Source organism: Wolbachia sp. wLmal (assembly GCF_049435495.1).
GTDB classification, from domain to species: domain Bacteria; phylum Pseudomonadota; class Alphaproteobacteria; order Rickettsiales; family Anaplasmataceae; genus Wolbachia; species Wolbachia pipientis.
On record NZ_CP185405.1, the window covers coordinates 1,152,187 to 1,198,858 of the forward strand.

Annotated in this window: 30 protein-coding genes and 7 pseudogenes (1 of these 37 cut by a window edge); 17 read left to right on the forward strand and 20 right to left on the reverse strand. The window is 34.6% G+C overall.

Annotation, left to right across the window (positions count from 1 at the left end; translation table 11 throughout):
• On the forward strand, window positions 1–391 hold the 3' portion of the coding sequence (gene hisS, locus ACEL90_RS05875; protein ID WP_423348911.1) for a histidine--tRNA ligase. 836 nt of this gene lie to the left of the window's left edge; the window shows 391 of its 1,227 coding nt (coding positions 837–1,227); its start codon lies beyond the left edge, outside the window; its stop codon occupies window positions 389–391.
• A gap of 20 nt (window positions 392–411) precedes the next feature.
• On the opposite strand, the gene surE is transcribed toward hisS, so the two are convergent.
• The 8 genes from surE to rseP form a co-directional block, all read right to left on the reverse strand.
• Window positions 412–1,164 carry a 5'/3'-nucleotidase SurE gene (surE, locus tag ACEL90_RS05880; protein ID WP_264723958.1) on the reverse strand — a complete coding sequence of 251 codons (753 nt, stop codon included), beginning with the start codon at window positions 1,162–1,164 and terminating at the stop codon, window positions 412–414.
• Window positions 1,165–2,220: 1,056 nt separating this feature from the next.
• Window positions 2,221–3,564: a signal recognition particle protein gene (gene ffh, locus ACEL90_RS05885; RefSeq protein ID WP_423348912.1), complete on the reverse strand. Its 1,344-nt coding sequence runs from the start codon at window positions 3,562–3,564 to the stop codon at window positions 2,221–2,223.
• A complete protein-coding gene (locus tag ACEL90_RS05890; RefSeq protein ID WP_174515851.1) occupies window positions 3,549–5,108 on the reverse strand; it encodes a proton-conducting transporter membrane subunit in 1,560 nt (519 codons plus the stop codon). The genes ffh and ACEL90_RS05890 overlap by 16 nt, the downstream gene beginning before the upstream one ends.
• A gap of 303 nt (window positions 5,109–5,411) precedes the next feature.
• Entirely contained in the window at window positions 5,412–8,264 is a 2,853-nt protein-coding gene (locus tag ACEL90_RS05895; RefSeq protein ID WP_423348913.1) for an FAD-dependent oxidoreductase, read from the reverse strand.
• A gap of 45 nt (window positions 8,265–8,309) precedes the next feature.
• Window positions 8,310–8,741 (reverse strand): 3-hydroxyacyl-ACP dehydratase FabZ, encoded by a 432-nt coding sequence (gene fabZ, locus ACEL90_RS05900; protein WP_065094742.1) that lies wholly within the window; start codon window positions 8,739–8,741, stop codon window positions 8,310–8,312.
• Between the two features lie 4 nt (window positions 8,742–8,745).
• Window positions 8,746–9,297, reverse strand: coding sequence for an OmpH family outer membrane protein (locus ACEL90_RS05905; protein WP_423348914.1), 552 nt, complete (start codon window positions 9,295–9,297; stop codon window positions 8,746–8,748).
• On the reverse strand, window positions 9,298–11,634 hold the full coding sequence (gene bamA / locus ACEL90_RS05910) for an outer membrane protein assembly factor BamA (protein WP_423348915.1): 2,337 nt from the start codon (window positions 11,632–11,634) through the stop codon (window positions 9,298–9,300).
• A gap of 8 nt (window positions 11,635–11,642) precedes the next feature.
• Window positions 11,643–12,761, reverse strand: a complete 1,119-nt coding sequence (gene rseP / locus ACEL90_RS05915) for an RIP metalloprotease RseP (RefSeq protein ID WP_423348916.1) — start codon at window positions 12,759–12,761, stop codon at window positions 11,643–11,645.
• 99 nt (window positions 12,762–12,860) lie between these two features.
• Here rseP and ACEL90_RS05920 point away from each other — a divergent pair, with 99 nt between their 5' ends.
• Window positions 12,861–13,139 (forward strand): succinate dehydrogenase assembly factor 2, encoded by a 279-nt coding sequence (locus tag ACEL90_RS05920; protein ID WP_006279484.1) that lies wholly within the window; start codon window positions 12,861–12,863, stop codon window positions 13,137–13,139.
• Here the strand turns inward: ACEL90_RS05920 and ACEL90_RS05925 are convergent.
• The 3 genes from ACEL90_RS05925 to ACEL90_RS05935 all read right to left on the reverse strand — a co-directional run bounded on the left by ACEL90_RS05925 (window position 13,114) and on the right by ACEL90_RS05935 (window position 15,473).
• Window positions 13,114–13,440, reverse strand: coding sequence for a cell division protein ZapA (locus tag ACEL90_RS05925; protein ID WP_010082086.1), 327 nt, complete (start codon window positions 13,438–13,440; stop codon window positions 13,114–13,116). The two genes, ACEL90_RS05920 and ACEL90_RS05925, sit on opposite strands and share 26 nt — an antisense overlap.
• Window positions 13,441–13,512: 72 nt before the next feature.
• Window positions 13,513–13,791, reverse strand: a complete 279-nt coding sequence (locus tag ACEL90_RS05930) for an HU family DNA-binding protein (RefSeq protein ID WP_264337936.1) — start codon at window positions 13,789–13,791, stop codon at window positions 13,513–13,515.
• 29 nt (window positions 13,792–13,820) lie between these two features.
• On the reverse strand, window positions 13,821–15,473 hold the full coding sequence (locus tag ACEL90_RS05935) for a 30S ribosomal protein S1 (RefSeq protein ID WP_423348917.1): 1,653 nt from the start codon (window positions 15,471–15,473) through the stop codon (window positions 13,821–13,823).
• 139 nt (window positions 15,474–15,612) lie between these two features.
• Here ACEL90_RS05935 and trmB point away from each other — a divergent pair.
• Both trmB and ACEL90_RS05945 read left to right on the forward strand, forming a co-directional pair.
• A pseudogene (gene trmB, locus ACEL90_RS05940) lies at window positions 15,613–16,277 on the forward strand (tRNA (guanosine(46)-N7)-methyltransferase TrmB).
• A 195-nt stretch (window positions 16,278–16,472) separates the two neighbouring features.
• Window positions 16,473–16,625 (forward strand): hypothetical protein, encoded by a 153-nt coding sequence (locus ACEL90_RS05945; protein WP_423348918.1) that lies wholly within the window; start codon window positions 16,473–16,475, stop codon window positions 16,623–16,625.
• Between the two features lie 12 nt (window positions 16,626–16,637).
• Here ACEL90_RS05945 and ACEL90_RS05950 read toward each other — a convergent pair whose 3' ends face one another.
• Window positions 16,638–17,285 (reverse strand): heme exporter protein CcmB, encoded by a 648-nt coding sequence (locus ACEL90_RS05950; RefSeq protein ID WP_151808123.1) that lies wholly within the window; start codon window positions 17,283–17,285, stop codon window positions 16,638–16,640.
• Between the two features lie 106 nt (window positions 17,286–17,391).
• On the opposite strand from ACEL90_RS05950, the gene ACEL90_RS05955 reads away from it, so the two are divergent.
• Window positions 17,392–17,784: a TraR/DksA family transcriptional regulator gene (locus tag ACEL90_RS05955; RefSeq protein WP_423348919.1), complete on the forward strand. Its 393-nt coding sequence runs from the start codon at window positions 17,392–17,394 to the stop codon at window positions 17,782–17,784.
• 296 nt (window positions 17,785–18,080) lie between these two features.
• Window positions 18,081–19,208, forward strand: a pseudogene (locus ACEL90_RS05960) (transposase).
• 141 nt (window positions 19,209–19,349) lie between these two features.
• On the opposite strand, the gene putA reads toward ACEL90_RS05960, so the two are convergent.
• The 3 genes from putA to secB all read right to left on the reverse strand — a co-directional run bounded on the left by putA (window position 19,350) and on the right by secB (window position 25,728).
• Entirely contained in the window at window positions 19,350–22,490 is a 3,141-nt protein-coding gene (gene putA / locus ACEL90_RS05965; RefSeq protein WP_423348920.1) for a bifunctional proline dehydrogenase/L-glutamate gamma-semialdehyde dehydrogenase PutA, read from the reverse strand.
• A gap of 134 nt (window positions 22,491–22,624) precedes the next feature.
• The gene (gene acnA, locus ACEL90_RS05970; RefSeq protein WP_423348921.1) at window positions 22,625–25,210 is read right to left on the reverse strand and encodes an aconitate hydratase AcnA; all 2,586 of its coding nucleotides are present in this window, start codon (window positions 25,208–25,210) and stop codon (window positions 22,625–22,627) included.
• Window positions 25,211–25,260: 50 nt separating this feature from the next.
• Complete coding sequence (gene secB, locus ACEL90_RS05975; RefSeq protein WP_423348922.1) at window positions 25,261–25,728, reverse strand: protein-export chaperone SecB; 468 nt, start codon at window positions 25,726–25,728, stop codon at window positions 25,261–25,263.
• 164 nt (window positions 25,729–25,892) lie between these two features.
• Between secB and ACEL90_RS05980 the strand changes: the two genes are divergently transcribed.
• From ACEL90_RS05980 to gyrB, 4 genes are all read left to right on the forward strand, one after another.
• Window positions 25,893–26,543 (forward strand): Tim44/TimA family putative adaptor protein, encoded by a 651-nt coding sequence (locus ACEL90_RS05980; RefSeq protein ID WP_010962367.1) that lies wholly within the window; start codon window positions 25,893–25,895, stop codon window positions 26,541–26,543.
• Window positions 26,544–26,567: 24 nt separating this feature from the next.
• Window positions 26,568–27,263: a DNA polymerase III subunit epsilon gene (dnaQ, locus tag ACEL90_RS05985; protein WP_423348923.1), complete on the forward strand. Its 696-nt coding sequence runs from the start codon at window positions 26,568–26,570 to the stop codon at window positions 27,261–27,263.
• A 44-nt stretch (window positions 27,264–27,307) separates the two neighbouring features.
• A complete protein-coding gene (locus ACEL90_RS05990) occupies window positions 27,308–27,916 on the forward strand; it encodes an SCO family protein (protein ID WP_423348924.1) in 609 nt (202 codons plus the stop codon).
• 793 nt (window positions 27,917–28,709) lie between these two features.
• The gene (gene gyrB / locus ACEL90_RS05995; RefSeq protein WP_423348925.1) at window positions 28,710–31,097 is read left to right on the forward strand and encodes a DNA topoisomerase (ATP-hydrolyzing) subunit B; all 2,388 of its coding nucleotides are present in this window, start codon (window positions 28,710–28,712) and stop codon (window positions 31,095–31,097) included.
• Window positions 31,098–31,215: 118 nt separating this feature from the next.
• On the opposite strand, the pseudogene ACEL90_RS06000 reads toward gyrB, so the two are convergent.
• Window positions 31,216–32,148, reverse strand: a pseudogene (locus ACEL90_RS06000) (IS5 family transposase).
• A gap of 166 nt (window positions 32,149–32,314) precedes the next feature.
• Between ACEL90_RS06000 and ACEL90_RS06005 the strand changes: the two are divergent.
• The 3 genes and pseudogenes from ACEL90_RS06005 to ACEL90_RS06015 all read left to right on the forward strand — a co-directional run bounded on the left by ACEL90_RS06005 (window position 32,315) and on the right by ACEL90_RS06015 (window position 33,914).
• A complete protein-coding gene (locus tag ACEL90_RS06005) occupies window positions 32,315–32,497 on the forward strand; it encodes a hypothetical protein (protein WP_423348926.1) in 183 nt (60 codons plus the stop codon).
• 180 nt (window positions 32,498–32,677) lie between these two features.
• Window positions 32,678–32,764 (forward strand): annotated as a pseudogene (locus tag ACEL90_RS06010) (IS630-like element ISWpi11 family transposase); the annotation flags it as partial.
• A gap of 70 nt (window positions 32,765–32,834) precedes the next feature.
• A pseudogene (locus tag ACEL90_RS06015) lies at window positions 32,835–33,914 on the forward strand (IS3 family transposase).
• A gap of 285 nt (window positions 33,915–34,199) precedes the next feature.
• Here ACEL90_RS06015 and ACEL90_RS06020 read toward each other — a convergent pair.
• The 4 genes and pseudogenes from ACEL90_RS06020 to ACEL90_RS06035 all read right to left on the reverse strand — a co-directional run bounded on the left by ACEL90_RS06020 (window position 34,200) and on the right by ACEL90_RS06035 (window position 40,742).
• Complete coding sequence (locus ACEL90_RS06020; protein ID WP_423348927.1) at window positions 34,200–34,757, reverse strand: hypothetical protein; 558 nt, start codon at window positions 34,755–34,757, stop codon at window positions 34,200–34,202.
• Window positions 34,758–35,159: 402 nt separating this feature from the next.
• Window positions 35,160–36,487 (reverse strand): annotated as a pseudogene (locus ACEL90_RS06025) (IS4-like element ISWosp9 family transposase).
• A gap of 125 nt (window positions 36,488–36,612) precedes the next feature.
• Window positions 36,613–39,054: an ankyrin repeat domain-containing protein gene (locus ACEL90_RS06030; RefSeq protein ID WP_423348928.1), complete on the reverse strand. Its 2,442-nt coding sequence runs from the start codon at window positions 39,052–39,054 to the stop codon at window positions 36,613–36,615.
• Between the two features lie 62 nt (window positions 39,055–39,116).
• Window positions 39,117–40,742, reverse strand: a complete 1,626-nt coding sequence (locus tag ACEL90_RS06035; RefSeq protein ID WP_423348929.1) for an ankyrin repeat domain-containing protein — start codon at window positions 40,740–40,742, stop codon at window positions 39,117–39,119.
• Window positions 40,743–41,402: 660 nt separating this feature from the next.
• On the opposite strand from ACEL90_RS06035, the gene ACEL90_RS06040 reads away from it, so the two are divergent.
• The 4 genes and pseudogenes from ACEL90_RS06040 to ACEL90_RS06055 all read left to right on the forward strand — a co-directional run bounded on the left by ACEL90_RS06040 (window position 41,403) and on the right by ACEL90_RS06055 (window position 46,416).
• The gene (locus ACEL90_RS06040) at window positions 41,403–41,858 is read left to right on the forward strand and encodes a hypothetical protein (RefSeq protein ID WP_423348930.1); all 456 of its coding nucleotides are present in this window, start codon (window positions 41,403–41,405) and stop codon (window positions 41,856–41,858) included.
• A gap of 138 nt (window positions 41,859–41,996) precedes the next feature.
• Window positions 41,997–44,204 carry a hypothetical protein gene (locus tag ACEL90_RS06045; protein ID WP_423348931.1) on the forward strand — a complete coding sequence of 736 codons (2,208 nt, stop codon included), beginning with the start codon at window positions 41,997–41,999 and terminating at the stop codon, window positions 44,202–44,204.
• Between the two features lie 184 nt (window positions 44,205–44,388).
• Window positions 44,389–45,247 (forward strand): IS630 family transposase gene (locus ACEL90_RS06050; RefSeq protein ID WP_423348932.1). Its coding sequence is split into 2 segments (ribosomal slippage): window positions 44,389–44,693 and window positions 44,692–45,247, totalling 861 coding nucleotides; the frame shifts between segments, so codons are not numbered across the junction.
• A 208-nt stretch (window positions 45,248–45,455) separates the two neighbouring features.
• A pseudogene (locus ACEL90_RS06055) lies at window positions 45,456–46,416 on the forward strand (IS630 family transposase).
• Window positions 46,417–46,672 lie beyond the last annotated feature (256 nt).

A 46,672-nucleotide genomic window follows, 5' to 3' on the forward strand; every position in this document is an offset into this window, starting at 1 on the left:
TGCCGGTGGAAGATACGATAATTTAGTATCTTCAGTAGGTGGAAAACACACTCCAGCAATAGGATTTGCAGGGGGTATTGAGCGCATAATGGAGTTAATCAATTATTCTCCGAAAGGAGAGCGACCTATTTACCTAATTCCAATCGGTAGAGAGGCTGAAAAACATGCTTTAACACTTGCAAATGAATTGCGCAGAAATGGTTTATATGTAATCTATGAATATAGCGGAACGCTCAGAACCCGAATGAAAAAAGCAGATCAAGCAAATGCTAAAGCTGCTTTAATCTTTGGCGATGAAGAATTGAGTAGTAAAACTTTAAAGATTAAAAACATGGATACAGGTGAAGAAAAAATAATTGCTCGCGATAACACAATAGAAAATACCTATTAGGAGCAATGCAAATGTTTTTCTCAGTCAGCTATAGAAGAAAATTCGTCTGCACAAGAATTTCTCATAGTATTCAATGTATCATAATCTGTAAAATCTAATTTTACCGGTGTAATAGTAATAAATCCTTCTTTTATTTTATTTATACTACCACTGCCTGAGTGCTCTCGAGACCAATTTAAGCTAAAAGAGCCATTCGAATTTTCAGTAAAAGTTAAATCCCCATCAATGTTATATTCACCTTGTTCAGCAAATTCTACTCCTTTTACTTTTTCCGTAGCAGGAAAATTTACACTCATCACTATGTTTTTAGGCCAACCAACCTTAACTAGCTTGGCAATAACCTTTGGTGCAAAAACCTTTGTATTGTGCCAGTCTATTTTATCATGATAAACTTGGCTTAGCGCAATAGAAGGTATAGACCTTGCAGCACCTTCCATTACAGCACCAATTGTTCCTGAATAACAAATATCGTCCCCGACATTTGATCCAATATTTACTCCGGACAATATTAAGTCTGGTTTTTTATTCATAACTTTATTTAGCGCAATAATGACACAATCTGCAGGAGTACCAGACACACTAAATTCCCTTTCACTATGTTGTTTTATTCCAATAGATTGTTTCACTGGATAATCAAGAGATCTTGCAGCTCCGCTTCTATCAGTATCTGGTGCCACTATCCATATTTCTGACGCAAAATTCCGTGCAATCTCTTTGAGTAATTTTATTCCTTCACTTCCAAAGCCATCATCGTTTGTTATCAATATTATCATATACAATACTCAGCTATACAGTTCCAAATTATGTAAACCACTGGCTGTAAATAAACTCATGAGGCTTTAAATTTCTTTGCATAACCGTGGACTGTAACAAAGAACCTGCTGTAAATCAATAGATTTCTTGCACAGGCCATAACTGTCATTACAATAGAAACGAAAAAACTTGCTTGACAAACCTCGCCAGCCCTCTTACCATGAAACTGAAGCTATTGTATTTGCTTTCGCCAATCTGCAGATTAAAAGGTAAGGATTACTTAATGTATCGGCGTCTTATGTTCAATTTTTTGCAGTATATAGATACTGTATGTCTTTACAAAACTTCATCTACATCTAGATTTTTATCTAAATAAGCTGAACGCGCTTATAAAGCGTTACAAGACATCAAAAAATGCCAATACTCGACAGAGATAGTAAAAGACTAGCTAACTCGGGGATTCTTTGTCTTTTTTTCTGCTTAGTAAATTTCTTAAACATTTGCAGCGTAGGTTAGTTGCAATTAAAAGCAGCTAAATCTTGCTTGTCAAGCGTTTAAAACATAAAAAACGCCAATATTTTAAAGCGGATAATAACCCCAGGGCTTCTTTTGCCTTTTTTTTATTCGGTAAATTTCTTAATATTTATAGCTAAACAACAACCGTCATCCCGCTGCGTGTTAGCGGCTAAGAGATACCGCGGCGGTATGACGGTTCGCGGTGGCATGACGTAGGACTGCTGTCATTCCAGTCTGGAATCCAAAAAAAAGGATGACACCTCTGGGCGCTGGGATGACAGGAGAAGGAGGCTACTTTCATGACACCATTCTTTTTTCTGGATCCAAGTAGTCAAGCTACTCGGATGACACCCCACTGGTGGCCCACACTACAATGTTCGTACAGTTATGAAATGAATCGCGGTATGACGTGTTGCTTGGGTCAGCTATAGTATTTCTTAAAATTAATAATAAATTTCTTGACTAGCAAGAAGCTGTAAATCTTTTTTTGCGAGACCTAAGCCGCTTTTGATATAGCTAAAGGTTTACTGATGATTTGTCTCATTCCACTACCTGCTGACTTACTTTCTGCTTAGCATATCCATCAAATCAGATTCTTTGAGTTTACTATGGTCAACTTTACTGAACTTATTTACCATAGAGCTCATTTGATTATACTGCTTAATTAGAAGATTAATGTCAGTTACAGTTGTTCCGGACCCCTTAGAAATTCTAAGTCTTCTTTTGCCATTTAAAATATCTGGATTTTGCCTTTCTTTTTCAGTCATTGAGTTTATGATGGCTATATATTTTTTCACTTTATTGTCATCTGGCACACTGCTACTTAGCTTTTTTGTAAATGAACTAGGAATGAATTTCATTATGTTGCTAATGCCATCCATTTTACTCAGAGTTTTTAACATTCCCACTAGGTCGTTTAGGTCGAATTTACCTTTTTTCACTTTCTTTTGTAACTTATCAATTTCTTCCTGACCAACAATCTCAGCAGCTTTTTCAACCAATGAGACAACATCACCCATGCTAAGTATTCTTTTTGCAATTCTATCTGGATAAAAATCATCGAGGTCACTTAATTTTTCACCACAAGCAATAAATTTAATTGGACAATCGGCGATCATTTTCATAGAAAGAGCAGCACCACCACGTGCATCACCATCAACACGGGTAAGAATAATGCCGGTTACACCTATTACCTCATTGAATGATTTGGCAATGTTGACCGCATCCTGGCCTATCATTGCGTCGGCTACTAAAATAACTTCTGCAGGTGAAGCTATTTCCTTTACGGCTTTCAACTCATTCATCATATTATTGTCAATATGAAGCCTGCCTGCAGTGTCTAGTATTAATACATCATAATTATCGTTCTTTGCCGCTGCCAGTGCCCTTTTTGTAATTGTAATGGGCTTCTCATCTATTACTACAGGTAAAGTTTGCATATCTATTTGTTTACCTAGCACTTCAAGTTGTTTCTGGGCAGCAGGCCTATAAATGTCTAAAGAGGCAAGCATCACTTTTTTCTTTTGCTTTTTTAGTTTTAAAGCAAGCTTTCCTGAGGTAGTTGTTTTACCTGCACCTTGTAAGCCCACCATCATAATCACAGCAGGGGGTTTAACTGCTAGATTTAAGTCACTTTTCTCTGATCCGAGAACTGCAACTAAATTATCCTGTACAATTTTAATTATCATTTGTGCTGGAGAAACACTTTTTATGACTTTTTCCCCAATCACTTTATCTTTAATGTCGTTGATGAATTTTTTTGCAACTTCAAGTGAAACGTCAGCTTCAATTAAGGCTATGCGTATTTCACGCATGGCAAGATTAAAATCATCTTCAGAAATGATTGACTTTCCTCTCAGTTTACTAAATACAGAATTTAAACTTTCAGTTAACGATTTAAACATAATAGCATTAGTAGAATACTCATTAAAAAGAGAGAAGAAGCTGAAACAAAACTCACTGAGTTATAACCCAGCACTTCTTTAAGTTTAGTAATATTATTAAAGTATAAACCAGTAAGTGGATTAGTCAAGTTTTGCACTACGCTGGCAAACATTTCTCTAGTTTTAGAGACTAACTGATTGAACAACAAGACAATATAGGATATGAAAGTTCTAAAAATCCAATCAACATCCATTTTAAAATTTACTCTCGGGTAAAATAACTTGCGTAAAGGAATAAACAATAAAGTGGTACATAGTAACAAATTAAATTGCGACAAAATATTTTTTGTGTTGTACACAAAATCGAAAATCGAAGGTTTATTGTAAATAGGTAAGTAAGGATTGCCAGCGATTACGCATATAAATGCTAAAATAATCATAGTCATTTTGCCTCCTCTCTCTGCTAAAGGTTTTGACTTACTTTTTGCAATAAATAAGTAATAAAGAAACTTTAGCCCCACGCTTAAATAAAGCAGCAAATTTAGAAGCTTATATAAATTTTTATACCCTTTTAAGGCAACAGTGTTCATTTCAATTTCAGCTGTGATATATGATTTACTGATAAATCCAACGGTTCCAGGAAATGCAGCCATTGTAAGTATTGCGATTATAGCACACATGCCTTCCACTGACATCAGTTTACCCACTCCATTAAAACTAATTGTTTTTGTTTGTGAAATAATCGAATTACTGACCACAAACAATAATGATTGATAAACAAGAGAGAAGATTATATGCAGTATCAAAATTGGTATTGCTTTTTCCGAAGGACTGAGCAAACTTCCTGCAATAATCAGCAAGCCCATTTGTCCTACAACGTTATAGCATAAAAATCTGCGAATATTTTGCTCAAGAGAAGCAAATATAATGCTGTAAATTGCAGTGATGGCGCCTACAAGCGCTAATATTTCAGTACAATCTTGCCATAGGTTATAAGTGTGTAAAAGCATCACTAAAAAAGAGACTTTAGTGGTAAATAAAGAGAGATATGTGGTGCCATGTAGCGATGCAGCAGGATATGCATCAACAACCCAAAATGAAAAAGGAAAACAAGCGCAGTTTATCAATAAACCCAAAATTATCAGGTTAGTGCTTTGAAGTGCCAATCCTGCTATTAATATAACTCCAACGAAAAAGTGTACACAAGCGTACCTTATTGCAGGTCCACTATCTCTACAGCTAGCTGCGATAATAAAAAATGCACTGATGGTCATTAATTCACAGAATATTATAACCAATATCATATGTTCAGATAAAACTGCATAAAGTGAACTAATAGTGTAAGCAGCAAAAGATAGCATCTCTGAAAAAGTCAAATTTTGTGCTGGTAGAACAGCTAAAAATGCAACTGATAAAAAAGATATTAGTATGGTACGAAAAGATAAATCAAAATCTAGAATTGGGAGAGACCAATTTACTGCAATGCTCAAATTTTCAGGTAATTTTAGGACTATAACTATTAATACAGTCAGTAGAAGTAACAGTGACGATTTATAAAGTTGCACAATAATTAAAACCAATATGGTTTATGCTATCTCAATATATGAATAAAATCAATTTGCATATTAACCACTAATTAAACTAATTATCATATAATTATATCAGAGTTTAGAGGGTTATAGAGAAACCGGCCAGATTAGATTTTTAATCTAATCTGACCGATAGCTTTAACAGTGAGGTAAGCATTAATATAGCACTCCTAATTCATAACGCTACACTCGTGCATAATTTATTTTTAATTTGTGCACGAGCGTTAGTAAATTATTTACTTTTTGAAATAAAATTTGGCATCACTTTAATATTGAGACTCAGTAAACCTCAGTAGGTCTGCCAGTTGGGCCCATAAGAATTATTTGCTCGCCTTCTCTTAAGTGTCTGCATAAATTAGTGGAGCCGCCGATTTCCAGCACAATAGTGGAAATAATTCCTTTTTTTTTGTCTACTTCAGTGCCAGTCACAGCTATACCTTCCATAGCAAGGTTAGTTTTTCTGCTATTGGTTTCAAAATTTTGCAACCTAAAAAATTGTCCAGGTTTAAAATTCTTTGCCGCAAGAGGTGCTTTAATCACTATTTCTATCACTTTATCTGTTAAATATTGAACTTTTATGACTTTTGCAGTGAATTGCTCTTTGATTCTATTAAATAATTCTTTATTAGCCAGGTCTTCAACACTTGACCACGCATTTTTTTTCTGGCCCACAACATCACACACTGGAATGACAGAAACGAAGCTATTAACTCCACTCAAAAGCTGAGAAATAATAGGGTAGCCGTTCTTAGCACTTGCCATAGCTTTCACGACGCTGCCGCTATACGAAGGATGAAGGTCACCAAAAAAGCTAATTGTTTTATTGCCTTGCTTGTATACTAATATTCTGTCTTTATTTTGCATTTTAGGAGAAAATATTGGGTCTATTTCTTTTCCCAATGAATTCAATTGAGTAAAATACCCATTACTTAATTTAAAATGCTTTTCATCTTCTGTTGCAATAACCGTATTTGGCTCAGTACCTGCTGCTATAAAAATAGAACGTGCTTTTATACGTTTGATTTCGCCGGATTTTGTGTCTATCAGTTTTATTGATTCAGCATGGTTATATTTATCCGTCACAACTTCAACTGGCTCTAAGTTTTCAATAAAGTAAATTCCTTCTGACAGTGCATTTTGCACCTCTTCGCTATTTAATCGATAACTCGGTGAATCTTTTAGCTCTTTTCTATATATAACTTTCACTCCCCCGAGGCTCTGCATCAACTCTAATATTTTTATTTCTCTATTCTCTTTTTTTGCTAACTCTTGCTCTGCTTGGATCAACTTTGCGTGCGATATGAGCTCATTTGCAATTTTGTGTTCTTCTTCTGTCCAATCTTTTTCAACACAGTCCTTTCCATACTTATCAACTAATATCTCATAACGAAGAAGAAATTTTTCTACTTGAATTGGATAATACGCTAAAGCTTCAGTGGCAGTGTCAATCGCAGTAAGCCCCGCACCTATGACAACTATCGGCATACGAACTTGCAGATTTGCTATAGAATCAAATTTAAGAGCACCAGTCAGTTGTAACGACATAAGAAAGTCAGATGCCATACGTACTCCACGAGCTAGTATATTCTTTATTTTGATCATTCGTGGCTTGCCAGAGCCAAGTGCTAGGGCGATGTGATCAAAACCCGAGTTGAACGCGTCATCAACATTAATCGTGCCACCAAAACGAATGCCTCCATAAAGTGCAAAATGCTCACGTCTTTCCAGCAGTAATCTAATAATCTTTAAGTAATTCTTATCCCACCGAGAAGTAATACCATATTCTGCCACCCCACCAAACCCTCCTGCCGTGCGTTCACTCAATTTTTCGTGTTTGAAATCTTTAATTAGCTGGAAATTATCGATCAAAGGTTCAATCTTTAGTCCATCAATGGTGATAACGTTATGCCCATCATTCAACAAATGATGAGCTAAATTAAAACCAGCAGGACCAAGGCCTACAACTAGAACGTTTTTTCCAGTGTTTCCTCTTGGCAATGGACGCTGAAAATTTAAAGGATTCCAACGGCTAAGCAGAGAATATATTTCAAATCCGTACGGTAAACTGAGCACATCATCCAGAATCCTTGTTTCAATTGCTGGCACATTTACGGGTTCTTGTTTTTGATATATGCACGAATTCATGCAGTCATTGCATATTTTGTGTCCAGTAGCCGCGCATAATGGGTTATCTATCATCACAATTGCAAGACTTGCTATGCTGTACCCTTCGCTTTTCACCAGATTCATTTCTGATATTTTCTGCTCTAGTGGGCAGCCGTGCAGTTCAACTCTAAGTGGAGACTTTTTGAAAGTATTGTCGTTATTAATTAGCCCCTTTGAGCAGCTGTCCTTACTTTGCTTATGACAAAATATGCAGTAGTGAGCATTATCTAGTGCTTTATTCAAACTCACCTTTTTGCTTGTTAGATCAAAACCGTATCGTCTTTTTACTTCATTTGAATACAGCACTTCAACTTTGTCCACTTCTTTTTTAGAAAATGGTATGAGGTTTTCGTGGTTGATTTTTTTATGAATACTGAATAATATACTCTGTTTATTTTTTACTCTCCACACTGCATATTGTGCTGCAAGTTCTATTTCTTCTTTGTGATTTTCTTTATCTTCAAACCAATGCATCACCTGCTCAGCAAAATTTTTTTCTGTTGTTGGCAAAGTGAGAAAATGACTTAGTTTGTCAGTAATATCTATATTCGCCACATTAGTGTATTTCTTCAATGCATAGCGTTGGACAAATAATCTTTTGCACTTATATATTACAGCAAAGTCATTGTGCTTTTTCTTTAGCTCCTCTATTTCTTTTTCAACATTGAAAAGTTTTGCAATAAATTCATCAAGTAAATATGAGAGGTCTACTATTAACTGACTATCTGTCATCCAAGTAGCTGACCGTCCTTCTTGTTTTCTAGATCCCAGTGTCAAGCACTGGGATGATGGGAGGTGACACTGGGATGACATCGAAGAAGAAGCTGCTTTTTCTCTTGCTTCAATTAATGAACAAAACAAGCTCTCATCACATGATTTGATATAATTCAAAAATGTCTCATCTAATTTTATTAATCCATTGCGAGTATATAGATTAGAAAATGAGATGTTGAAATTCAGCTTCATTGCTATACTATACAGTGTACATGCTGTTTCTTACAGATGAAGATTTTATTTATTTTGCAATACTGCTGAGATTGTTGCTTCTGCAACTTTTTCTTCGCTAACAGATGCAATACACCTAAATTTGTGTACACCTAAACACACACTTTGAATGTTAGCTTGAAGAATCAATGTGTCCCCTGGAGTAACTAGCTTTCTGAATTTTGCATTTTCAATGGATCTCAAGTAAACAACTTTATTTTCTATTGTTTCTTTACCTAGAACACATATAGCAGATGCCTGAGCTAGAGATTCAATTATCAAGACTCCTGGCATTATTGGATGACCAGGGAAGTGGCCAATAAAAAATGGCTCATTGAAAGTCACATTTTTGATTGCTTTTATACTTTTACCAGGATCACACTCTATAACTCTATCTACTAAGAGAAACGGATAAGAATGTGGTAATATTTTTATAATATCACTGATATTAAATTGCATAAGCCTACTCAATGCCTTTCAAAGCAAATTCAGGTATTTTCTTGTTTATATTGTTTAATACCACATCTGATAAATCAACTTCATCCATGGAGTATAAAACTTGGTTCTTTTTTGAAATAAATAGTACCAAATCTATGTTGTTTTTTTCTGCCGTTTTTTTAGCGACTTCTTTTATCTTGTTAAAAACACTCTCTACTGCGTCTCTATAGCTTTCTTCTAAATGTAACATTTTTTTAGCGTAATCATCTCTAGTATTTACAGTGTGCTTATTAAACTGTTCTGTCTTTTCTTTTTTTGCTTCTTCTGACAAAAGTTCAAATTCTTCTTTTGATGGCTTAAGTTTTTCTAACTCACTTTCAAATTCTTGTTGTAATCTAGAATTCTGCTCCTTTATTTGTTGTTGTATATTTTGCAGAGCAAGAGATTCATTGATGACTTTGTCACTATCGATAATTGCAGCTTTTGTGTTCTGAGGTTGATATCCTACAAACTTATACCCCACAAATAAGGAAATAATTAAGGCAATAACTGATATAAATAACTGTATATATTTCATTCAAATCCCCGCTTCAATAGAAAATTTAACATTTGGTGATGGTATTATATCATAAGATTCCTTTACTAAAGGAAACCCGAAATCCAATCTAAGTCTACCAAAAGGAGAAAGCATTGAAAAGCCAAAACCTGGTGACACTCTCACAAGCTTGCTATCGTAGTATTTCCCTTCATACTTCTTATTTTTATCATCTAAGCCAAAAAGTGTTGCATAGTCAACAAATAGTGAGCCTTTGATACCAGCATAGTCATATAGTTTTGGTAGAGGAAAATCCACTTGCTGTGCTAGATTAAAATAAGTTTTGCCTCCTAATGAGCTTTTATTTTTGTCTTCTGCTCTTGGTCCAATACCGGAAAGGTCAAACCCTCTAATCTCATTACCCCCTTTAAAAAAGTGCTGGCCAATGTTTAGATTTTCATCAGTATAAGAAAAAATATGACCTGCCGCCATCTTAAAGCGTAGCGTTATATCATCGTCAATTTTGCTTAATATAGGGTGCGTATAAAAAGATAAGAATTCAGATTTTAGGAAATTCACGTTTCCTCCCAATCCTGAAATATCCTGACTTAAGCGCAGTAAATACCCTTCTTTTGGAGCATATAGATTATCCAGTTTATTATATGCCAACGTGTATCCCACTGATGAAATCTGATGTTTACCTTTTCGGTCCAGTATTATTTCAGAGATATCGGTGTCTTGTCCACCCTTATTATCCATGTGTATATGATTATACTTATAAGAATAGCGAAGGGAATTAGTTAAGTTCTCTGTGACTTTATATGATAACTTTGTAAAAAATCCCATATCGAAACTATCAAAAGTAGTGTTTGGTTTATCTTGTTTTTCATAAAATACACCCATGCCTAGTGACGTATCAGAATCGTTAAAATCATTTTCAACAAACTCTAAATCAGTAGAAAATACGTATTGACTTTTTTCAAGAGCAAAAGAGAGCTCTTTTCCAGTACCAAATAAATTACGGTCTTTGAGGTCAATTTTAATCAATGCTCCACCAGGAAGAGACACACCTCCTCCCAAATACAACGAAGTAGTGTTTTTTTCTTTAACACTTAAGTCAAGATTTACTGCATTATCATTAACTGCATAACTATTTACTTTCACTGTTTCAAAAAAATCACTACTCATTAGTTTTTTACGTGACTTTTGAATCTCAGATATATTGTACGCATCACCTTCTGCTACACTTAGCTTACTTCTGATCACTTTATCTAAAGTGCGATCGTTACCATCAATTGTAATTTGATTTATATAAACCTTTTTACCCGGCAGCACTCTGTAGGTTACATCTACAACATTGTCACGTTGTGCATACTCTGGATTAACTTTTGCAAATATATATCCTTTCTCATTTAAATATTTGTTTATTTTTTCTACTGTATTATTAATTTTAACTCTATTAAATATCTTATCGTTTTCCTCTGTTATAAAATCCAATATTTCTTCTTTTAGGCTCAAATCCTGAATTTCAGTTTCAATATTAACCTCATTATTTCCAAATAAATACTGCTGTCCTTCGTCAATCAAAAAAGTTAACTCTGTTTGATTGTTATTATCAACCTCAACAATTGGTTGAATATTATTTTGAATATATCCTTTAGATGAATAAAAATGATCGAGCAATTCTGTGTTAATCAATAGATATTGCGGTGAATAATGATTTCCGCCTTTAAAAATAGCTCTAAATAACTTACTAAATATGTCATTACTATGTCTTTTGATAACTTGCTCTAGCTCATTTTCAGAAAAGTTTTTATTGCCTATAAATCTTATATCCTTAATTTTAGAGGTTTTGCCTTCTTTTATTTTAAAAATTAGATTGACCCTATTGCCATCAAGCTTATTCAGTTCATATTCAATTTTAACACCAATCTTACCGTTATTTCTATAAGTAGTGACTAAATTCACTAAATCGTTTTGCAATTTTGTTTCAGTTAAAATAGTTAGCGACTTTGATTGAATCACATTACTTGGCAGCTCTTTGCTGTTAAATAACTTATTGCCTTTTAACACTACCTTGTTAATCAGTGGATTTTCTTGAATTTTTATTACTAAATTTTTTTTATCATCTATGTAAGCATTAACACTAGCAAATAACTTTGTTTTATATAGATCTTTTATAATTGAGTCTATATCATCGTCGTTTATACAATCACCAGATTTTAGTTTTATATAGAACCCTATTGTCTGGTTGCTTACCCTCTCATTACCAATACATTTGACATCTTTCACCTGCACTTTTTCCGCAGTTCCTAAAGCAACAAGCAGGGCAGGAAAAGAAATAAAAACCACTACCAGTATATAAAATAGCTTTTTCATATTTTATTTCAAAAAAGATCCCTAATATCATTTGACATTCCAGTTGCCATAAGCAAAAACAACACTAAAGCACCAAAAATAGCTGCATATTTTTGACATTTCAAGCTTAAATCCCTACGTATAACCGCTTTTATGATATAATGAAATAAATGCCCACCATCTAGCAGTGGTATTGGCAGCAAGTTAATTGCAGCTAAATTAGCTGAAATAATTGCCATGAAATACACAACCATAACGAACCCCTTTTTAGCTGATTGCCCTGAATACTTTGCGATTTTTATTGGCCCACCTATTTCATTGATACTCCTTTTACCAACAATAATGTGAAAGAGAGCTTTGATCGTTAAGCACATAGTGTGGTAAGTTTCACTTACTGATAAGCTCACAGCCCCAAGAAAAGACGACTGCTTTAATGTATTGACTGAAATAATCCCTATAGTTTCTCTTTCTATTGTGTTGCCAAAAACGTCTTTGTCCTTGATTATTAATGGAGTTAAACTGGTCCTGTGCTTCTCATTATCTCTGCTATACTCAATCTCCATTCTTATTTTAGGATTCGACATTATCACACGTGAAACATCTTCAAAGTATTTTATTTTATGCTCATTGATTTGTGTAATAGTGTCACCTGGCAACAAACCAGCTTGCTTAGCTGCACTACCTTCGATTACATTTTCAATCACCGGTGGAGTGCGATAATAACCTGCTATGCTAAAAAATATTGTAAAAGCTATAACAGCAAATACCATGTTTGCAAAAGGCCCTGCAAAAACTACTGCTGCTTTTTTATGACGCGGTTTTGTATGAAATGAATACAATTTTTCTTCTTCCGTTAATTCTTGTTGATCAGCTGGGACACTCGCTGCATTAGTATCTCCTAGCATTTTAACATAACCACCCAATGGAACAACGCTTAATTTCCATCTAGTTCCAGACTTATCGTTAAAACCAAAAATTTCAGGACCAAAACCTATGGAAAAAGATTCAACTTTAACTTTGCATGCTTTGGCAACAACATAATGCCCATATTCATGCACGAATACTATGACAGAAATTATTAAAGAAAATGATAAAAAATAATATATTCCATCGCTAAATTGATGGATAAGATTAGAAATTAATTCCACCTGTATATTTAGATCTTAACAAAATGTTAAGTATATTAAAATGCGCCTCGCTTGACAAGTATTTAGTTTAACTTTTAAATTTAAAAAAGTTTAATTGTAATGACAGATACCTCACTACTCAGAAGAAAATTAATATATAGAAGCTGGCATAGGGGTTGCAAAGAAACCGATATACTTTTAGGGCATTTCGCATTGAAATATCTTGATAAATTTTCCTTAAGCGAACTAATCGAATACGAAAAAATAGTTGATCTTGATGATTACGAATTATATTGTTACATAACTCGTAAGACAAACCTCCCTCCTGGCTTGAATAGTCAGATAGTCAATTTAATTGCTTGCTTTATTGAAGCTAATCCTTTATGCACTCAAGATTAGTGATAATCTTATTTACCTTATCTAGTACCTCAGTATATTCTATTCTTTTCTCGTTTCTATACTTTTCGCGCTCTTGATTTACTTCATCTAATCGCTTTGTTAATTCTAAAATTTTATCCTCAAGAATTAGTGCTGCAAGTAAGAAATTTAATGCATCCGAACCCTTACCTCCAGTTTTTTGAGATACAGAACTAACTAACTTGTCAAAACTATTAGCAAGGCGTAATAAATGATTCCCCTTCCCACTTTCGCAAGATATTTTATATGTGTTATTACGTATAACTATTTCTACTACTTGCATATGGTGCTAAAAATTTCTATCGTACAGTATAAACTCAAACCCCTACTTTCATCTTATTTATGGTATAAATTTTTATTCACTTATCAAATCAGATAATTTTTTACTGCTACGAAAATATGTTTTAAAGTATTGATTCTTTGTAAACTTCTGTAACATTAAATGGCTTGTTTCTTTCAAGTTATAACTTCTAACTGAAAAAGAACCAAACCCCCTAATTTCAACTCTATTATGATGTTTCAATGTGCTTGAAAGTATCCCAAAAAATCTATCAACTATAGCTGCTATAACAATCTTATCTAAAAAAGGATGTCTTTTTGCTACCCTCGCTATTATATCAGACTTTGTTGCCATTTATATGAAGCCAAAATAAGTAAACCTTATCACTTAGCAGATAATGCTATGTTATATTCTTCAACACCCAATACTTCAACTTCTATTTTTTCTGATATAGAGAATTTTTTATTCTCTGGTAAATGCTCTTGATCTATTAGAAGGGTTACATCGTTCTCAACTTCAACGACTAGTCCATTATCTTCTCTCTTACCTACAATAACCTGTATTTTATCACCTACCTTAACTTTCTTTATCAGTTCTTCAAGAGGATCATACTCTATTTGTTTTATTCCAAGATAAATTCTTGCCCGATTCACGTCAGCCCTTATTACTTTTGCTTCTATTTTATCACCTACATTATACTTCTTTATCTCATCTGAACCATTTTTAGACCAACTAAAATCTTTCACATATATTGTCCCTTCTACGTTCTCATCTATTTCAGAATCACCGAAAGCAACAGATACATATGAGCCGGTATTATTCTTCACTTCACCAGAAACAATAGAACCAGGAGGATATTTATTGATAAATACTTGCCAAGGGTTGTCTACACACCTTTTCATGCTTAAACTCATCCTACTCTTAGCAATGTCAATACTGAGAATTTTTACATATACTTCTTGTCCCCTTGTTACGAGACCACTAACTGGTAAATTACCCTTAACCCAAGTTATTTCTGACGAGTGCACTAAACCTTCAATTCCAGGTCTAAGCTCAACAAATAATCCATAATCTTCTATGCTTGTTACATAACCCTTATGCACACTATCAACTGGATATTTTGACTCTGCATCTTGCCAAGGGCTATCTTCTAGCTGCTTCACACCCAAGGAAATTTTAGCATTTTCCTTATCTATTTTTATAATTTTAACTTTTATAGTCTGACCACAAGTAAAAACTGCAGACGGATGACTTACCCTACTCCAAGAGATATCTGTAATATGTAACAATCCATCTATAACTCCCACTACATCTGATTCATGAATACCGACAAATACACCGTAATGAGTGATACTTTTTATTTTCCCTTCTATTATATCGCCTTCATTTAAAGATTCTAAAAATTTAATTTTTTCACCAGCGTGCAATTTTTCTAACACCAGCTTTCTTGATACTACAATATTGCCCTGCTTCTTATCCATTTTAAGCACGATGAACTTTTGTTCAGTTTCAATAAAGTGCTTCGCATCTTTTACTTGCTTCAAATCCACATGACTCAGCGGTAAAAAAGCGCTTATTCCGTCACCAAGATCAACAATAAAGCCACATTTAATTGAGCGTTTAATAACTCCGCTTACCTCAGCCCTTGTAACTGTATCTTCTTCCAACTTATTCCATTTTTCGTCCCTAATTGCTTTTTCACGACTAAGAACAACATTACCATGATAATCTTCAATTCTTTCCACATAAACTCTGATTTTCGAGCCAATAATGACCTCATCATTACAACCGAGTTCCTTGATCAGAATTCTCCCGTCAGATTTTAAACCAATATCAACCACAACGTCGTTAGGGTTTATTCTTGTAATTACACCTTCTACCACATCTCCTTCTTTAATTTTGTTAACAAAAGAATCTTCAAACAAGGTATTACCTTGATCCTCAAATTGGCCTTGACATACCTCTTCTATAAATTTGTTTGATGATAGCTTTCTGATAGTAACCGGTAGATTTACGACTGGATTATTATTATTCATACCTTTAACTTAAACTTTATTAGAACTCATATATTATATAATATTAACAATTATTGACAAGTAATTTTTCATTAACTCATTTCGAGAATTGTTTAAGCTATATAAAATATAGTGAGAAAATTATATATGTATCAAGAATATGCTATTTAAGAATAGCAAGTGGATTAGATCGTTCTCCAGAAGGTCCAGGCTAAAACCTGATGTTGATGAAATATTGGAAAAATATTCTATTCAAAACAGCAAGGAATCTATAGAGAAAATTGTAAATTCACAAAAAAGAATATGGGTAGAAATAGGCTTTGGCAACGGTGAAAATATGCTTTACCAGGTGCTCAATGAACCTGATCTATTATTTATAGGATGTGAGCCCTACTTAAAGGGGGTTTCTCGCTTGCTAACAAACATAGAAATACAGAACATAAAAAATATTTTAGTGTGGACAGAAGATGCAAGAGAATTGATTGCAAATTTTCCTGATAACAGTGTTGAAAGATTCTTTATTCTCTTTCCAGATCCATGGCCAAAAAGAAGTCACAATAAAAGACGATTAATTAATACGGAATTTTAAATTTATTAGCAAAAAAAATACTTATAACAGGGGAAATATTCATTGCAACCGATCATCAGGACTATGCAGAGTGGATAGCATCACATATAAAGCAGTGTAACTCTTTAATCTATAGGGAAGACGATTTCACAAGTTATACTCTTACAAAATACCACAGAAGAGCGCTCAAAGATCAGCGTAAAGTGAGGTTCTTTAAAGTAAGTGTTATTAATAATTTGCAGACTATGGATCAATAGAGTTTTTGCATATCTCTTTTACGTTAACTATAGATTAAAAATAATAAAAAAAGAGGGAGAAATAGAGTAAATTCCTTTAACTACTTCTCCTTATGAAGGAATAGACTTCTTGCATAACCCAAACTAAGTAGGAAAAAGGTATCATCCAAGTAGCCCCTTTCTCGTCATGCCGCCGCGGCGCTAACACGTAGCGGGATGACGGTTGTCAGGTTAGCTGTTATCCCAGTTTTTGACACTGGGATGACAGGGAAGGATGCTGGAATGAAGGTTTTTCAAATTGTCGATAAACCTAAATCTATAATAACTATTTGCCTTTTTTCTAGGTTATGCAAGAAGTCTACTGAATAACAGTAAGATTTTTCAATCCTGTTCCACAGCAAATTTTAGTGCCATGTGAGTAGTTATGGTGCTGTTAACAATCAAAATAACAAAAACTAAGATGGTGATTAGTAGTGTATAAATATTCAAGGATAAATTTTCAAATTGAGTTAGCATTTTAAAATACACAAAGGTTGGCATTATCATTGGCAAAACAAGAATTTGCGATACTCCTGATGCTAAGTTGTTTCGACCAATCATCAATGCATTTCCAGTAGCTGAAATATTAATGATTATCAGCGTATTAAATAATAAAGACACTCCAACTGCTATTGAGTGTTCAATACTATTGCCTAGAATTGCAAAGCTGAATATGGAAGAAATTACTGAAATCGGTAACCCAAATAATAACCAGTGAGCGAAAATTTTATAAGCAACTATAAGCCTAGAAGAGAGTGGCTGTACAAAGATTTGCTCTAATATTCCATCATGATAATCAGATGTAAACAAATTATTTGTAGAAATCTGCAAAACAAATGTAGCACATATCCATGTTAATGTTAACATAACTTCTTGTTTATTGTTGTTTTTAAGTGTAAATGAAGATAAACTTAACATTATGATAAAAATACATACTATATAGGTAAAGTTCTTATCATCTATTACTAATTTTTTTACTGAGTCGATCATACTAGGCTTTTAAATGTTTATTATAAATTATAGTGTTTACTTTGAGGTAGTATAATTTTTTGTTCATAAATTATATAGGTTTTATTATTTTTTTGATAATGCAATTATGGAAAAGTTACCAAAAATAAAGTCACCAGAAGATTATACTCCTTCAGAAGATGAAGAATATATGAGCGTAAAACAACTGGAATACTTCAGCTTAAAGTTACAATCAATACTCGCTGAGTTAGAGAAACAAGAACTAGAAGATAATAGTATTGATACATACTATTTTGATGAAGATAGTGGAAACGAGGAATTAATCAAGCGTCGAAAAGATAGAAAAGAAAAAATTAAGGAGGCGTTAGAAAAAATAAAATTAGGCACTTATGGTTACTGCGATGGAACAGGAGAAGAAATAGGAGTCGAAAGACTTAAAGCTAATCCGCTTGCTATATATTGTATTGAAGAGCAAGAGAGAGTAGAAAAAGAAAAGAACGTGTACAACATTAACGATTAATTTACACATAAGTGGTGAGCCCATTGGACTTCAAGAGGAGCAAGAGGCGCTGAAGTATGTTATGCTATAAAGAAAGTGGAAAATTGGACATTCTCAACTTGACTCCTGCAGATTAAAAATTAAGTTGTATCCGTTCAGGCAATGGCATCAACTTAAGGAAAAATATCAGCGATAGTGTATAAAATTTCTCTCTAAATTTTTTATCATTAAATTATCCAAAGAGTGCAAGAAACAGCACTTTTGTTTCTATTTTATTGCAACAAAAAAGTTTAAAATGTGTCTTTTTTAGGTGAAACATGCAAAAAGGAAAAAACCTTATTCTACAAATTAAAAATATAATATACTCGAAAACTTTTCAGAAAATCCATTGTGTTGAGTTTTACACGAACAAGCTTTTTCGACAGTATTTTCTATGATTTTAAAGTTAGTTAAAAAAAGTTTGGGAATAGAATGTGAACTTATGGAGCCATTGACATGTACCCTCAAAGCAAGCTTTTTCTAAAGCAAGATATAAGATTTGCCATACAGGCTTTCAAGAATTTAAGCATCCAAACAGCCTATCAGGATGAACCTGAGTTGGAGAGGCTATAGACTTATTGCAGCAGATGGTTCTGGTATGAGATTACCCAGCTCTGGAGAAATTGTATCCGAGTTTGAACCAAATGGAACAACAGGCACCATTGGCAATTTGTTTGTTGATTTGTGTACTTCGCTGATTTGTAGTGCTCGTCTTGCAGCTTGGAATATAGGTGAACAAACGTTGGCGGCAGAGCAATTACCCGAAGTTATCACTCAAATGCGTTTATTAAATCAAGAGAAATTATTATTTATCTATGATCGTCTTCAGTAAAATTCATTCAGCAGCATTATGATTTGGAAGTAGATTTTATTTTTCGCTTGCAAAAAAGAAATTATAGTAAGCTATGGGAACGCTGGCGAATTAGATTTTGATTTTATATTAGAAAATGAAAAGCTAAAAAATAAAATGAAAGGACAGAAAGTAAGAGTTATAGTGCTGACATTAGCCAACTGAGAAACAGAGTTTTTGACCGAGACTTTGGAGCAAAGCTTATGTGTTAAGGTGGCACATAGAGGAAACGACTCAAGGTAGGAGCAGAGTTAGAGAATTTTTCTGGAGAGGCTGTATTACAAGAATTTTGGGCAAACTTGGTCATGTGCAATATATTATCGCTTCATATATGTGATGCACAAGGGCCTTGGAACCCAGATCAAATTACTGAGTATCGTTTAAATTTTTCAGTTTTATTTGGTGCAATGAGGCAGAAACTCTATCAGGTACTTATTGCGCCAAAAAACTTTCAAGCCCTTTTTAAGTATACGCGCTAAAGTTAAAATCCGACCTGGACAGCCGCAATAAAGTAGATAAGCCTAAACGCCATCATGTCTTTAGGAGAATTTGCTAATGAAAGTTCTTAAGTTGACGTCATTGGCTGAACGGATACGATTTATTTCAGTGCATGAGCTGGTCCTTTTCGGATTTTAGCGCTGTGTACATAACTGCACGAACGTCTAGTTTAGGGGTAAGAAAAATTAGGGCCCGCAAATTAATCCAAACACATAAGTGTAGTGTTACCACCAAATGCTGTAGTGTTAACACTTACAACTTTTTCTGTAGAAAAACGCTGTAAATAATTAGGACCACCAGCTTTTGGCCCAGTGCCAGATAGTCCTCTACCACCAAATGGTTGTATCCCAACTGCTGCACCTATCTGGTTACGGTTGATGTAGACATTTCCAACTGATATTTTTTTACTTATAGTGTCAATTTGACTTTGTATACGACTCTGCAAAGAAAACGTAAGCCCATATCCAGTACTATTTATATCACTTATAACTTCATTTAATTGTGACTTGTTAAAACGTATGATATGTAAAATAGGACCAAATACTTCTTGCTTTAATTGCGAAATTTTTTGTATCTCATAAATATATGGAGGAAAGAAATAACCATTATGAGAATTTGTATCCATGGGTACTTTAAATAACAGATTTGAATCTTTATCCTCTGACATTTTTTGCGTATGTTGAGTGAGTATATCGATAGATGCTTTATCAATTATTGGACCAATATCAGTACTAAGTTGTATTGGGTCACCAATCTTGAGTTCTTGCGCTGCACCGCATATCATTTTTATCTGCTTCTCTGCTATGTCCTCTTGAATAAACAGCACTCTAAGCGCAGAACAGCGTTGGCCAGCGCTGCGAAACGCAGAAAGCAAAACATCCGTAGTCACTTGCTCTAAGAGAGCAGAGCTATTAACTATCATAGCATTGAGCCCTCCTGTTTCAGCAATAAGTGGTACGATAGGACCATCCCTATTTGCAAGCATTTTATTGATTATTTGAGCAGTTTGTGTTGAGCCAGTAAAAGCTACTCCGGCAATTCTATTGTCTGGAACTAATATTTTGCCTAAATATCCACCATCCCCAGGAATGAGGTGTAACACATTCTTTGGTATCCCAGCTTCATGTAGTATCTTAACAGCTTCGTAGGCAATAATCGGCGTTTGCTCTGCCGGTTTTGCCAGCACTGCATTACCTGCTGCAAGTGCAGCTGAGACCTGCCCAATGAAGATAGCGAGCGGAAAGTTCCACGGTGACATGCATAAGAAAACTCCTCTGCCTTCAAAAAAGATGAAGTTATCTTCACCTGTTGGGCCCGGCAATTTTTTCCAGTCGCTCAGTTCATTTTTTGCTATCATTGCATAATAACGCAGAAAGTCGATTGCCTCTCTTACTTCTGCTATTGCATCGGATAAAATTTTTCCTGCTTCCACAATCAGAATGTAAATTAACTCTTTCATCCTTTCCTCAAGCAAATCTGCAGCTTTTTCAAGGCATTTAGCGCGCTCTTCTGCTGAAACATTCTGCCACTTAGCAAAAGCACTATGTGCTATTTCAAGAGCGTTTAAAGCTTGATCGCTTGTTGCACTTGACACTTCTCCAATTACATTTTCCAAATGTGCAGGATTCACTACTTCGATAAATTCAGCATTATCAAATAGTGCTTTTCCATCAATTATTGGTCCAACTTGCCACTTTTTTTCACTAAAACCCTTTATATCATCTGCAAATTGTGAGACTATCACAGAATCACTAATATCCATCCCCAAGGAATTTTTTCTTTCTGGTCCCAAAATATCTTGTGGTAATGGAATGCCTGGATGAGGTTCATAATTAAAATTTATAGCTTTTTCCAGTGGATCTGAAATTAACTCATCGATTTTAACGTTAGGATCACTTATTTGATTAACAAACGAACTATTAGCTCCATTTTCAAGAAGGCATCTTATAAGATAAGGCAACAAGTCACTATGTTCCCCAACGGGTGCGTAGACACGACAGCTAACATTTGTTGCAAGCTCTGACATTGCATAATCATATAAGTCTTTTGCCATTCCATGTAAGCGTTGAAATTCAAATCCAGGGTGGTTTTTATCAGCAAGTTCCATGATAGAAGCAAAAGTATAGACGTTATGAGTTCCAAAGCATGGGTAAAAGCTGTTTGGTTTACTCAAAAGTTTCTGTGCGCACACGAGGTAAGATACGTCAGTATAGCTTTTTCTTGTAAATACTGAGTAATCATTTAATCCCAATTCTTGCGTACACTTGATTTCTGAATCCCAATATGCACCTTTTACAAGCCTCACCATAATTTTGTGCTTTGATCGAATAGCAACATCCTCTACAAAGTCAAGAACAGATAAAGCACGTTTTTGATATGCTTGTACAGCCAAGCCGAGCCCTTCCCACTCAGAAAGTGATTCATCAAGCCGTAATTGTTCAAACAAGATTAAGGAAATTTCAAGCCTTTCTGTTTCTTCTGCGCCTATGCATAGTGAAATGTTGTATTTTTTTGCCTCGCGGCAGAGCTCTAAAACCTTAGTGAATATCTCACCAGCAATTCGGCCAAATTGACTAAATTCATAACGTGGGTGTAAAGCAGAAAGTTTGATTGAAATTCCATGGGATTTAAAACAATCATTTATTTCAGTGGATTCACCTATAGCTTTTATTGAGTGCATGTATGAATTAAAATACTCTTCTGCATCCTCAGTTGTGTGAGCAGCTTTGCTAAGCATATCAAAAGAGTATAAAAACTTACTATTGTCATCTAGTTTTGCGTACCTTAAAGCTTCTTCTATGGTTTCTCCAACAACAAAATGATTACCAAGCATAGACATTGCTTGTTTTACTGCTTTGCGAATGATCGGTTCTCCTAAATTCTTAAGTAACTTAGAAATTGCGTAATAGAACTTCGAATCGCCTTCATTATCTCTCAATATACTGCTACCTATCATTAAACTCCACGTGGAAGCATTGACGAACAATGAAGAAGAATATCCTAAATATTTACTCCATTCTTGATTGGCAATTTTATCTTTGATTAGCTCGTCTATTGTATAATCATCTGGTATTCTAAATAGCGATTCAGCAAGGCACATCAATGCTATTCCTTCATCATTGGAAAGCGAGTATTGCTGCATAAAGGAATCTACAATACTTAATTTATTGTGTTTGATTTTTTCAATAACTTGTTTTGCAATATTATAAATTCTATTTTTTGAATCAGCCGAAAGCTCTGCTTTTTCTACAAGATAACGTATATAACTCTTTTCATCAGTACGATAAAATCCTTGTAAACGTTTTCTGAGTTCATTAGGTTCTTGTATAGAGCTTATCATATATAATTATCTCCAAAAAATACTCCGACACCATATGTATGGTGAAATTATATCATAACTTTGCGCAGAGCAAATTGCTATTTACAAAGGGATCAGGGCTGGCTAAAAGAAGTCCATGCAATAACTTCACTAAATCAAAAAGATTGTGCAAGTATGTAGCTCAACACTCCACCACACATCAAGTATTTAGTCTCAGTTGCGGTTTGTACACAGCATTTGAGTTGAATTGATTGCTTTGAATTATCCTTTCTTTTGATGATGCATTCTAGATTTCCACCTGGCACTATTTCACCTTTTATGCTTATTACCTCGCTACCATCAAATATCTTTCTGGTTATTCCATTTTGAAATATAAGTGGAAGAACACCCATGCCGACCAAGTTGGACCTATGTATACGCTCAAAGCTTTCTGCAATGACAACTTTAACCCCCAACAATAAAGTACCCTTTGCTGCCCAATCCCTACTTGAACCTGTGCCATACTCCTTTCCTGCCACAATGATGAGAGCTTCCTTGTAGCGCATTGCTGCATCAAAAATCGACATAGTTTCTTGAGAAGGAATATATTTTGTATAGCCGCCTTCGATGCTTACCATTTCATTTTTTATTCTAATGTTAGCAAAAGTCCCACGCATCATTACATTGTGGTTACCACGACGAGACCCATACGAATTAAAGTCCTGTGGCTCAATTCCAAGATTTTTTAAATATATACCTGCAGGACTACTTGAGGCAATATTTCCAGCAGGGGAAATGTGGTCAGTGGTTACGCTATCGCCAAACATTGCCAATATTTGTGCACCTTTTATATCGATTTTATTATTTTTAGGTGATAAATTATCAAAATAGGGCGGATTTTGTATGTAAGTGCTATTTGCATCCCAATTATAGATTTCACTTTTTTCACACTTTATCTTTCGCCAATGTTCATCACCAGAAAAAACATCCTTATACTTTTGTATAAACATCTCACGTGTTACCACATTTTTAACACAATCTTCGATTTCATTGTTTGTTGGCCATATATCCTTGAGATGGACGTCATTTCCATTCTTATCTTTGCATATTGAATCTTTTGTCAGATCAATTTGCACAGTACCAGCAAGTGCATATGCAACAACAAGTGGCGGAGATGCCAAGTAATTAGCTTTGACTAACGGATGAATTCTTCCTTCAAAGTTACGATTGCCAGATAAAACTGCAGCAACGGTTAAGTTTTTGTTTTTAATGCCATCTTCTATATCTTTATTAAGTGGACCAGAATTCCCAATGCAAGTTGTGCAACCATATCCAACTAGATTAAAACCCAAAGCATTTAGATCTACCTGCAATCCAGACTTTTCTAAATATTCTGTTACAACTTGTGACCCTGGAGCAAGAGAAGTTTTAACCCAAGGCTTTGATTTTAATCCAAGTTTAATTGCATTACGAGCTACAAGACCTGCAGCAATCATCACACTTGGATTAGAAGTATTAGTGCAGCTTGTTATTGCTGCACTAACTACACTTCCATCTTGGAGTTTATCGCTTTCCTTTGACTCATTAACTAAAAATGATTTAGAAAAGGACTCTGCCACTTGTGAAAGAAAAACCTTATCTTGTGGTCTTTTGGGACCAGCCATTACTGGCTCCACGCTTGATAAATCAAGCTCTAGTGTGTCAAAAAATGCTAACTCGTCACTACTACGCCACAGTCCTTGCTCTTTCGCATAAGCCTCAACTAGCTTAATCAGCTTTTCTGGCCTTCCGGTTAAGCTTAAATAATCTAGCGTTTTTTGATCAATTGGAAAAAATCCACAAGTTGCGCCATACTCCGGGGCCATGTTTGCTATAGTGGCTCTATCTGCCAAAGATAAATAATCTAAACCATCACCATAAAATTCTACAAACTTACCAACAACGCCTTTTGTTCTTAGGATATTGGTAACCGTCAGCACTAAATCGGTCGCAGTTACTCCTTCCGACAATCTGCCAATTAATTTAAATCCAACTACTTCTGGAATCACCATACTAATTGGTTGACCAAGCATCACAGACTCAGCTTCTATGCCTCCAACACCCCAACCAAGAACTGATAATCCGTTAACCATTGTAGTATGGCTGTCAGTACCAACTAAAGTATCAGGATATATGACTCCATCATTATTACACACAACTTGCGCTAAATATTCAAGATTCACTTGGTGGCAAATCCCTGTGCCAGGCGGCACTACTCTAAAATTTGTGAAGGACGATTCTCCCCACTTTAAAAATTGATATCTCTCCAAATTTCTTTTTACTTCTAACTCAACATTCTTACTGAATGCGGAAACACTTCCATAACTATCTACTTGAACAGAATGGTCAATCACAAGATCAACCGGTACAGACGGATTTATATTGCTTGGGTTTCCTCCATTTTTCTTAACATAGTCCCGCATTGAAGCCAGATCAACAACAGCAGGAACCCCTGTAAAATCTTGCATCAACACCCTTGCTGGTTTATAGCTAATTTCGTGATTAGTGTGTTTATTAACACAGTCTGCTAGTACTCTTATGTCATCTAGCTTTACGTTCACTCCATCTTCATTGCGCAATAAACTTTCAAGCAGAACCTTAAGTGAGCAAGGCAATTTAGTCACATCTATTCCTAAAAATTCACTAGCACTACTTAGGCTAAAATAGTTGTATGACTTCCCGTCAATGTTTAAAGTCGTTTTTGCATTTAAAGAATTGTTCATCCTATCACACTATATTAGTTAAAATTGGAATTACTGCCGTTACTTTTTTGTTATTGACCTTGCTGCTCATACATAGTTTCGAAATCTATCGGATCTAGCATTAGTGGGGGAAATCCACCACTACTTGTAACTCTTGCAATTATTTCTCTTGCAAAAGGAAAAAGAAAAGTAGGTCCACCAATAAACAAAGCTTGTCTTACTTCTTCCTCACTCAACTCTTTTAAATTTTCTATTGAAAAAATGCCACAATATTTCGTTTCACAAATGAAAGCTACGCCATCTTTTATGCCTTCATCTTTTACCGTTGCTTTGACTTCTATATGCAAAGTAATTTCATGGAAAGATTTTTCTTCATTCACTTCTTCTTTGTTTTTCGTCCCTTCTAATTTTGCTGAATTGATATTAACCATTACGTTAATATCTGGAGCTTTACTAGAAGAAAGGAATGGCGAACTCGGATTCTCAAATGATAGATCTTTAACATATTGACCGTGAATTCTCATTTTTTGTTGTGGCATTTCTTACGTCTCCTTTAATTAAGTTGAGATATTTAATACTTTCTTATATAATATATTCATTTACAAACGAATAGCAAACCTGATTATAAGTTGATATGAAAAACATATTTTCATTAATAATTAATAATGTTCGGATACTTTATATGCCAAGGAGTTGAGTTACTATGATAGAGCTTGTAATATATGCTTTATTAGCGGCGTTCATTTTTTCACGTTTGTATAATTCTTTAGGAAGGTCAGCCAACCTCAACCTAAAAAAGCTAACTAATGTATTGGATGTAAGCCGAAGTAGAGAAGATGTAGTAGAAAACATTGAGGGCTACATTGATAGCAATGATGAAAATTCAATAAAAGTTACTTATAAACAAATATTAAAAAAAAACAAAGATTTTTCTATTTCCCACTTTATAGAAGGTTCAAGCATAGCTTTTGAATTAATAATAAAATGTTTCAATCAAGGAAATTTGTCTCAGTTAAAACCACTTCTCGATAAAGACTTATATGATAATTTTGCAGAGAAGATTAAACATCGTAAAGAGGTGCACGAGTCTATAATTGTTTCTATCGTTTCACAAAAGATTTTAGAAATAAAGCTAGTAAAAAACGCAGTGTTTATTGCAGTATATTTCCTTTCAGAGCAAATTAACTTCGTCAAGAACAATGAAGGAGATATAATATCAGGTAGTACATCCACTATTAATAAAGTTGAGGATGTATGGCAATTCAAAAAAAATGTTAATTCATCAGACCCAAGCTGGTTGCTTGTTTCTATTCACTATAAAAAGACAAGTAACGATAAGACAAATGACAAGTAAGATTAGTTTTATTTAGAGTTAACCATGGAAAGCAAGCTACGCGAACTAGTACTTGACACTGAAACGACAGGTCTTGACACTGAATCTGGTCATCGAATTATTGAAATAGGGTGTGTGGAATTAATTAATCGTATTCCAACAGGTAAAGTATTCCATCGGTACCTTAACCCAGAAAGAGATATACCTTATCACTCGTTTAAGATTCACGGTATTAGTGAAGAATTTTTAGAAGATAAACCATTATTTTCAGATGTTGCACTTGAATTTCTTGACTTTATATCTAATGATATTTTGGTAATTCACAACGCTGAATTCGATGTTAAGTTCCTTAACATGGAGCTAAGCAAGCTGAATGCTGGGTTAATTTCCTCAGATAGAGTGCTAGATACATTACCTCTTGCGAGGAAAAAATTCGCAGGATTACCTGCTTCTTTGAATGCATTATGTAAGCGTTTTGATATATCGCTAGAGAATAGAGAATTGCACGGAGCACTAGTTGATGCTCAATTGCTTGCAAAGGTATATGTTGAACTTACAGGAGGGTTACAAACCTTTCTGTTTGATAATGAATGCAATCAGGACAGTAACTCTACATTCGTTCAGCATAAAGTGCGTAATCTAACTCCCAGAGAACATTCACCAAATAGTGAAGAAATTGATGAACATAAGAAACTGTTAGACAAAATTAACAATACACTTTGGAATAAACATATTGAATAGATCAACCAATAAAGATACAATTTAATTTTACTGAGAGCACCCTAATGGTAAGGTTTATAAGATTGTTATCTAATATGCTAGTAGCATTAGCAGTTGTTTTTTTAGGTTATTGTTATTTCACTAAAAAAGGCATATTTGCCCCAGCAGCGATTCACAACGCAGAAGTTAAGATAGGCGGAGATTTTTCTTTAATTAATCAGGACGGACGGATCTTGCGCAGTAGTGATTTTAAAGATAAATACATGATGATTTTCTTTGGGTTTTCCTCATGCAAAAGAATTTGCCCTATGAACCTTGGAATAATTTCAGAAACACTTGCAAAGTTAGATGAGAAAACTAACAACAAGCTACAAACATTCTTCATCACAGTCGATCCTGAGCGCGATAGCACGGAAAGACTTAAAGAATTTCAGCAGCAATTTGACCACAGAATACAAATGTTAACTGGTGAAAGAGAAAAAATAGACGAAGTAATTGCAAAGTATAAAGTATATGCTAGCAAAGTTGGTGGAGAAGAAGAAATCAACCATTCTTCAATAATGTACCTTATTGGCCCTGGAGGAAAATATGTTACACACTTTGCAGCTGATTTAAATTCAGACGAAAGTCAATCTGATAAGATTTTGGCTGAGATAAGAAAATACGTAAACTGAATTATAGATTTTTCTGTTAATTAGTCGAGCATGCAACTGCATGAGCATTATGATTTGAGAGCAATCTCCATGGGAAGACACACACAACTGTACGAACGTTGTAGTTTGGGAGCAATTTCCACCAGTGGGCCAGTGCCTAGACACTGGGATCCAGCTTCTATGCAACTTAATTAAAAACGCTTGTTTTAGCGTAAGACAACTACCTTTAGCTCATCAGCTCAGTTATAAGCAAAATTTCTGGATTCCAGTGGGCTTTGTTGCATCGCTACTTATGAAAGGCTAACTATAGTTAGGATTATAAGTAACCTATTGAAAATCTTGTTTTTTTTGCAATCAATCTGATCAAATTTAAGAATAGTAATTTGTTATTTATATTAATAAATTTAATTCTATTGAAAATAGCTAAAGCATTGAAATTCTTGAATTTTAGCCAGATTAGTGAGTGGTAGTGAAATTTCTTTTACTCAAATTTAGGTATTCACTGACCGTTCTTGTTATAAATACCAGAATAATAAGCTACTGATATTCTCTACCTTTTTTATCTTTAATCCATCATAGCTAGCGATGCAACAAAGCCATCCCAGACTGGAATGACATCATCTGTTGTGCAATTTACCTTCAAAAATGAATGTTCGTACAGTTATGGAAGACACATTGGAATGACACTATTTGCTGTCTTCAAAAATAAACATTCGTAAAGTTGTGCTTTTAATATGGGTTATCAGTTTAAAAATGTTGCTAATCAGCATATATGAATGTAATATTAATTAACATTCATAAACGAAGCAATACCATGGAAAATAGTTATAATGCCGATGCAATAAAAATCTTAAGGGGTCTTGATGCTGTAAGGAAACGTCCAGGTATGTACATTGGTGACACTGACGATGGATCTGGCTTGCACCACATGGTATATGAGGTTGTTGATAACGCAATAGATGAATCTTTAGCTGGATATTGTGATCAAATTGAAGTTAGCATAAATAAAGATGGTTCAGTATCTGTAACTGATAATGGTCGTGGCATTCCAACTGACATTCATGAAGAAGAAGGAATATCAGCAGCAGAGGTAATAATGACTCAACTCCATGCTGGTGGTAAATTTGACAGCAATACCTATAAAGTTTCTGGGGGATTACATGGTGTTGGAATCTCAGTTGTGAATGCATTATCAAGCTGGTTGAAATTAACTATTTGGCGCAATAAGAAAGAACACTTTATGCGTTTTGAAGATGGTGAGTCTATTGAACCTTTAAAGGTAGTCAACGAAAATACAAACAAAAGAGGAACTAAAGTCACGTTCATGCCATCAACAGAGACTTTTAATGGCATTAACTTCAGTTACTCAACGCTTGAAAGTCGTATAAGAGAATTAGCATTTTTAAATTCAAATATCGACATTACTTTACGTGATCTGCGCAATGAACCATATACAGAATCTCATTTCAATCAGAGCAATCAATCTAAAGACAATTTTGGTACAGCAAATTTTGTGCAGTATTTAGATAAGAATAAGACACATGTAACTAAAATTGCCAGTATGAAAGGAGATGCAGAAGATCTTGGCATCAGCTTGGAAATATCGATGGAATGGAATGATTCCTACTATGAGAATATGTTGTGTTTCACTAATAATATACGGCAACGAGATGGTGGTACGCATTTGGCAGGATTTAGATCTGCACTAACTAGATGTATCAATACCTATGCAACTAATGAAGGGTTTTTAAAGAAAGCAAAAGTAAATTTAACTGGAGAGGACGTTAGAGAAGGTTTAACTTGTGTTTTATCTCTTAAGATGCCTGATCCTAAGTTTTCTTCACAAACAAAAGATAAACTAGTTAGTTCTGAAGCACGTGCAGTTGTAGAAAGTATAGTTTCTGATAAATTGGGCACAATCCTTGAAACTGATCCCAAATTGGCAGCAAGCATAGTAGAAAGAGCAATCAGGTCAGCAAAAGGAAGAGAAGCTGCAAGAAAAGCGCGCGAGCTAGTTAAAAGCAAAAACAATATTGATATTGCAACTCTGCCAGGAAAGCTTGCTGATTGTCAGGAAAAAGCTCCTGAGTTATCGGAATTATTTATAGTAGAGGGTAATTCAGCAGGTGGTACTGCAAAGCAGGGGCGTAATCGTAAAACACAAGCAGTGCTTGCCTTAAGAGGAAAAATTCTAAACGTAGAACGTGTAAGTTTAGATCGTATTTTTTCATCTGCAGAAATAGGCTCTTTAATCACTGCAATTGGTGCTGGAATAGGGAGTGAACACTTCGATATTGAAAAAGCTAGATATCATAAAATTATCATCATGACAGATGCAGATGTTGATGGTTCACATATAAGAACTTTGATTCTAACTTTCTTTTTTAGACATATGCGTGAAGTTATTGAAAAAGGTTACTTATACATAGCACAGCCACCCCTCTATAAAGTTACAAAGAATGCCAAAGACACTTATATTAAAGATGACGAAACTTTTGAAGAGTACATAATAAATTCAGCAGTTAAAAGATTAACACTAAGTGGTACAGCTACAGAATTTAACAACTTACGCCTTATTTTGAATAAATGCGTTAGCACTTCTAATATTAGCAAAAATTATGATAGAGAAATACCACAAAATCTCTTAGAGTCATTGCTAATTTTAAGTAAAAAGAATGCTCTATCATCGGCTGATGAGATATTAAAGTATTTGAAGTTAATGTACAGCGAATACACTTGGGAAGTGGAAATAAAAGATGAAGAAAAAGAAATTCATATCTCTAAATTGTTTCAAGGATTGGCAGACAAATATATATTTGCACTTAGTATGCTTGAAGGCAAAGATATGCAAAACATATTAAGTTTGCTTGATGGTATAAGTAATTTATTTAATGGTGATTCATTTTTAAAGTCACAAGAAACTGAAATAAGAATCACTTCTCCAAGTACGCTTGCAAAAATAATAATGGACTATGGTAAAAAAGGTTTAACTCTGCAGAGATTTAAAGGTCTTGGTGAAATGAATGCTGATCAGCTATGGGATACTACGTTAAATCCTGAGGCTAGAACTTTATTAAAGGTTGAAATAAAAGATTGTGAAGAAGCTGATTCCATATTCTCAATATTAATGGGTGATATAGTTGAACCACGCCGTGATTTTATTAATAGCAATGCACTTAATGTGCATGATGTTGATATTTGAACTTTTAGCAAAATGTACGAACGTTACGGGTTTAAGCAAAGACTGTGTCATTCAAGTAGCTGACACTGGGATGGCTTTGTTGCATCGCTCTTCGGATAGTAGGTAACGCACAATAAATTTATGAAGCTATCTCAAATTTAGCCATACCAATATCAGTGAATTTATTAAGCAAATAGCATTTGATTAGCAGTTCTTTTTCTCGATTTATCTCAGATTTATTCCTAAAACTAAATCCGAATGTTTGTTTCAGTCGCGAGAAAAAACTTTCTATATAAGATCTTTTTCCATAACTCATCTCTTTTTTCCACTTCTTTATACCATCTTCATCATATGACTTTATGAGCTTGACTGCAGAATTTCTCTCAGCCATACTTTGGATGCTCTGCTGCGTTGTTTTTCGGAGGAATTTTCGTTTTTATACCATATTGATTACACAGCTTATAGAGCTTTTCTCTGTCATATGCCCTATCTGCATATAGTACTTTTATGACATACTGAAAATCGACTTCTTTTAGCAAATCACAAGCTCCATAGTGATCAGCCATTACTGTATTTTACAGCTATGGCTTTTTTGCTGTTTGTATTCAACATTACATGCAATTTTCTTGTCTGTTCATAGCTGCGATACTTTCTATCTTCGCTATTTTCTTTGCTATGACCAGGAGTGTTGTTGTATATACTAATTCCTGTACTATCTATAGCAATTTCGATATCTTCCATATTATTTTCTGCAATCATTTATCTTAATATTAAGTTTCTTAAACCTTCTTGATGATTGTGAATAGCTGATAACTTGCAAATTTTTCCCAATTTGCTCAAGGTATCCTGCTATAAACCCAACTGTTTGCCTCAGGCCTATTCTAAATAAACAAGTTATTATGTGCACCAAAATTACAACTTTATCACTATAAATATTGTTGCCACCTGGTATTTTTGGACCATTCTCGTACCACTTTTCTATGGCGTCATTGATATAACAAAAAATGCTTCCTCTTTCTTGGAGAAATTTGTTATATTCATGGCAGTTACTGACTCTCATTTTTTGTGGCATATTTTTTCTTCAACAGTTAAATGGCTATTTATAATGAATTTTGTCAGTAACTGCCAGTTCTTTTCACTTGAGCGATGCAACAAAGCCCACTGGGATCCAGGAATTTTATTAAGTTGGCAAGCATAAAAATAGCTGTTTTTTGTTAAAATACAATGTTTTGATGATTATGGAAATACTGGATTCCAGTGTCAAGCACTGGAATGACAGCAGTCCTACGTCATACCGCGATTCATTCGCGGTATCTCTAGATCTCGCTAACAAGCAGCGGGATGACGGTTGTCAGGGTGTCATCCCACTACCTTCTCCTGTCATCCCAGTGCCTCCCTCCCCTGTCATCCAAGTAGCTTGACACTTGTATCTTTATGATGTGAGGCATTAGAGCTAAAATACCTCACAGGGAGGGTGAAGCTGATGCAACGCTAATGCCATTAAGGCCGAATCCCAGATTTTGCTTCCCTCCCATAGAGTTATAGCTCTTCTCATAATAATCCCAATAAGGTAAGAATGGATTTATGGTAGAGGGGTTTGTATGCCAGCAGCGTATAGTTACGACTTAAGGAAAAAAGCAATGGAAGCATTGGATGAAGGAGAAAGTAGAGCAACTGTTGCCAAGCGACCTTACCCAGAAAAAGTGGAGAGAAAGAAAGGAGTTTTTTTGGGTAAAATAAAATTTTGGAGGATTAGAAATGGTAAGAGAATATACAGCAGAATTCAAATTGGAAGCTGTTAAACTGGCAAATGAACAAAGAAAGGTAGGTCAACCAGTTGCAAAAGTAGCAAGAGATCTAGGAATAAGGGATAGTGTATTAGGAAAATGGATGAAGAAATATAACGAAAAAAAGTCAGCGGCAAATGCATTTCCAGATGTAGCACCTTATGACAAAGAGAGGTTTGATTTACAAAGCAAGAGTAACAAGGGAAAGAGACATTTAAAAAAAAGCCCTGGCCAGTCAAAAAGAGTAAAATATTTTTTATATAGTAACTGCTATAAAGTACAGGAATTATGTAGGATTTTCTGCTAGTGGCTACTATAAGTGGACTACAAGAAAAATAAGCAGTAGAGAATCAGCAAATAAAGAGCTACTCGAAGCTATTCAAAAAATATATCAAGTTTCTAAATGTAGATATGGAGCTCCTAAAATTCATGCTGAATTGAAGGCTTTGGGTAAAAGTTGCAATTTGAAAACGGTGCAAAGTATTATGCAGAAAAATGACATCAGGGCTATACTGAGAAGAAAGTTTAAAATTAAAAAACAACAAACAGATAATAGAGCTGTAGCTCCCAATATATTAGACCAAAACTTTATTGTTGATCAACCAAATAAAGTATGGGATTACTTACATCAAAACCAAGGAGGGATGGCTATATTTGGCAGCAATAATTCTCACGTATGGTAGTTAATGAGTAGTGCAATAAATAAACAATTGGTTATGAACTCTTTATTAATGGCCATTAATAGGCGTAAACCTGTTAAAAATCTACTGCTGCACAGTGACCAAGGTTCACAATATACTGCGCAAGGGTATCAATATCTCTTAGCTGTAAAGAATATAGATGAGTAATAAAGGCTGTTGTTACGACAATTCTGTTGCAGAAAGCTTCTTTAGCTCATTGAAAAGAGAAATACTTATTGATACTTCACAACACTCTGCTCAACACACTAGAACTGCAATATTTGAATACATAGAAATTTTTTATAACAAACAACGTCACTATTAACTATTGCATTCCTGCACAATTTATTCTCATGATAAAAACGTCTTAACTTTCTCTCTACTTTTTCTGGGTAAGGTCAATACCTTTAAGCCCAACACCAAGCTCGAGAAAGTAGAAAGTGTGGAGCAGCCCATTCAGTCTTCTTTGAATCTAACATGAAAGGCTATGCTCAAAAAACTATAAGCGTCCAAGTAATTTTTTAAATAAGATAACTCCTTTAGAATATCTCTTAAGCTATTAACTTAACATCACCATAGGATTTAAAACATTCCCCAAAAAATGTTAAAGCTATTTTAGTAAAATACTCAAAACTTGACCCTAAGCAACTTTGAGTTCATGCTCCTGGTACTCTTGCTTTACCTTCCTGCATAATCGCTTTTGGAGGAAATATATTACTGGATGAAGAACTCACTATATCACCACACTTTAAACCTTTTACCGCTGCTTTGACTCCTTCTGAGACTTTTTTAGATAGACTAATTGTTTCAAAAGATTGACAAAGTTTTCCAGACCTTTCAAAATATCCCTGTTTAATAACATCGTAGACCCAATATCCACCAAGCGAGCAATTCTCACCTAATTCTTCTTTACAATTTTTGAACTTTTCCAGTATTTCCTTTTTGTTACTAACTTCTACTATTATTTTATCTTGCTTGTCAGGGTACAAATTAACTTCTAATTCTCCTAAACTAGTAGAGAAAGTTAACACTATATTACTATTGTCTGCAAGATTAGTGTAATGCCTTATGCCATTTTCCGTTATAATTTCTACCTCACTTTTACCGATCTTTACTATATCTCTTCCGTATTCTATTTTTCCTTGAGTTAACCCTAAGCTCCTTGCCCCATCTGTTATCTTTGCGACATCTATTATGCTCTTAAATAAGTTCACTACTTATCGTTCTACAGCCAGAATGTCACACAAACGAAAGTTTAATTTGTGCTTACTGTAGACATGGGGTTTTAAATGTGATACCCATGGATGTGAAATCCCACCCCTGAAGATTAGAATTCAAGCAGTTTAGCTTTAACCATATTGATCAGGTGTTGCAAGCCGTTACCTTACACATCTTCAGATAACTCTCGCTTTACATACATGCTCTTGTCCTCCTTCCCTTTCGGGTTAAAGTTAATTGTTCACCTCGAGGCCATTTATTCTGAACCCCGCTTAGCTCCGCTAAGTATTTCTTAATGCGTACCACGGCGCACCCTCTCGACTCACACAGCTCCCATTATTCAGCCTTTTGTCCCAAACCTAATGTCCAGTGGGGGAGTGTTAAATAAACCATACGCGTCAAGTTAAGGAATGTAGAGAGCTTAAAGTAGATACCCTGGTCTTCCTATATCTGTCTTTCAAAGAAAACTTTGACCAGATTATAGTAAGCTTTTTTAGAAAAATTTTTAAATTATTGACAATATTGTTTAATATCAAAAAGAGCTCTCTAACCCGCCTTTTCAATTCAATAAATGCCTTTGTTAAACTGAGCTCCGTGTTCTTTTTTAGTTTTACACAGCCAACCATTTCGTGAAATACGAGAATAGCACATAATTTTGCGTATAGCTCGCACAATATTCTAAATGGATTTGTCTTTCCTTTTAGTTTATCAAGATTGATATGACTTTTATATAGTTTAAATAGTAATTCGATTTGCCATCTTACTCTATAAACCGTCAATATTTGTTCAGCATTAATTTTACTCTCTGGAACATTAGTTATAAATATTGACCAATCTAATAACTTTTGATTCTTTTGAGAAGATGTATATCCATGTGACTTTGCTAATTTATTAGCCTTTCTTCTTCTAGCCATAGACTGTTCTTCAGTTAGCTTTTGACATATAATTCTTACCTTAATTTTTACTTCCTTTCCTAATAATACTTCTTTTTCTGAAGATAATTGACCTTCTAAATACTCCAATAGCTCTATTTTTTGATTTGTTTCTATATCATATATATTGGTATCAGACTTATAACGACTAACAAAATATGCACCTGCTTCATCAATCTGTTTAAAAGAACTAGGCACAAAGTAGCCCAAGTCAAATATTAGCAAATCATTGGCTGATAAACCGTTCAGATAATCCCTATAACCTTGATCCGACCTTATTCCTTCCATAAAATTTAACTTATCTAGCGCTTGATTCAGGTAATCAAAGACTAACTGTAGCTTTATTCCTGATTTGGTATTATTCTCACAATCTCTATAGCTACTGCCATATCCTTTGTACATATCTTCCATGCTACTGGGCAGGCTAATGTAGCTGCTATCCAATAATTTAACGCTTCCAAATTGCTGTAAAATTTTGCAATCAATCTGTAGACTTTTTTTAAATAAACACAAAGCTTCGTTATACATTTTTTCATGAACTCAACTGCTTCTTCACTAAACCTAAAATCTAAACCCTGCTTTGTAATTTCTATCGAGTCTTCATTTAGCAATTGGCACATTGTTTCTATGCTGCAATCATCAACTCCTATGTTACCAAAAACCATAGCTTTTATGAATGATGAGCCATTAAGTTTTCTCTTTCTTTTTATAAAACCTACTGCAATTGATATTTCGTCTGCTTTTTCATTAAAGAATTCATTGAGGTCTTTTGATAAGCAAGCTATTCTGTCCATTGTAAGTTCTCTCATTCATATATCCAAGAGAATTTATACCTTATTATTTTCCTTCACTCTATCAACTTTACTTACACTTTTCCTTAACTTGACGCGTATGGTTTATTTAACACTCCCTCACTTCATTATAGAGAACGGCCTACTGTTTCTTCAAGACTTGAAGCTTTTCTCATTTTTTCGCGCTTTGCCCAAGGGCCCACTTTTGTTGCATCAGATTGACTAATTGCTTCAGAACGAATCAACTCTCCAGATCTAGTAAAAAAACCTCGTTCAATAGCATCACGTACTGAACACCCACCAAGCAAACATTTTTCCCCTATTCGTTCCTCACAATTCTGTAATTTTTTCCACTTTTCTTGATCTTCTACTTCTACCTTTATTAGATTTTGCTTATCAGGGTATAATCTCACTTCCAACTCTCCCAAGCCAGTATCGAAAGTCAATACTGTATTACTACCATCTGCTAGGCCTACATAATTCCTTATAGCGTTTTCCGTTATAATTTCTACCTCACTCTTACCTATCTTTATTATATTTCTTCCGTATTGTACACCTTCCTGAGTGATACCTAAACCCCTTGCTCCATTTGTAATCTTTGCAACATCTACTTTACTATCCTGTGAATATTCAAGATAGAGAGTAGAGTTATCGATTTTTACGTCTCTTACCTTACCACTTGTTGCGCTTTGAACGATTGTTATGAAATCTAAAGCACGATTCTCATAATCTGCATAAGCGTTTTTCATATTAGCTTTGTGGCTTTCAAACTCTTCCAGTTCGTCAATTACATATATACTGCTTATGTTGTACAAAATTGCCCCTTTTGATATCAATTGACATACTATACCACTAGCAACCTCTATATTCCTTGAACCTTCGGAACTCTTTCTTAATTCACTAATCTTTCTTATCACAAAATCTGTAAAACTATATTCCTTTTCATATACCTTTCCGTATATACTACCCTGGTTAGGAAAGTTCAGCCTTACCCCAAGTTCTATAGCTTCGTTTACAACGCGTTTTAACTCATCTATATCTTTGGATTTATTTACCCTACCCAAAAATATTTTCAACTTTTCCGACTGATCTAATATTAAATCATCCCATAGAGTTCTAAGCTTAGGCAAACGTTTTTTGTCCTTCCACTCTTCGTAATCAATCGCTCCTGCTTCTAGCAGCAACTTTTTTGCTTCTTTGAAATGAGTTTCATTACCATAACAAGCCTCCCTAATCTTTTGAAAAACTCGAGACTTTCCTTCGCAATCACGGAGATTGAGAATCTCTTTAAGACCTTCATTTCCTTTGTGCTGATTGAAAAATTTTCTTAGTCGATTAGTGTTAAAGCTATGACCGCAAATACCTTCTAAATCATTTTTTGCTTCCAATTGCTCCTGAGTTAAAAAGATCTGTTCTAAAAGATTCACTTCAAAAGGTTTTTTGTTAATAATTACAACGTCTAGAGGAGTTTTTCCTTGTCTGTCAGTTTGACCACGTGCTCCTTTTTTCAGAAGCAAAGGTATATTTAAAGTATTATAATAAGCAGCATAGTGCAAAGGTGTTAGCCCTTCACTGTTAACTATGTTAGGATCAGCACCAGATTTTAAAAGTAAAGTCATAAATGCACTAACTGCACAACCTATGTCTTTTTCCACTGCTAAATACTCCATACCTTGTATTACATGTAGTATTGTCAATTTGGATTCTCCCCTTTGAAGATTGAGAACAGCTTTTAGATCATCACCTTTGTTATCGTGTAAAAAGTCCTCAAACCTTGTAATGTCACAAAATGGAAAGTCTGTAAGAAGATTTAACAGTGCCTTATTCAAATTTTTTTGGTTATCTTTTAAATCAGGTACGTTGAAAGACCAACCAGATATTAAATTTTTGAATTTTTCCCTTTTAATAATAGAGGTCAAAGAGCTGTTATCACTAAGCAGCAACGAGTATTTAATTGACTCATACTTATCATCCACCCGCCCCTCCTTCTGTTCTACCTTTACCTCCTTTAAATACTCTGTATCATCATCTTTAATGCGTTTAGCTAGATCCTTTAAAAATTCAATATCTCTGTTTTCCAGTAAAGGTAATGCCCCCTTCTTCATGAGAATCGAGACCATTTTTGTACTTCGTCCAGCTAAGTATAATGGAGTGCGCCGTTTTTCATCTAACGCATTAACATCAGCTCCATTGTTTATAAGATACTCTACTATTTTTATTTTTTGGCTCAAGACAGCATGATGTAGAGGAGTGCTTCCGTCATTATACTTCTTATTAACACTTGCTCCATTTTTTATTAGGATCTCTACCATTCTTGTGTTCCCTTGTGAGATAGCATAATATAATGGATCACGATTGTACGCATCAATTGTGTTAACATCAGCTCCTCCTTTTATAAGGGTTTCTACCATTTGTTTGTTGTCTTTTAAAACAGCAAAACTTAATTGGCACAATGTACCTGGATCTACTTGCTTTAATCTCTCTTCTATTTTACTAACTACATTACTCTTACTGAAACCAACATCAGCGTTAGCAGAATTTAATACTTCCTGCAATTTATTCAATTCCATAACTCCACCTCGGTTAAAAATACTACACACCATTTTCACACGCATGACATAAAATGCAAGAACTAATATGACATGCAACATTCGTCCTTAGGCATTTGAGGTAAGCTTTGCCTATTCACTTCACATTCATTTAGCCTACTATTAGGCTTTAATACTGCATATGTAATGCCACCAGCAATGGCCCCAACAATCAATGCAGCAGTAGCTGATATTGATAAACTAAGATGAATAGCAGTACATCCAATAGCCACACTTGTCAACATGGTCATTATCCCTACACAGAAACTGGTCTTTATTGCTCTATTAGTTATAGTTAGGTGTTTATTTTCTGTCACTTTTTGATACTGTATCACATTTTTATCATCAGCCAGACTTCCCGAGGTTTTGGGACACTCCCTTACTCGAAGACTAAGATACTTAACTATATCTTTGTAACCATTAGAATCTGCCAAATCGGAAGGAGTCTCACCTCTAAAGTTTTTTACATCAATAGTAGCCTTTTCTTCCTCTACAAGATATTCAACTATATCGTAGCAATTCATTCTAGCAGATTCATGTAATGGAGTATCGCCATTTTTTTCGCTTACTACATTAACATCAGATCCCTTTTCTAACAGAGCTTTAACTATGCCTAAACAGCCCACCTCACAAGCAATATGCAAAGCAGTGCATCCTTCTTCGTTTCGTGCTTCAAAACTAGCTCCTTTGTCTAACAAAAATTGAACTACTTCCAAACGACCACGTCCAGCAGCTTCATTTAAAGCAGTATCGCCGTCATAGTTTGTTGCATTAATATCAGCACCTTTGTCTAATAGAGCTTTAACGATTTCTAAGTAACCCTTTCGAGCAGCAATATGCAAGACACATTTGAAACTATTCTTTCGTATGTCAGCATTATTCATTTGGCCCAATAAAAACTGAACTATTTTCAAGTTTCCCCCTTTAACAGCATATTGCAAAGCAATGGGTTCAATGCCTTCTCCCACATTAACGCTAGCACCTCTGTCTAACAGAAATTGAAATATTTCTAAGTGCCCACCTATAGCAGCACAATGCAAAGCAGTGCAGTCTTGATAACCTCGTATCTCAACAGTAGCTCCTTTTTTTAACAGAAATTGAACTACTTCTAATTTGCCTACTTCAGCAGCAATATGTAAGGCAGTGTCACCATTATCTTTTTGCGCATCAACATCAGCACCATTACCTAGTAGAACTTGAATTACGTTTAAGTGACCCATCTGAGCAGCGATATGCAGCGGAGTAGCGCCTTCATTATTTATTACCTCAACAGTAGCTCCTTTTTTTAACAGAACTTGAACTACGTCTAAGTGACACATTTCAGCAGCAATATGCAAAGGCGTGTTACCATCGTTGTCTTCTGTCTCAACGCTAGCTCCTTTGTTTAATAGATCTTGAACTTTCTCTAAGTGACCATGAAAAGCAAAATTAAGTAAGTCAGTATGTATATTACTTTCGTGTACACAATGCTCATCTTTTTTTAAGTGACTATCGAGCGTAGCTGAATATGAATACGTAATATTTTGATTAACTTGATGAATTGGTATGGTCTGTGTTGCATAAAAACCTTGTTCTTTTGACCGCTTTTCTATTCCATCAACCATACTGTTCTCTCCTAAATCTGCTTGAATATTTATTGGATTAGATACTTCTTTCAATTGATTATTCACAACACTACCTTAACTTAAAAACTTATGTTTTAATTATTACACAATTATTATAATTAGCAATAGTTTTATATTTTTTTTCAGAATTACAAATTTATTGTATTCAGATATAGGAAAATACCTTTTGTCTCTAAAAAACATTGCAACCAAGTATTACAAAGATTTCAATTATTTACTTCTTCAAAGATCCCAAAAAGATCGTATCTTTGTGAGAACAAGCTACGTAAAAGTAGGGTTATGAAAATAGGAACTTGCAATCTTTGCAACAAAGTTAGGTAAGTTAGTTCGTATGTAAATGTAGTAAAAGTAGGCTAATATAGCTGGTTTTAGGATATAGTAGAATCACTATAAAGAAAAGTTCGAACGGTACACTTGGTAGACCAACACATCCCAAAACAAAAGGTTCTCGAGGTGTTGTGTTAGTTAAGAAAAATCATTAATTTAACAATTAAAAATATGAAAATACATACTCATTAAGAAGCATTGTTGACCATAAAAAAATATCTTACTTTAACAAAATTTTTAGCTACTGTATTAGAAGTTTAATATAGTAAGGGTAATATAATTTCTCAAAATACAAAGGGAGCCACTGATATTTACAATAAATTAAAGCAAGTGAAATTCAGTAATGATGATTCATGTAGTCCACATACATGGTCAGGCGTGGATCAAATAAGTTCATATGTAAATCAGGCTATTGAGGGTGGATTAGCTCATTATATTGGCCCAAATAACTTTGCTTTTGATAGTGAAGAGGGCATGAAAAATATAGCCAAGCACATCTGTAAGAGAATTTGTAAAGATGGTGATATTGTAACTGATTATAAATCTGATAGGCCTGTTATTGTTATCTCTAACACTGTTACAGTACTTGCCGAAAGTTCTACAGGTGCAAGTAAACAGGGTGATTCTCATTGGGTCGGTTTGGTGCTCTTACCTAAACAATATGATAGCTTATCGGGTAAGAAGATAAACAATGACAAATATCAAGTTCTCTTTTTTGATTCACTTGGTCATAGATCTTTTCCTGAAAGTTTAAAGAAGTTTTTAGTAAAAGGTGCTAAAATTACCGAAAAAACTGATGAAGGCGAAAAACAGATAGAGATCTTAATGATTTGACTGGTCAGCAAATGAATGGGAGCGATTGTGGTTGGTGGGTAGTATATTATGTGTTGATGACTGTGTATACCGGAGAAGTGGAATTTCTTAAGCCATTGAAAGGAAAAAAAATTATCTGCAAATTCTCTACGCAATGTGATGGATTTAAACGAATCTACTGAACAGTCATCAATTAAGTCAATTTCTGTTTATGAGGTTGATAATCGAGTAGAGAAAGGTAGTAGGATGATTCTGAGAAGTCGTTGCGCCCAGAACGCTGGTACAAATGAAAGCATTGATGTTTTGTCCAGAGGTGTGGGGAATCTGAATCGAGGGGAGAAAGGTAGTACTGAGTTAGGGGCACATAAATCTGCGGAAAAGAGAGAGGAATTTCCTTATAACGAAGAGAATAGAGTGCGTAAAAATCAGCCAAGACTATGTAATCTTCTCAACCCTGCTAAATATCGATATTCTACTTCATCTGAAGATCTTAGTCCTGAAGTAGACAAAAAGCAAGTTCGAAGTAAAACCAAAAGAAAACTTGATGTTGATAAGCAATCAGAGGTAGATGATTTGTCTAAAGGTATAAGGGATAAACTTATTCTTCATGAAAATCAATATGGTATCAGAGGGTCAGAAACTTCTGAGCATAGAGGAAATAGCAAGAAATCAACTTTTAATAAAAATGTAGGCCGTAGGGAAAGAAATCGAAAGAAAAATAGACGATCTTCGTTAAGTTCTATCTCATTGGTTGATTATCAGGATAAACTTGTTCAAGCTATTGTGGGAAGATCAAAAAAATCAAAAAACCTTCTCATGGACTTTTTCCAAAAAGATGGAAGAAATATGTTACTTAATGTACATCAAGCTGGATGTAGAGTGAGACAATCTATGTCCTCTATCCTAACGGAAGCAGGACCTGGTTGTGTTGCAGCTTTTAAGGGATTATATGATAGTTGGTTTGATAGCGAAGGTATGAAACAAAAATGCTTAATAGAGATAGAAACACAAGGAGTCTCTCTGTCCACTATTTCTAGTATTCTAAGTAAAGCTGGAGCGAGAGCTCCTGATGCCTTTATAAAACTGTACAATCTTTTATTCATGGAGGGGTATTTAGAATGTATAAAGAAACAAGGAATCAATCTAAGTAATATTTCTAGTATTTTGCATGGAGCAGGAGCTAAAGCTGAAGATGCATTTAAAGACTTATATAATCTTTGGTTTGATGAAAATGGGGATAAAACACATTATTTAGAAACGCTAGAAGGTCAAGGGGTAGATCTAATTCAGATGTCTAGTATTTTGCATGGAGCAGGGGCTAAAGCTGCAACTGCATTTAAGGGATTATATGAATTTTTCTCTTTTGGTGAAGGGAAGAAAGCTGTGGAGTGTTTTACTAAAGCGGGCTTTTTGAACTTATCCGCTATGGTAAGCGGATCCGGGGCCAATTTCAAGCAATTTATCATAGATTTAGAAAAAGTTCTTTTTGATAGGCATGGGAACCAAAGACCTTTATTAAAGCATTTTTTAAAGAGCGGGTTTGATATATCTAACTTGTCCGATGCACTATGTCATTCGGGAGTTTGTGCTGCTCGTTATTTAATAAAATTTCATGATTATTGCTTCGATGATAAAGGCAATCAAAAGCAGCACTTAATAGATCTATTTAATCAAGGCTTTTCTCAATCTAACTTATGTATGATAGTAAGTGGAAAAGCAGATTGTCTGAACGGGTTTTACAATTTTTGCTTTGGTAATAAAACAAAAGGATGTCTTAGTGATTTATTAGGAGAAGAAGGTTTTTCTTGTAATCAGTTATCCTCTATATTACATGGAGTAGGGGTTCACAGTTACTCTGCTTCAAAAGAATTTCATAACCTTTGTTTTGGGCGTGATGGAAAAGCAACAAAATATTTAACTGACTTTTATGAAATTGGATTTGTTCAGAAATATATTTCAGAATTATTCTCTATAGCTGAGATTAGTCCTGCTTTTATATTACAAAGTTTTCATGATTTGTGTTTTTGTAATACAAAAAGGGAAGGTGTAAGGTATATTGATGATTTTTTAATGAACGAGAATTCCAATATTAACGTTGGTGATTTATGTAAAATATTAAAAGGGTCAGGGATGAGTGTTTGTTCTATTTTTGAAAATCTGCATAATATTTGTTTTGATCAGGAAGGAAAAAGAACGGATTACTTTTCTAGTATTTGCGACTCGCCTGATATGCTGAAGGAGTTAAAGAGTAAGTCTAGGAAGTATGATTCATTTTTATGTGATAAAGATGAAATAAGTGATATTTCTACTTGTCTGAAAGATCTGTCAATTCAGGAGAAGAATCCTGGTCGCCGTACAAAGAGATAAAAGTGGTTTAAAAATAACCACTATCGGCTGTGGCCATGCAAAAGTTCAATCAGTAGGGTACACTAGTGCAGAATTTGATTTTCATTTAAGTGAAGTGAAAGTAGAAAATAAGTCAGGAAAGTATAGTACTTTTCATAATAGTCCAAATAAGGTAAAATAAGGATTTGTAGTAGTAAAGGTAGGTATGCCAGCAGCGTATAGTTATGACTTAAGGAAAAAGGTAATGGAAGCATTGGATGAAGGAGAGAGTGGAGAAACTGTTGCCAAGAGATTTAAGATTGGAAAAACAACTTTATATGAGTGGAAGAAAAGACGTGAGAAAACGGGAGATTTTCAATCAAAAAAGCCTGGAAGCGTGTGCTATAACCATAAAATTACCGACTGGAATGCATTTACCGAATTTGCAAATGAGCAAGGTGGTAAAACTCAGTCAGAGATGGCTAAGCTTTGGGGCAATATTAGTAGACAAACGATTCATCGAGCACTTAAAATATAGGATTCACAAGAAAAAAAAGACCTACTGGTATAAAGAAAGAAATGAGGAAAAGCGAGCTCAATTTGCAAGGGTTATAGCGACAAAAGAACCTAAACACTTAGTGTATATAGATGAGTCCGGCATTGATAACACAGAGGACTATCCATATGGGTATTGCCAGAAAGGACAGCGGTTTTATGGCCCAAAATCTGGAAAGAAAACTCAACGAATCAGTATGGTTGCAGCCTTAAGTAGAAGAAAGATAGTTGCTCCATTAACCTTTGAAGGCCACTGTAATATGGATGTTTTTAATGGATGGTTTGAGCAATTTTTGACACCGATCTTGGAACCTGGACAGACTGTCATTCTTGACAATGCTACTTTTCATAAGTCTGGTAAGATTATCGAGCTTGCTAGAGGAGTTGGTGCAGAAATTTTGTATCTGCCGCCGTATTCTCCAGATTTCAACAAAATTGAGCATCATTGGTTTGCTATAAAAAACAGAGCTAGGAAAAACATTCCTCTATTCGAATCCTTTCTTCGTGCTGTTGATTCTGCCTTCCTATGACCTGTTCGGACTATTATGAGAAATGCTATACATCTAACAATGTTTGAATTATTAGACTTATCGCTTACATCTGAAATATTGCTTTTTTCACTACATGAAGACGAATTACTCGACATATTGCCTAATACCAATTCCCATTACACGGCAAACAGATGGACAAAGATGGAAGAAAAGCGATAATGAAGTAAGTAAAATAGTTGAGGTATAAATGGCATTAAGATCAAAATTATTGGATGAAAAAGTAGTAGAATCAGCAAAAGAAATGCTGAAGAAAGTAAGGAATAATGCATATGTTTCAAAAAAACTAAATGCTGTAATTGCAGCAAAAAAGTACAGTATAACGGCTGTAGCAAAAATATATTGCATTTCAAGAAAGGCACTTACTGCATGACCTAAAATTTGGCAGAGAAGAAAAACTGTTTGCTCCTCCACAACGCCGTAGAAAAACTAAATTAAATCAGGTTCAACTACAGCAAATTGAAGAGTGGATAGAAGAAAATCCTAATATTACCATTAAAGAAATGAGAATAAGAATCCAGGAAAAGTTCAGATTAAATATCAGCAAATCTACAGTACACCGCTATATGCAAAAGATGAAATTCTCATATATTACACCAAGACCAGTTCATAATGGACAAGATAAAAGCAAACAAGAGGAATTCAAAAAAAAATCTCAATGAAGCTATTTTTCTTTGATGAATCACGGTTTGGCACACATTCAAAGGTTGGACATGGGTGGTTTAAAAAGGGGATTAGAACACAGGTTAAAACAAAATTAGGTAGGCAAAATTTCTATCTCTATAGTGCGGTTAATCCTAGAAATGGAGAGAGTTCTAGCTCAAATGTCAACACTGATTGCATAGACATATTTCTTGAGCAGATGTCGCAATATCTAGAAACACGAGAGGCTTTTCTTGTTATGGATTGTGCTAGTTGGAAAAAATTTAAAGGTACCTAAAAATATCGACATTATATGCCTACCTCCATACTCACCTGAGCTCAATCCTGTTGAGAGGCTTTGGTTATATATAAAACAGAACATTTTGCGCAATAAAATATACGATACAATTGCTCTGCTTGAGGGTGCTTTGTGCAAATTTATTACTTCTCTTGCCAGCTCCACAATTAAACAACTCTGCAATGTCTCCTATTTGACTGGCCAACAATGAGAGTTGGTATTATTTATACATAATGTATTACTGTTTTTAATAGCATGCTTCTAATCCTCGATACAAGCGACATTTACAAATTTTTCATTTTTTTGAAATAAAAATGATCAATTTTAATGTTTTTATACCCTTTACAACCCATCAAAAAATCATCATAATTTTTAGTATGTATTAAGTAGTATTAGCTCTTCATTTTGCAGTAAGCTATTGATTATCTTGTATTTTTCTAATTATTGCTTTTTTCTTGGTGTGGTAT

Coding starts and splice junctions, on each gene's coding strand:
- surE (WP_264723958.1), bottom strand. CDS start 1,164: ATGATAATATTGATAACAAACGATGATGGCTTTGGAAGTGAAGGAATA.
- ffh (WP_423348912.1), bottom strand. CDS start 3,564: ATGTTTAAATCGTTAACTGAAAGTTTAAATTCTGTATTTAGTAAACTG.
- ACEL90_RS05895 (WP_423348913.1), bottom strand. CDS start 8,264: ATGAAGCTGAATTTCAACATCTCATTTTCTAATCTATATACTCGCAAT.
- fabZ (WP_065094742.1), bottom strand. CDS start 8,741: ATGCAATTTAATATCAGTGATATTATAAAAATATTACCACATTCTTAT.
- ACEL90_RS05905 (WP_423348914.1), bottom strand. CDS start 9,297: ATGAAATATATACAGTTATTTATATCAGTTATTGCCTTAATTATTTCC.
- bamA (WP_423348915.1), bottom strand. CDS start 11,634: ATGAAAAAGCTATTTTATATACTGGTAGTGGTTTTTATTTCTTTTCCT.
- ACEL90_RS05920 (WP_006279484.1), top strand. CDS start 12,861: ATGACAGATACCTCACTACTCAGAAGAAAATTAATATATAGAAGCTGG.
- ACEL90_RS05925 (WP_010082086.1), bottom strand. CDS start 13,440: ATGCAAGTAGTAGAAATAGTTATACGTAATAACACATATAAAATATCT.
- ACEL90_RS05930 (WP_264337936.1), bottom strand. CDS start 13,791: ATGGCAACAAAGTCTGATATAATAGCGAGGGTAGCAAAAAGACATCCT.
- ACEL90_RS05935 (WP_423348917.1), bottom strand. CDS start 15,473: ATGAATAATAATAATCCAGTCGTAAATCTACCGGTTACTATCAGAAAG.
- ACEL90_RS05945 (WP_423348918.1), top strand. CDS start 16,473: ATGACGGTTGTCAGGTTAGCTGTTATCCCAGTTTTTGACACTGGGATG.
- ACEL90_RS05950 (WP_151808123.1), bottom strand. CDS start 17,285: ATGATCGACTCAGTAAAAAAATTAGTAATAGATGATAAGAACTTTACC.
- ACEL90_RS05955 (WP_423348919.1), top strand. CDS start 17,392: ATGGAAAAGTTACCAAAAATAAAGTCACCAGAAGATTATACTCCTTCA.
- putA (WP_423348920.1), bottom strand. CDS start 22,490: ATGATAAGCTCTATACAAGAACCTAATGAACTCAGAAAACGTTTACAA.
- acnA (WP_423348921.1), bottom strand. CDS start 25,210: ATGAACAATTCTTTAAATGCAAAAACGACTTTAAACATTGACGGGAAG.
- secB (WP_423348922.1), bottom strand. CDS start 25,728: ATGCCACAACAAAAAATGAGAATTCACGGTCAATATGTTAAAGATCTA.
- ACEL90_RS05980 (WP_010962367.1), top strand. CDS start 25,893: ATGATAGAGCTTGTAATATATGCTTTATTAGCGGCGTTCATTTTTTCA.
- dnaQ (WP_423348923.1), top strand. CDS start 26,568: ATGGAAAGCAAGCTACGCGAACTAGTACTTGACACTGAAACGACAGGT.
- ACEL90_RS05990 (WP_423348924.1), top strand. CDS start 27,308: ATGGTAAGGTTTATAAGATTGTTATCTAATATGCTAGTAGCATTAGCA.
- gyrB (WP_423348925.1), top strand. CDS start 28,710: ATGGAAAATAGTTATAATGCCGATGCAATAAAAATCTTAAGGGGTCTT.
- ACEL90_RS06005 (WP_423348926.1), top strand. CDS start 32,315: ATGGAAATACTGGATTCCAGTGTCAAGCACTGGAATGACAGCAGTCCT.
- ACEL90_RS06030 (WP_423348928.1), bottom strand. CDS start 39,054: ATGGAATTGAATAAATTGCAGGAAGTATTAAATTCTGCTAACGCTGAT.
- ACEL90_RS06045 (WP_423348931.1), top strand. CDS start 41,997: ATGGATTTAAACGAATCTACTGAACAGTCATCAATTAAGTCAATTTCT.